35 protein-coding genes and 2 pseudogenes (1 of these 37 running past the window's edge) are annotated in these 41,928 nt (G+C 64.8%); 14 read left to right on the top strand and 23 right to left on the bottom strand.

Annotation, left to right across the window (positions count from 1 at the left end):
- Positions 1 to 137: 137 nt before the first annotated feature.
- Positions 138 to 998 (bottom strand): LysR family transcriptional regulator, encoded by an 861-nt coding sequence (locus tag AC3WVS_RS24635; protein ID WP_492320705.1) that lies wholly within the window; start codon positions 996 to 998, stop codon positions 138 to 140.
- 136 nt (positions 999 to 1,134) lie between these two features.
- On the opposite strand from AC3WVS_RS24635, the gene vapB reads away from it, so the two are divergent.
- Complete coding sequence (vapB, locus tag AC3WVS_RS24630; protein WP_492320704.1) at positions 1,135 to 1,371, top strand: type II toxin-antitoxin system VapB family antitoxin; 237 nt, start codon at positions 1,135 to 1,137, stop codon at positions 1,369 to 1,371.
- Positions 1,371 to 1,781 (top strand): type II toxin-antitoxin system VapC family toxin, encoded by a 411-nt coding sequence (locus tag AC3WVS_RS24625; protein WP_492320703.1) that lies wholly within the window; start codon positions 1,371 to 1,373, stop codon positions 1,779 to 1,781. The genes vapB and AC3WVS_RS24625 overlap by 1 nt, the downstream gene beginning before the upstream one ends.
- Before the next feature lie 127 nt (positions 1,782 to 1,908).
- On the opposite strand, the gene AC3WVS_RS24620 is transcribed toward AC3WVS_RS24625, so the two are convergent.
- The 7 genes from AC3WVS_RS24620 to AC3WVS_RS24590 form a co-directional block, all read right to left on the bottom strand.
- Positions 1,909 to 2,271 (bottom strand): hypothetical protein, encoded by a 363-nt coding sequence (locus AC3WVS_RS24620; RefSeq protein WP_492320702.1) that lies wholly within the window; start codon positions 2,269 to 2,271, stop codon positions 1,909 to 1,911.
- A gap of 359 nt (positions 2,272 to 2,630) precedes the next feature.
- Positions 2,631 to 3,710, bottom strand: coding sequence for a type I restriction endonuclease (locus AC3WVS_RS24615; RefSeq protein ID WP_492320701.1), 1,080 nt, complete (start codon positions 3,708 to 3,710; stop codon positions 2,631 to 2,633).
- Positions 3,711 to 4,133: 423 nt separating this feature from the next.
- Positions 4,134 to 4,958, bottom strand: a complete 825-nt coding sequence (locus tag AC3WVS_RS24610; RefSeq protein ID WP_492320700.1) for a class I SAM-dependent methyltransferase — start codon at positions 4,956 to 4,958, stop codon at positions 4,134 to 4,136.
- Between the two features lie 141 nt (positions 4,959 to 5,099).
- A complete protein-coding gene (locus tag AC3WVS_RS24605; protein WP_439669720.1) occupies positions 5,100 to 5,939 on the bottom strand; it encodes an EamA family transporter in 840 nt (279 codons plus the stop codon).
- A gap of 77 nt (positions 5,940 to 6,016) precedes the next feature.
- Positions 6,017 to 7,348, bottom strand: a complete 1,332-nt coding sequence (locus AC3WVS_RS24600) for a PQQ-dependent sugar dehydrogenase (protein WP_492320699.1) — start codon at positions 7,346 to 7,348, stop codon at positions 6,017 to 6,019.
- Positions 7,349 to 7,489: 141 nt separating this feature from the next.
- The gene (locus AC3WVS_RS24595) at positions 7,490 to 8,194 is read right to left on the bottom strand and encodes a glutathione S-transferase N-terminal domain-containing protein (RefSeq protein ID WP_492320698.1); all 705 of its coding nucleotides are present in this window, start codon (positions 8,192 to 8,194) and stop codon (positions 7,490 to 7,492) included.
- A 101-nt stretch (positions 8,195 to 8,295) separates the two neighbouring features.
- Positions 8,296 to 10,101: a hybrid sensor histidine kinase/response regulator gene (locus tag AC3WVS_RS24590; RefSeq protein ID WP_492320697.1), complete on the bottom strand. Its 1,806-nt coding sequence runs from the start codon at positions 10,099 to 10,101 to the stop codon at positions 8,296 to 8,298.
- Positions 10,102 to 10,325: 224 nt separating this feature from the next.
- On the opposite strand from AC3WVS_RS24590, the gene AC3WVS_RS24585 reads away from it, so the two are divergent.
- Positions 10,326 to 10,985 (top strand): response regulator, encoded by a 660-nt coding sequence (locus AC3WVS_RS24585; RefSeq protein WP_492320696.1) that lies wholly within the window; start codon positions 10,326 to 10,328, stop codon positions 10,983 to 10,985.
- A gap of 158 nt (positions 10,986 to 11,143) precedes the next feature.
- Here the strand turns inward: AC3WVS_RS24585 and acnB are convergent, their stop codons facing one another.
- Entirely contained in the window at positions 11,144 to 13,735 is a 2,592-nt protein-coding gene (gene acnB, locus AC3WVS_RS24580) for a bifunctional aconitate hydratase 2/2-methylisocitrate dehydratase (RefSeq protein ID WP_492320695.1), read from the bottom strand.
- Between the two features lie 466 nt (positions 13,736 to 14,201).
- Here acnB and fliL point away from each other — a divergent pair, with 466 nt between their 5' ends.
- From fliL to nadC, 8 genes are all read left to right on the top strand, one after another.
- Positions 14,202 to 14,693, top strand: coding sequence for a flagellar basal body-associated protein FliL (fliL, locus tag AC3WVS_RS24575; RefSeq protein WP_011616679.1), 492 nt, complete (start codon positions 14,202 to 14,204; stop codon positions 14,691 to 14,693).
- A gap of 59 nt (positions 14,694 to 14,752) precedes the next feature.
- Entirely contained in the window at positions 14,753 to 15,772 is a 1,020-nt protein-coding gene (fliM, locus tag AC3WVS_RS24570) for a flagellar motor switch protein FliM (RefSeq protein ID WP_010810394.1), read from the top strand.
- Positions 15,765 to 16,214 carry a flagellar motor switch protein FliN gene (gene fliN / locus AC3WVS_RS24565; protein ID WP_010810395.1) on the top strand — a complete coding sequence of 150 codons (450 nt, stop codon included), beginning with the start codon at positions 15,765 to 15,767 and terminating at the stop codon, positions 16,212 to 16,214. The genes fliM and fliN overlap by 8 nt, the downstream gene beginning before the upstream one ends.
- Positions 16,211 to 16,666 (top strand): flagellar biosynthetic protein FliO, encoded by a 456-nt coding sequence (gene fliO, locus AC3WVS_RS24560; protein WP_492320694.1) that lies wholly within the window; start codon positions 16,211 to 16,213, stop codon positions 16,664 to 16,666. The genes fliN and fliO overlap by 4 nt, the downstream gene beginning before the upstream one ends.
- The gene (gene fliP / locus AC3WVS_RS24555) at positions 16,663 to 17,448 is read left to right on the top strand and encodes a flagellar type III secretion system pore protein FliP (RefSeq protein WP_010810397.1); all 786 of its coding nucleotides are present in this window, start codon (positions 16,663 to 16,665) and stop codon (positions 17,446 to 17,448) included. The genes fliO and fliP overlap by 4 nt, the downstream gene beginning before the upstream one ends.
- A gap of 40 nt (positions 17,449 to 17,488) precedes the next feature.
- Positions 17,489 to 17,758, top strand: a complete 270-nt coding sequence (gene fliQ, locus AC3WVS_RS24550; RefSeq protein WP_492320693.1) for a flagellar biosynthesis protein FliQ — start codon at positions 17,489 to 17,491, stop codon at positions 17,756 to 17,758.
- A gap of 42 nt (positions 17,759 to 17,800) precedes the next feature.
- Entirely contained in the window at positions 17,801 to 18,586 is a 786-nt protein-coding gene (fliR, locus tag AC3WVS_RS24545) for a flagellar biosynthetic protein FliR (RefSeq protein ID WP_492320692.1), read from the top strand.
- Between the two features lie 123 nt (positions 18,587 to 18,709).
- Positions 18,710 to 19,543 carry a carboxylating nicotinate-nucleotide diphosphorylase gene (gene nadC / locus AC3WVS_RS24540; RefSeq protein WP_492320691.1) on the top strand — a complete coding sequence of 278 codons (834 nt, stop codon included), beginning with the start codon at positions 18,710 to 18,712 and terminating at the stop codon, positions 19,541 to 19,543.
- A gap of 108 nt (positions 19,544 to 19,651) precedes the next feature.
- Here nadC and AC3WVS_RS24535 read toward each other — a convergent pair whose 3' ends face one another.
- Complete coding sequence (locus AC3WVS_RS24535; protein WP_035816290.1) at positions 19,652 to 20,197, bottom strand: MarR family winged helix-turn-helix transcriptional regulator; 546 nt, start codon at positions 20,195 to 20,197, stop codon at positions 19,652 to 19,654.
- 354 nt (positions 20,198 to 20,551) lie between these two features.
- On the opposite strand from AC3WVS_RS24535, the gene phnN reads away from it, so the two are divergent.
- Together phnN and AC3WVS_RS24525 are read left to right on the top strand one after the other, a co-directional pair.
- The gene (gene phnN / locus AC3WVS_RS24530) at positions 20,552 to 22,357 is read left to right on the top strand and encodes a phosphonate metabolism protein/1,5-bisphosphokinase (PRPP-forming) PhnN (RefSeq protein ID WP_492320690.1); all 1,806 of its coding nucleotides are present in this window, start codon (positions 20,552 to 20,554) and stop codon (positions 22,355 to 22,357) included.
- A gap of 43 nt (positions 22,358 to 22,400) precedes the next feature.
- A complete protein-coding gene (locus AC3WVS_RS24525) occupies positions 22,401 to 23,393 on the top strand; it encodes a tripartite tricarboxylate transporter substrate binding protein (protein WP_492320689.1) in 993 nt (330 codons plus the stop codon).
- Positions 23,394 to 23,551: 158 nt separating this feature from the next.
- Here AC3WVS_RS24525 and AC3WVS_RS24520 read toward each other — a convergent pair whose 3' ends face one another.
- From AC3WVS_RS24520 to AC3WVS_RS24460, 13 genes and pseudogenes are all read right to left on the bottom strand, one after another.
- Entirely contained in the window at positions 23,552 to 25,993 is a 2,442-nt protein-coding gene (locus AC3WVS_RS24520) for a TonB-dependent siderophore receptor (protein WP_492320688.1), read from the bottom strand.
- Positions 25,994 to 26,003: 10 nt separating this feature from the next.
- Positions 26,004 to 28,172, bottom strand: a complete 2,169-nt coding sequence (locus tag AC3WVS_RS24515; RefSeq protein WP_492320687.1) for a TonB-dependent receptor — start codon at positions 28,170 to 28,172, stop codon at positions 26,004 to 26,006.
- Between the two features lie 157 nt (positions 28,173 to 28,329).
- The gene (locus AC3WVS_RS24510; RefSeq protein WP_492320686.1) at positions 28,330 to 29,346 is read right to left on the bottom strand and encodes a FecR domain-containing protein; all 1,017 of its coding nucleotides are present in this window, start codon (positions 29,344 to 29,346) and stop codon (positions 28,330 to 28,332) included.
- 6 nt (positions 29,347 to 29,352) lie between these two features.
- Positions 29,353 to 29,862, bottom strand: coding sequence for a sigma-70 family RNA polymerase sigma factor (locus AC3WVS_RS24505; RefSeq protein ID WP_058698492.1), 510 nt, complete (start codon positions 29,860 to 29,862; stop codon positions 29,353 to 29,355).
- A gap of 216 nt (positions 29,863 to 30,078) precedes the next feature.
- Entirely contained in the window at positions 30,079 to 31,224 is a 1,146-nt protein-coding gene (locus tag AC3WVS_RS24500) for a hypothetical protein (RefSeq protein ID WP_492320685.1), read from the bottom strand.
- A gap of 514 nt (positions 31,225 to 31,738) precedes the next feature.
- The gene (locus AC3WVS_RS24495; protein WP_492320684.1) at positions 31,739 to 32,683 is read right to left on the bottom strand and encodes a glycosyltransferase family 2 protein; all 945 of its coding nucleotides are present in this window, start codon (positions 32,681 to 32,683) and stop codon (positions 31,739 to 31,741) included.
- Positions 32,676 to 33,908 carry an O-antigen polymerase gene (locus AC3WVS_RS24490; RefSeq protein WP_492320683.1) on the bottom strand — a complete coding sequence of 411 codons (1,233 nt, stop codon included), beginning with the start codon at positions 33,906 to 33,908 and terminating at the stop codon, positions 32,676 to 32,678. Before AC3WVS_RS24490 ends, AC3WVS_RS24495 begins: the two co-directional genes overlap by 8 nt.
- On the bottom strand, positions 33,901 to 35,169 hold the full coding sequence (locus AC3WVS_RS24485) for a flippase (RefSeq protein WP_492320682.1): 1,269 nt from the start codon (positions 35,167 to 35,169) through the stop codon (positions 33,901 to 33,903). The genes AC3WVS_RS24490 and AC3WVS_RS24485 overlap by 8 nt, the downstream gene beginning before the upstream one ends.
- A 205-nt stretch (positions 35,170 to 35,374) precedes the next feature.
- Positions 35,375 to 35,572: pseudogene (locus tag AC3WVS_RS24480) on the bottom strand (nucleotide sugar dehydrogenase); the annotation flags it as partial.
- A gap of 450 nt (positions 35,573 to 36,022) precedes the next feature.
- A pseudogene (locus AC3WVS_RS24475) lies at positions 36,023 to 36,199 on the bottom strand (IS3 family transposase); the annotation flags it as partial.
- A gap of 45 nt (positions 36,200 to 36,244) precedes the next feature.
- Entirely contained in the window at positions 36,245 to 37,474 is a 1,230-nt protein-coding gene (locus tag AC3WVS_RS24470) for an RtcB family protein (RefSeq protein WP_492320681.1), read from the bottom strand.
- Between the two features lie 75 nt (positions 37,475 to 37,549).
- On the bottom strand, positions 37,550 to 38,515 hold the full coding sequence (locus AC3WVS_RS24465; RefSeq protein ID WP_492320680.1) for a threo-3-hydroxy-L-aspartate ammonia-lyase: 966 nt from the start codon (positions 38,513 to 38,515) through the stop codon (positions 37,550 to 37,552).
- A gap of 78 nt (positions 38,516 to 38,593) precedes the next feature.
- Positions 38,594 to 40,228: a methyl-accepting chemotaxis protein gene (locus tag AC3WVS_RS24460; protein ID WP_492320679.1), complete on the bottom strand. Its 1,635-nt coding sequence runs from the start codon at positions 40,226 to 40,228 to the stop codon at positions 38,594 to 38,596.
- Positions 40,229 to 40,627: 399 nt separating this feature from the next.
- Here AC3WVS_RS24460 and AC3WVS_RS24455 point away from each other — a divergent pair, with 399 nt between their 5' ends.
- Positions 40,628 to 41,928, top strand: partial view of a serine hydrolase gene (locus AC3WVS_RS24455; protein WP_492320678.1) — the 5' portion only. 424 nt of this gene lie beyond the right edge of the window; the window shows 1,301 of its 1,725 coding nt (coding positions 1-1,301); its start codon is at positions 40,628 to 40,630; its stop codon lies beyond the right edge, outside the window.

The raw sequence follows: 41,928 nt of genomic DNA, 5'->3' as shown, positions 1-41,928 counted from the left end.
TCCCCCCCCCCCACCCCCCCCCCCCCCCCCCCCCCCCCCCCCCCCCCGCCGGGTGAGGCGCGTGCGGCAATGGCGCCTGGTGGCCGTGCCCGGCCCGATGGGACAACTGGTGCCGGTCCGGATCTGACCGCTTTGCGCTATTGCGGGAAGTCCCAGCGCTGCGACCAGTCGGATTCTTCGCTCACGATGTCACGCAGGATGCGCACGGCATCCTGCGACGGCCCTGCGGGGGCCCTGGCGCAGACGAGGAATACCGGATAAGAGAACTCTGACGCGCCTTCCACGCGCGCCAGCACCCCGCTGTCCAGGTAGCTTTGCACCACGCGTGTCCGGAAATACCCGCTGCCACCGAACTGCAGGATGTACTGCAGCGCCAGCGGCCCCAGGTTGAAGTACAGCGAGGCGCGCGCATGCTCCGGCAGCGCGCTGTCATGCTGGCGGCGGAATTCCGGTCCCCAGTCGACATAGACATAGCCGCCGTCGCGCTGCGTTGAGCGGATCAGGATCAGCTTCTCTTCCATCAGCGCCTCGACATGCATGCCGGGCGCGTACTCCGGCTGGTAGACCAGCGCCGCATCCAGCGTGCCTGACTGCAGCTTGCGCTGCAACTCCGCCCCTTCCCCCACCTCCGCCCGCACCGCCTGCGCCGGCATCAGCTGGCGCAGGCGCGTGGTCCACAGCAGCACCAGCGGACTGCCCAGGCTGATTTCCGTGCCGAAACGAAACAGGCTGGCCAGCCCGGCCGGCAACGGCAGCTCGCGGCAGGCCGCCTCCCAGGTCTGCACCAGCTGGCTGGCGTAGCCGAGAAAGCGCTGACCATCGGGCGTCAGCCGTGCGCCCGCCTTGTTGCGCTCGAACAGGCGGCAGTTGAGCTGCGATTCCAGGCTCTTGATGCGCGCGGTCACGGCGGTCTGGGTGACATGCAGCTTGTCGGCCGCGGCCAGCAGGCTGCCGGTGCGGACGACTTGCAGGAAGGTGCGGGCGAGATCGATGTCCATGGGGCGGGGAATTACCAGTGTGACGAATTGTAGGTAATGACAGACGAGATTGAGAATTATGGACGTACACACGCAGATGTACTTCTGATTAGATGGTGCTATGCTCGTACATACAAGGATGTACATGGAAACCACAATGCATTTCACCCGGATCTTCCGTAACGGAAACTCCCAAGCGGTGCGCATTCCCGCGGAACTGGCCTACCCCGACACCGATATGCAGCTGGAAATCGAGCGGATCGGCGATGAGTTGCGGATCCGCCCCGTGCGACAGCGCCTGACAGGCCTGCTCGACGCCTTCGCCGCGTTCCCGGCCGACTTCATGGCACAAGGCCGCGGCGACCAGGAGCAGGCTGAGCGGGAGGGATTCTGATGGCCAGGTATATGTTCGACACCAACATGTGCATCTACCTGATGAAGCACCAGCCGCCCCAGGTAGCCGAACGCTTTGCTCAATGCTTCGAGGGCGATGTGGTGCTGTCTGCGATTACCCTGGCCGAACTCGAATACGGTGTAACCGTCTCTGGCAATCCGGAGGGTGCGCGGCGCGCGTTGCAAGGGCTGGTCGCGCGGGTCCCAGTGCTGCCGCTGAACGCCGAAGCCGCGCGCGCCTACGGCCCGATTCGTGCCGCCACGCGCGAACGCAAGGCAGATGTCATGGACAAGCTGATTGCCGCCCATGCCATTGCGGAGGATCTGACAGTGGTCACGCGCAACGTGCGCGACTTTGCGACGTATCCGGGCCTGCGCATCGAAGACTGGACCGCGTCACCCCAAGGCTGAACTCAAGTACCCAGCCTTCCCGAACGACTTCATGTCGGCAGGGCGGGACGAACAGGAACAGGTCAGGCGCTAAAGGCCCGCACTGCGCCACTTGTTTCGCCACCCTGCTCCCGGGAGCCCCGCCAGGTCAGCGCGCCGGCTGCGGCCGCACCGCCGCTGGCATGGCAACCGGCACGGCGCCTGCCGCCGGCGCGCTGCGCGCCTCGCGCGGCGGCCTCAGCGGCGCGAGGCCTTCCGGCTCCCGCAAGGCCAACCCATTGTCATAACCGGTGGCAACGGCCTCCAGGTATCCGGGCGCAAACTTCTGTTCCGGCGTCACGGCCTGCACGGCAGGCGCTGCAGCCTGCGGCGCTTCGGACTGGGCGCAGGCGACACTGTTGACGCATAAGCCCAGCACACGCAGCAGCGCCATGGCCTGGCGCGAGCGGTGCAGGATTGCGGATGGGCGCGGCGCGGCCTGCCCTGTCTGGCATTGGGGTCGGGTGTACATCGGGATTCTCCGGCAAGCCATTGCTGGCTGGTGGCACAACGAGCCGCGGCGCCGCGCTCGCTGTCCGTTGCGCAATGACCGTGCCACCGCCACAAGGCTGGTTGCGGCGTGGATTACGGCACTTTCCGGGAATGGGATGGTGGGGCCAGGCCGACGCTGGCGGCAGGGATGTCTGTCGCTACCCAACACCCCCTGTCGCACAGGGTTTCCCGTCAGGGCGGATGACCGACCAGAAGCATCCACGTAGGCCGCGCTTGCCCGACCGCGGTGCCCTAGCGTGGCCGATTCCACCGCCTCGCCGGTTTGGGAAAGCGGGCCCCGCGTACAACAGCGGCAGCCGGCACCGAGTGTTCAGATCTTCATCCTTCGGATGGTTGAAGATATGAGCTGACGCATGCCTGTAGCCGGTCGGAGTGGTCGAAGATGTCATCAAGACTCTTCAGCGGAATGCGCTCTTCTTCCTTGTTTTCATCAAAGAGGCCAATGACCAGCCGAGATTCGTTGTTGAACCGTAGCCGGCAGATCGGCCTGCGATTATTGTCGTCGAACAGAATCGCGCAGTAGCTGGCAGCGTCCCGTATTGCGACACGCGCAGGAGCCACGATGGGCCGCAAGATTGCTCTGATGATCTGGAATGCCTCCATCTCGACGACCGATGGTTCACTGACTGCGGAGAGCTCCGTAGCGGCCAGTTCAGCGTCACGCACCGGTGTCAATGACGGCTCCGGCGTCATGGCACCCTTCAGGCGTTCGTTGATCTTATCGGCAATTAATTGTTGAAAAGCATGCTTAGTGATCTGCGTGAACTGATCTTTAACCGCCGCCCTAAACTGCTTCCCCGCCAGAAAATCGGCAGACACCATTCGGACAAACTCTTCCGGCGGATTGGACATCCACTCGCCGAGGGTATTCTTGATCGCACGGGTGTACTTAAGATGGTTCGCAGTTGTAAGAATGTTTTCAAGGTCAAAATTTGACTTGGCAAACTTCTTAAGCTCTTCTACATCCTGATCCCTAAAATCCAGGATACTGAATTCGAAGAACGGCTTCTCATCCATCTTGTTTGGTTTTTCAAGGTCCGTGAAGAAGCGGTAAGTAAGACCGTTTGTCAGGACGCCGAACCGAGCCTCCGTAACATGGAAGTACCGAAAGAGCTGGCTTGCATGATTAATATGGAGATCTCCACCGCTCTTCTTGCATTCAAAGAGCATGATTGGCTTCCCATCCCTGAGGATTGCATAGTCAACCTTCTCGCCCTTCTTGGTTCCGACATCGGCGATGAGTTCCGGTGTGACCTCCAGCGGGTCAAAAACGTTGTAGCCAAGAAGATGAATGAATGGCATTACCATGGCATTCTTGGTTGCTTCTTCGGTCTGCAACATATCCTTCGCCGCAGCAACGCGAGATGCGAGTGCTCTTACTTCATCGATAAAGTCCACGTCTCTTTCTCCTTGTTCTTATTACAACCCCATGCGGATGTAATTTACCCCGCATACATTCTGGCATCGTTTCCTAGCGGCGAAAACCCGCTTAAAAGGGGGCTTGCCGTAGCGCCGGTCGACAGGCAGAACGCAGAGGTACGGAGAAACTCGGCCACGACCAAATCAGGTGCCCGAGAAAATAGGGCTCGGCAAGCTTCGTGCAATTTACCTGCCAGATCACCTGTCTGCGCTTCATCAATGGACACTCCGCGCGGTAGCCGGGCGTAGGGACACGGCAAACCCTGGTCACTGCCTGGTGCGATAGGCAATCACCGTTTTATCACTTAAGGCGGCTCGGAATTCCCCTGCCCCTTCAAATGTTGCGCAAGGGAGACACTGCAGTGGCAAAAACAAGACGGGGCCCGTCCAACAGCCCCGCCCTCAGGGCTTGACCGCTGCCGCCAGCACTGCCGGCATCGGCACCTCGAAGCCGCTGCCGCGCATGTAAGCGGCGACGGTGCCGCGCAGCACGGCGCGGATCTCGTCGCGGGCCTTGGGGGTCTGCGCGCGCAGCGTGGCGGCGGCGCGCACGGTGCCCTGGGCCAGCGCATCGAACAGCTGGTCGGGCGTGGAGAAGCGCCATACCTGCGGCACGTTGCGGCAGGTGGGCGAGACAAAGCCGGCCTGCTGCAACGCGGTGCGGCAATGGCCCGGATCGCTGAACAGGAAGAAGTTCGGCCCCACGGGGATATCGACCTCCATCGAGCCGTAGGCGCGGATCGCGGCATAGACCGCGCCGAAACCGACCGCGCGCTCGGGCGTGTCCCACACGGTGAAGGCAATGCGCCCGCCCGGGCGCAGCACGCGGAAGGCCTCGGCCAGCGCGGTATCGGGGTCGGACAGGTGGCACATGCCGAAGCCATTGACCACGGCATCGAAGCTGGCATCGCCGAACGGCAGCGCCTGCGCATCGGCCTGCTCGTAATGAACATCCGGATGGAGCTTGCGCGCCAGCTGCACCTGCGCCAGCGAGAAATCGATGCCGACGGATTCGGCACCGCGCCGCACCGCCCCCGCCGCGACATGGCCAGAGCCGGTGGCCACATCCAGCACGCGCAGCCCGCTGGCCACATGGGCCTCGTCAAGCAGGGACTCGACCGATTGCCGGGTCACATGCGACAGATGCTCCTGGTACTGGCTGACGACCTCGGGATCTTCCCAGCCAGCCAGCTCAAAGGCCCGAAACGAATCTGCGGTGTGGTCCATGCCCTCTCCTCGGCGTCGATGCCAGGCTGCCGGTTTGCGCGGACACAGTGCCCCTCCGCCTCTGACCCCGGTAAAACCAAGTATAGACAGCGCCGGCGGCGCGCAGCGGCCAGGCATTCAGACCGGCACCCAGACGTGCCCTCAGGCAAAGCGCAGTGTGGCCACGCCGGCGGCGATCAGGCAGGCCGCGCCCAGGCGGGCGGCGCCCACGCGCTCCTTGAGCAGCAGCCCGGAGATCAGCGCGCCGAACAGGATCGAGGACTCACGCAGGGCGGCTACCGGGGCCACCGGCGCGCGTGTCATCGCCCACAGCGACAGCCCGTAGGACGCCAGCGTGCCGCCGCCGCCCACCAGCGCGAACACCAGGTTGCGCCGCACATAGCCGCCCAGCGCCGGCCGGCGCGCCACCAGCGCCCACGCCGCCAGCGGCACCGCGGTCAGCACGAAGATCCAGAACGCATACGCTACCGGCGCGCCGGAGCGGCGCACGCCGGTGCCGTCGATCAGCGTATAGGCGGCGATCACCACTGCGTTCAGCAGCGCCAGCCACATGCCCTCACGGCTGCCAGGGGCACCGCGGGCGCCACCCGCCATGGCCAGGATGCCCAGGCTGATCACGGCGATGCCGCTCCACGCCAGCGCCGACAGGTGCTCGCCCAGCCAGCCCACGCTGGCCACCGCCACCAGCAGCGGCGCGGTGCCGCGCATCAGGGGGTAGGTCTGGCTCATGTCCGCGGTGTGGTAGATACGTGCCACCAGCGCGAAATACACCACGTGCACGCCCACTGACGCGGCGATGAACGGCCAGCTCGCCGGCGCCGGCTGCGGCAACGCCGGCAGCGCCACGGCGCCCATCAGTCCGGCGCTCACCGCCACCATCACCGTCGACAGCATCTTGTCGCCGCCGCCCTTGACCACCGCGTTCCAGGCGGCATGCAGGAACGCGGCGAGCAGGACGACAGCGAAGACCGTGAGAGACATGGACGGCAGCGGGCCCGGCGTGTGGGGACGCCGTCATTCTAGCGGTGCGGTGCCGCCGCTGCCGCGCCCTGGTCCGCCTACTTCGCGCCGCTGACCCGCCACACGGTATTGCCGACATCGTCGGCCACCAGCAAACCGCCTTGCTTGTCGATCGCCACGCCCACCGGCCGCCCGCGCGCGTTGCCGTCCTCATCGAGAAAACCGGTCAGCACGTCGAACGGCGCGCCGTTGGGCCGGCCCTTGCTGAACGGCACGAAGATCACCTTGTAGCCCGCCAGCGGCCTGCGGTTCCACGAACCGTGCAGGCCCACGAACATGCCTTCGCTGAAGCGCGCCGGCAGGCTGTTGCCGCCGGCGGCGGCCAGCCCGAGCGACGCGGTGTGCGCCCCCACGGCATAGTCCGGCACAATGGCCCTGGCCACCAGGTCCGGCGCCGGCGGCTTCACGCGTGCGTCGACATGCTGGCCGTAGTAGCTGTAGGGCCAGCCATAGAAGCCGCCGTCGCGCACCGAGGTGATGTAGTCCGGCACCAGGTCGCTGCCGATTTCATCGCGCTCGTTGACGGCGGTCCAGAGCATGCCGGTGACCGGTTCCCACGCCATGCCGTTGGGATTGCGCAGGCCGCTGGCAAAGATCCGGTGCGTGCCGGCCTTCGGGTCGACCTCCCAGATGGCGGCGCGGCCGACCTCCTTGTCCATGCCGTGCTCGCCCACGTTGCTGTTGGAGCCCACCGTCACGTACAGCTTGCTGCCATCGCGGCTGGCGATCAGGCTCTTGGTCCAGTGATGGTTGAGCGGCCCGCCGGGCAGGTCCACCACCTTCTGGGGCGCGGCCGTGATCTGGGTCTGTCCGGGCTGGTACGGGAAGCGCAGCACCGCGTCGGTGGCGGCCACGTAGAAGTCGTTGCCGACCAGGGCCATGCCGAACGGCGAGTTCAGGTCCTTCAGGAACACCGAGCGCTGGTCGGCCACGCCGTCGCCGTTGGTGTCGCGCAGCAGCGTGATGCGGTTGGCGCTGGGGGTGCCGGCACCCGCGCGCTTCATCACCTTCTTCATGATCCAGCCGCGGAAGCCCTTGCCGTCGTCGGGCTTGGGCGGGGCATTGCTCTCGGCCACCAGCACGTCGCCGTTGGGCAGCACATAGACCCAGCGCGGATGGTCCAGCTTGTCGGCGAAGGCCGTCACCGCCATGCCTGCGGCCGGCACCGGGCGCTGGCCCGCGGCCCAGCCGATGGCCGGCGCGATCTTGACGGTGGGGATCGCGGTCTGGTTGGGTGGCGGCAGCTGCGGCGTGGGGCCAAAGCCCGCTTCGGAAGGCAGCTTGGCCGTTTCACCGCAGGCGGCGAGCGCAGCGGTGGCGCCCGCCAGAAGAACGACATGCAACAGGGAAAAGGTGGTGGGCATCGGCATGGTCCGGGCTCCTCAGGCAACGCGGGGCGGTGCGCCTGTTCCTGGACTATAGGATGCGCGCCGCCCGCCCCTCTGTAGGCGTCGGGGAGGCCCCCGTGTAGGACGATGCCCACGCCCGCGGCGTGCACGCCGCAGGCTGCCTCAGCCGCGGTGCGGCGTATCGAGCCCCTTCACCACCGCCGGGCGCTTCACGAACGCCTCCAGCACGCGCCTGACATGCGGGAAGTCCTGGATGCCGACCAGTTCGCCCGCCTCATAGAAGCCAAGCAGGTTGCGCACCCACGGGAAGGTAGCGATATCGGCAACGGTGTAGGCGTCGCCCATGATCCAGTCGCGCCCTTCCAGCCGCTGGTTCAGCACATTCAGCAGGCGCCGGCTTTCGGCCACGTAGCGGTCGCGCGGGCGCTTGTCCTCGTACTCCTTGCCGGCGAACTTGTGGAAAAAGCCCACCTGCCCGAACATCGGCCCGATGCCGCCCATCTGGAACATCACCCACTGGATGGTTTCATAGCGGCGCGCGGGGTCGGCCGGGATCAGCTGGCCCGACTTGTCGGCCAGGTAAAGCAGGATCGCGCCCGATTCGAACAGCGCCAGCGGCTTGCCGCCCGGGCCGTTGGGATCGAGGATGGCGGGAATCTTGTTGTTCGGGCTCAGCGACAGGAACTCCGGCGACATCTGGTCGTTGGCGTCGAAGCGCACCAGGTGCGGTTCATACGGCAGGCCGGTCTCCTCCAGCATGATCGACACCTTGACCCCGTTGGGCGTGGGCAGGGAATACAGCTGGATGCGGTCGGGATGCTGCGCCGGCCATTTGCGGGTGATGGGGAAAGCGGACAGATCGGGCACACTGGCTCCTGGTTCAGGCGCTTGCGCACTGCGCAAGAAGGCGCCGGACAACGGAAAAACCCGATCATAAACCGCTCCTGCCATGCATGCAGCGCAGGGCCTCAGGCGGCCTCGGCCGGCTGCACCGCGCGCTGCAGGGCCGCGCGCAAGGCCTCGCCCAGGATCGGCTTGTGCAACACCGGGAAGCCGCTGTCATGCAGCGCCTGCAGCCGGTCTGGCGCGGTGTCGCCGGTGACGATCAGCGCCGGCACCGCGCGGCCCAGGCTGGCGCGCAGCATGCCGACCGCGGCGATGCCGGTCAGGCCTTCGGCCAGCCGGTAGTCGGCCAGGATCAGGTGGACCGGGGCGGGCCCGTCCGGGCTGGCGGCGCGGTACGCAGCGCGCACTGCGGCAACGGTGCGCCCGCCGTAGACCACATGGCCCCAGAGCATCAGCAGTTCGGTGAGCGCGCCCAGCACCTGCGCGTCGTCGTCGACCAGCATCACGCAGAGCGGCTCGCCAGCGGCCGCGGGAATGGCGGGGGTGGCTGGATGCACCTGTGCCGCGGCGGCAGCCAGCGGCACGCGCACCGAGAACACGCAGCCGCGCCCCGGTGCGGAACGCAGGCCCACCTGGTGGCCAAGCAGCGCCGCCAGGCGCCGCACGATCGCCAGGCCCAGGCCCAGTCCCTTTGCGCCCGCCTGGTCGTCGCCTGCCGTGGCAAGGCCCGGCACCTGGGCGTATTCGTCGAACACGCGCGACTGCTGGGCCGCGGCGATGCCCGGGCCGGTGTCGATCACCTGGATCTCCATGGCATCGCCGCGGCGCCGCGCGCCCACCAGGATGCTGGCACGCGGCGCATGGCGCAGCGCATTGGCCACCAGGTTGTCGAGGATGCGCTTGAGCAGGTCCGGATCGCTGTCGATCCACGCGCGCGCCGGCACCACCCGCAGCACGCTGCCGCGCTGGCACGCCTGCTCGGCGTACTCGTCGCGCAGCTCGGCCAGCAGCCGCGCCAGCTGCAGCGGCTGGCGGCGCACCGGCATCACGCCGGCATCCAGGCGCGAGGCGTCGAGCAGGCCGTCGAGCAGGTTGTCCATGCGCGCCAGCGTGGCTTGCAGCCGGTGGCCGATCGCATGCGCCTGGCCGCCAGCCACGTCGCCGCGCTCGCCCAGTGTCAGCAGCGATGCCGCCTGCAGGCCGATGGCATACACCGGCTGGCGCAGGTCGTGCCCGGCGGCCGCCAGGAAGCGCGTCTTGGCCCGGTCCGCGGCGGTGGCGCGGTCGCGCTCGCGCTCAAGCTCGCCGATCAGCGCGACGTTCTCGAAGCGCAGTGTCACGCCATCGCGCAGCGCGCGATAGGTGACCTGGCTGTAGTAGATGTTGACGCACAGCAGGCACGCGGCAAAGCCCGCGTAGACGCCATACACCGGCCCCTGCTGCACCAGGCAATAGATGGTGAACGGCAGCAGCATGGCCGCGACTGAACCGCAGTAGGTGGCCGGATGCGCCGACAGCGACGGGATCGCGCCACTGGACATGCCGGCCAGCACGATGCAGCAGAACGCCACCAGCTGCGGTTCGGGCGGCAGCAGGATGGCAGAGCCCACGGCGCCCCACAGCAGGCTGGACAGCCAGGACAGCACCATGAAGCGGCGCGCCCACGCCTGCGGCGGCGTGCTGCCGTCGCGCCGGAAGTAGCGCCACGACAGGCCGATGCGCAGCGTGGTCAGCAGGTACACCGCGGCCATCCAGCCGGCCAGCATGGGCAGCGGCACGCTGGGACGCAGCACGTAGACCACCGGCAGCGCAATGACGAAGTTGGCAAACAGGACCGCGTTGGACTGGCGGTAGAGCAGGTCCACCATCGCCGCCGGCACATCGCCGGGCTGCCAGGCCGGCGGCAATCCGGTGCCTGTGGCCGTCATGATGCGAGCGCCCGCTGCGGGCGGCAGGAAACGGTACGGCAACAGGACAACGGGAGCTTGCGCATGCTAGATAGGCCGTGGGGCAGGTTGGGCGTGCAACGCTATAATCCAGCCGGCCGCCGGTTCATTGGGGCATTCAGCAGGCCACCTGCAGCTGCCGGACTGACGGGCTGCCGTTTTATACCACCTTCCCTTTCCCATTCGCCACCGATGCACCTGCCGCGATGAGCCGCTTTCCCGTCCCGACCCGCGTGGCCCTCGCCGATGACCATGCCATCGTGCTGGAGGGCCTCAAGCAGGTGCTGTCCGGCGTCGGCAACCTGGTGCTGGCGGGCGAGGCAGCAGATGGCGCGCAACTGCTGGGGCTCCTGGAACGGGTACCGACCGACCTGCTGGTGATGGACCTGGGCATGCCCGGCGTCGATGGCCTGGCCTTCGTGGAACGCCTGCGCACCAGGCATCCCGCGCTGCGCATCCTGGTGCTGACCGGCAGCGCGGGCGCGGGCATGGCCCACGCGGCGATCGATGCGGGCGCCAATGGCTACCTGGTCAAGAGCGGCGATATCAGCGAACTGGTGCCCGCGCTCATGGCCCTGCGCGAGGGCCGCAACTTCGTGGCCGCGCGCGCCACTGCACCGGCCACCGCGGCACCGGACGGCATTGCCACGCTCACCCGGCGCGAACTGCAGATCCTGATGCTGATCGCGCGCGGCGCCACCGCCGGCGACATTGCCGCGCAACTCGACATCAGCCCGCTGACTGCGCGCAAGCACCGCGAGAACCTGATGCGCAAGCTCGACCTGCACAATACCGCGGAGGTGGTGGCGTACGCCGCGCGTCAGGGGATTCCGCTGGGTGCTCCAAAGCCGCCCGAACTAGCCTGAGCAAGGTGTTCTCCCTCTCCCCTCATGGGGAGAGGGAGCACCCCAGCGGTGATTCAGTGGTGGTGGTGGCGTATGCCACCCGTCAAGCCGACAAAAGCCAAATACAAAAGGGGCCCCGCAAGCGGGGCCCCTTCTTCATGTCAGCCTGACTGGGCAGCTTACACCGTCACGCCGTCGGCCACTTCCTTGAAGTCCTCGATCTGGTCGAAGTTCATGTACTTGTAGATCTTGTCGCCATTGGCGTTGAGCACGCCCATGTCGGCCATGTACTCTTCCTTGGTCGGAATGCGGCCCAGGCGCGAGCAGATCGCCGCCAGTTCGGCGGAACCCAGGTACACGTTGGTGTTCTTGCCCAGGCGGTTCGGGAAGTTACGCGTGCTGGTCGACATCACCGTGGCGCCTTCGCGCACCTGTGCCTGGTTGCCCATGCACAGCGAGCAGCCCGGCATTTCGGTGCGGGCACCGGCGGTGCCGAACACGCCGTAGTGGCCTTCCTCGGTCAGCTGCTTCTGGTCCATCTTGGTCGGCGGAGCCACCCACAGCTTGACCGGGATGTCGCGCTTGCCTTCCAGCAGCTTGGAAGCTGCGCGGAAGTGGCCGATGTTGGTCATGCACGAACCGATGAACACTTCGTCGATCTTGGCGCCGGCCACCTCGGACAGCGTCTTGACGTCGTCCGGGTCGTTCGGGCAGGCCACGATCGGCTCATGCACGTCGGCCAGGTCGATCTCGATCACGGCGGCGTACTCGGCGTCGGCGTCCGGCTCCAGCAGCCTGGGATCGGCCAGCCACGCTTCCATGGCCTTGATGCGGCGCTGCAGGCTGCGCGGGTCCTGGTAGCCCTGGGCGATCATCCACTTCAGCAGCGTGATGTTGCTGTTGATGTATTCGATGATCGGGTCCTTGTTCAGGCGCACCGTGCAACCGGCGGCCGAGCGCTCAGCCGATGCATCCGACAGCTCGAATGCTTGCTCGACCTTCAGGTCGGGCAGGCCTTCGATTTCCAGGACGCGGCCCGAGAAGATGTTCTTCTTGCCTTGCTTGGCCACGGTCAGCAGGCCTTGCTTGATCGCGTACAGCGGAATCGCGTTGACCAGGTCGCGCAGCGTCACGCCGGGCTGCATCTTGCCCTTGAAGCGGACCAGCACCGATTCCGGCATGTCCAGCGGCATCACGCCGGTGGCGGCGGCAAAGGCCACCAGGCCCGAACCTGCGGGGAAGCTGATGCCGATCGGGAAGCGGGTGTGCGAATCGCCGCCGGTGCCGACGGTGTCGGGCAGCAGCATGCGGTTCAGCCACGAGTGGATCACGCCGTCGCCCGGGCGCAGCGAGATGCCGCCGCGCGTGCTGATGAACTCGGGCAGCGTGTGGTGGGTCTTGACGTCGACCGGCTTCGGGTAGGCGGCGGTGTGGCAGAACGACTGCATCACCAGGTCGGCCGAGAAGCCCAGGCAGGCCAGGTCCTTCAACTCGTCGCGGGTCATCGGGCCGGTGGTGTCCTGCGAGCCAACCGAAGTCATCTTCGGTTCGCAGTAGGTGCCCGGGCGGATGCCCTTGCCTTCAGGCAGGCCGCAGGCGCGGCCGACCATCTTCTGCGCCAGCGTGAAGCCCTTGCCGGTATCGGCCGGGTTCTGCGGCAGGCGGAACAGCGTCGACGGGGCCAGGCCCAGCGCTTCGCGCGCCTTGGCGGTCAGGCCACGGCCGACGATCAGGGGAATACGGCCGCCAGCGCGGACTTCATCGAACAGCACGTCGGACTTGACCTTGAACTCGGCGATCACTGCGCCGTCCTTCAGGGCCTTGCCTTCATACGGGCGCAGTTCGACCACGTCGCCCATTTCCATCTTCGACACGTCCAGCTCGATCGGCAGCGCGCCGGCGTCTTCCATGGTGTTGTAGAAGATCGGGGCGATCTTGTTGCCCAGGCACACGCCGCCGAAGCGCTTGTTCGGGATGAACGGGATGTCTTCGCCGGTGAACCACAGCACCGAGTTGGTGGCGGACTTGCGGCTGGAGCCGGTACCGACCACGTCGCCCACGTAGGCGACCAGGTGGCCCTTTTCCTTCAGCGATTCAATGAACTTGACCGGGCCGCGCTTGCCGTCTTCTTCCGGCTGGAACGCAGCGCCTTCGCGCTTGTTCTTCAGCATCGCCAGCGCGTGCATCGGGATGTCCGGGCGGGTGGTGGCGTCCGGAGCCGGCGACAGGTCGTCGGTGTTGGTTTCGCCCGGCACCTTGAACACGGTGATGGTCAGGCTTTGCGGCACTTCCGGACGGCTGGTGAACCACTCGGCGTCGGCCCAGCTTTGCAGCACGGCCTTGGCGTTGGCATTGCCCTGGTCGGCCTTTTCCTTCACGTCGTGGAAGGCGTCGAACATCAGCAGGGTCTTCTTCAGCGCTTCGGCGGCGACGGTGCCGACTTCGGCATCGTCCAGCAGCTCGATCAGCGGCGAGATGTTGTAGCCGCCCAGCATGGTGCCCAGCAGCTCGGTCGCCTTGGCGCGCGAGATCAGCGCGCACTTTTCCTTGCCCAGCGCCACGGCGGCCAGGTACGAGGCCTTGACCTTGGCGGCGTCATCCACACCGGCCGGCACGCGGTAGGTGATCAGCTCCACCAGGGTCTGCTCTTCACCGGCGGGCGGGTTCTTCAGCAGTTCGACCAGCTCGGCCGTCTGCTTGGCGGTCAGGGGCAGAGGGGGGATGCCAAGCGCGGCGCGCTCGGCCACATGTGCGCGATAGTTTTCAAGCATGGGAACCTGCTGAGTAATTAGGTTTAGAAAATCTCGTTACGTCGCGATTGTAGTCTGAAGCCGCCCCTCGGTCAAATGTCTTATATCTTATATAAGAGTGAAAACCAAAAACATCATGCAAATCAAGGCACTGGAAACTGGAGGACGTGCGAACCCACATGAATCACTACCCGACTAGCGTAGTAGGGAATGCATGGCGGCGCTCCCGCGACCTGCCCGGCGGCCCGGCCAGGAATCGCGGCAGCTTGCACCGGCACTCAAGTTCACACGACATCAAGCGTTAACCAGCCTGCAGGCGCGCATCACGAAGCGCCCGCTCGCTTTAGCGCCCTGCTTCGCAGATAGCTTGCCGTGCCTGCTCCCTTTCCGCTCAAATGGCCAAGCTGAAAGGGTTTCCCCCTTTTTTTCGGCCCTTTGCTGGCCTGCGATTCCGGAAGAATGGCAGGCATTCCGATACAGGCTTCTCATGGCGAACACGGCTTCCCCTCCCCGGACTGGCAACACAGGCAAGCGCGGCCGGCTGCTGCTGATCGGCGCCGGCGTGCTGGTGGTGGCACTGGGCGCCGGAGGCTTCGTGCTGGGCAGCGTGCTGAGCAACCGCCAGCCGGCGGCGCCCGCCGCGCCCGCCGCCCCGGTCGTGCCGCCGCCGATCTTCGTGCCGCTGGACGCGTTCACCGTCAACCTGCGCAGCGACGACGGCGACCGCTTCCTGCACACCGGCCTGTCGCTGAAGGTGGCCGATGCCGAGACCCAGGCTCGCCTGGCCCAGTACCTGCCCGAGGCACGCAGCCGCATCCTGCTGCTGCTGTCGGCCAGGCAGCCGGCCGACCTGGCCACCGTCGAAGGCAAGCGCAAGCTGGCCGACGACATCCGCGACACCATCAGCAAGCCGTTTGCCAGCGGCCTGCCGGCGCAGCGGGTGCTGGACGTGCTCTTCACCTCTTTCGTGGTGCAGTAAGCGCAAGCCAGGGCCGCACCGGATTCATCCATAACGCCGCACAAGGGGCAGGACACTAGATGGCCTACGACAAGTTCCTCTCGCAAGACGAGGTCGACGAGCTGCTCAAGGGCGTATCCGGCGAAGCCGATACGCCCAAGGCCAGCGAGCCTGCGCTCGACGAGGGCGGTGTGCGCCCCTACAACCTGGCCACGCAGGAACGCATCATCCGCGGCCGCCTGCACACGCTGGAAATCATCAACGAGCGCTTTGCGCGCTCGATGCGCACGGCGCTGTTCAATTTCATCCGCCGCGGCGCGGACATCACCGTGGGCAGCATCAGGATCGAAAAGTTCGGCGACTTCGCGCGCAACCTGCCGATGCCGACCAACCTGAACCTGGTCCACCTGAAGCCGCTGCGCGGCACGGCGCTGTTCGTCTACGACCCGAACCTGGTGTTTCTGGTGGTGGACAACCTGTTCGGCGGCGACGGCCGCTTCCACACCCGCGTGGAAGGCCGCGACTTCACCCAGACCGAGCAGCGCATCATCCAGCGCATGCTGGAGCTGACGCTGGCCAGCTACGGCAACGCCTGGCGCACCGTGCACCCGATCGAGACCGAGTACATCCGCTCGGAGATGCACCCCAAGTTTGCCAACGTCGCCACCCATAACGAGGCCGTGGTGACCACCGCCTTCCATATCGAACTGGGCGCCGTCGGCGGGCAGCTCCACGTGTGCCTGCCGTACGCGATGATCGAGCCGCTCAAGGACCTGCTGATGAATCCGCTGCAGGACGAGAAGGAAGTCGACAAGGGCTGGGTCACGCAACTGTCCACGCAGCTGCGCGCGGCCGAGGTGGAGCTGGTGGCCGAGTTCGCGCACCTGCAGAGCACCGTGGCCGAAGTGCTGGCGATGCGCGCCGGCGACGTGCTGCCGATCGAGCTGCCGGAGAAGGTGTTCGGCAAGGTGGACGGCGTGCCCGTCATGCAATGCGGCTTCGGCACGATGAACGGCCAGTACGCGCTGCGGGTAGAACGAATGATCAATCACCAGGACGGCGATTCCCACCTGGACACCGAGGACAGCGATTATGAGTGACGGCATCGAGGACAAGCCCGTCGATCCGATGGACGACTGGGCCAGCGCGCTGGCCGAGCAGACCAGCGCCACATCCGCCGGGATCCCCGCAGCTGCCGCACCGGCGGCCCAACCCGCGGCCACTCCGGCCGCCGCCACCGTGTTCCAGCCGCTGGCGAAGGAAGCGCCGAGCGGCTTCCGCAACGATATCGAGATGATTCTCGATATCCCGGTGCAACTGACCGTGGAACTGGGCCGCACCAAGGTGCCCATCAAGAACCTGCTGCAGCTGGCGCAGGGCTCGGTGGTGGAGCTGGACGGCCTGGCCGGCGAGCCGATGGACGTGCTGGTCAACGGCTACCTGATCGCGCAGGGCGAGGTGGTGGTGGTAAACGACAAGTTCGGCATCCGCCTGACGGACATCATCACGCCGTCCGAGCGCATCCGCAAGCTGAACAAATGAGCATGCAGACGCGCGCCAGCCTGGCCGTGCTTGCGGCGCTGCCGGGGGCCGCCATGGCCGCCGACGGCACGCACGCGCCGGCCATCAGCGGCGCGGCCAGCCTGGCGCAGGCCGGGCTGGGGCTGTTCGCCATCGTCGCGCTGATCCTGGGCATGGCCTGGGTGGCCCGGCGTGCCGGCCTGGTCCGTCACGCCACCGGCGGCGCGATGAAGGTGGTCGGCAGCACCATGCTCGGCGCACGCCAGCGCCTGGTGCTGGTGGAAGTGGGCGATACCTGGCTGGTGCTGGGCGTGAGCCCCGGCGAAATCCGGCCGCTGCATACCCTGCCTGCGGGCACCACCGCAGCCAATCCCCTCGCCGCCACCGGCGGTGCAGGCCCTTCGCAACAGCCGGGTGGCGGCACCTTTGCCGAAAAGCTGCTGCGTTCGATGCAAAATCACTTCAAGTCATGAATTCCCCGCGTGCCGCGCTGCGGCGCCCGCTGCCGGGCCCGCTGCTGTCCCTGCTCGCGCTGATGCTGGCCATTGCCGCGCTGGCGCCCGCGCCGGCCTGGGCCCAGGCACTGCCCGGCGTCATCAGCAAGCCCGCCCCGGGCGGCGGCCAGATCTGGTCGCTGCCGGTGCAGACGCTGGTGCTGCTGACCTCGCTGTCGTTCCTGCCGGCAGCGATGCTGCTGATGACCGGCTTCACCCGCATCATTATCGTGCTGGGCCTGCTGCGCAGCGCACTGGGCACCGCCACCTCGCCGCCCAACCAGGTGCTGGTGGGCCTGTCGCTGTTCCTGACCTTCTTCGTGATGGCACCGGTGTTCGACCGCGTCTACAACGACGCCTACAAGCCGCTGTCGGAAAACAAGATCAGCCTGGAGGCCGCCGCGGCCAAGGCCGCGGAGCCGCTCAAGGCCTTCATGCTGCGCCAGACCCGCGAGAAGGACCTGGCCATGTTCGCGCAGATGGCCAAGGCGCCTGAAATGCAGGGCCCCGAGGAAGTGCCGCTCAGCATCCTGGTGCCGGCCTTCGTCACCAGCGAGCTGAAGACCGCGTTCCAGATCGGCTTCACCATCTTCATCCCGTTCCTGATCATCGACCTGGTCGTCGCCAGCGTGCTGATGGCGATGGGGATGATGATGGTGCCGCCGGCCACCATCTCGCTGCCGTTCAAGCTGATGCTGTTCGTGCTGGTCGACGGCTGGCAGCTGCTGCTGGGTTCGCTGGCGCAGAGCTTCATGAACTGAGGCGGCCCCAGCGCCCGCCACCCACCGCAGAGTCCGAGCCATGACACCCGAGACCGTAATGACCATCGCCACCCAGGCAATGAAGATGACCCTGCTGCTGGCCGCCCCGCTGCTGCTGGTGGCGCTGGCCGCCGGCCTGGTGGTGAGCCTGTTCCAGGCCGCAACGCAGATCAACGAGATGACGCTGAGCTTCATCCCCAAGCTGATCGCGCTGTTCGCCACCATGGTGCTGGCCGGGCCGTGGATGATCAATTCCATGGTCGACTACATGCGCGGGGTGTTCCAGAGCATTCCCGCGCTGGCGCACTGACGCTGGCCAGTCCCCCCGCCCTTCCGCCCCTGACTCCCCGCCGTGGTCGAATTCACCTCAGCCCAGCTCTACAGCTGGCTCGCGGCGTTCCTGTGGCCCTTCTTCCGCATCCTGGCCCTGATCGGCACCGCGCCGCTGTTCGGTGAGTCCACCATCCCGCGCCGCGCCAAGATCGCGCTGTCCGCGATGATCGCGATGGTGGTGTCGCCCACCATCGCGCAGCTGCCAGTGGTGCCGGTGTACTCCTTCGGGGGGCTGATGATCATCCTCAACGAAGTCGGCATCGGCCTGGCCACCGGCTTCGCCATGCGGCTGGTCTTTGCCACCGTGCAGCAAGCCGGCGAAATCATCGGCCTGCAGATGGGCCTGTCCTTTGCCTCGTTCTTCGACCGCGCCGCCGGCGGCCAGACCATGGTGCTGTCGCGCTTCCTGAACCTGATCGCGATGCTGCTGTTCCTGGCGCTGGACGGCCACCTGCTGATGCTGGGCGCGCTGGTCGACAGCTTCAACGGCCTGCCCATCGGCGGCACGCCGCTGTCCGCCGGCGGCGCCATGGCCGTGGCCCGCGCCGGCGGCATGGTGTTCTCGTCCGGACTGCTGCTGGCGCTGCCGATGATCGCGGCGCTGCTGACGCTGAACCTGGCGATGGGCATCCTGAACCGCGCCTCGCCGCAACTGTCGATCTTTGCGGTCGGCTTCCCGGTCACGCTGTCCGGCGGCCTGCTGGTGCTGATGCTGGTGATGCCGCAGATGGGCACCTACATGCAGCACATGATCGAGGCGGGGCTGGAGGCAGTCGGGACGGTGCTGGGGCAGTTTGCGCGGTAGGTTTGCGTCTTATCTTAGATCTCGAATATTACTTGACATGGCGCATGGAAGGGCTAGTATTGCGCCATGTACTTCGATCTCTAAGATTTTTGAGGTACCGCAACCACCGTTCAGGAGCCCTTCATGTACGACATTTTCGCTACCGACAAGCTGATCGACCTCTGGCTGACCGAAGACATCGGCATCTGCGACTTGACCGTCCAGACCATGATTGAACCGGGAGAGACCGGCACCTTCTGCATGAACGCCCGCGAGCCGATGCTTATCGCCGGCATCGACGTGGGGGCACGCATCTTCGCGCGCTACGATCCGACGCTGTCGGTCGATGTGCGCGTCGCCGATGGCGACAAGGTTGAAAAAGGCGCGGTGCTGCTTAACGTGAGCGGCAATGCACGCAGCGTCCTGACGGCCGAGCGCACCGCTCTTAACATCATGCAGCGGCTGTGCGGCATCGCCAACCATACGGCAACCTATGCCCAGGCTATTGCCCATACCAAGGCGCGCCTGATCGACAGCCGCAAGACCACGCCGGGCCTGCGCGCGCTGGAAAAGCATGCGGTGACCTGCGGCGGCGGCCTGAACCACCGGCTGAGCCTGGACAACGGCGTGATGATCAAGGACAACCACATCGCCGTATGCGGCAGCATCGCTGCCGCCGTGGCACGCGTGCGCCGCAAGCTGCCCGTGCTGACCAAGCTGGAAGTGGAATGCGACCGGCTGGAACAGGTGCACGAAGCACTGGCAGCCGGTGTCGACGTGATCATGCTGGACAACATGTCGGTGCCCGACATGAAGGAAGCCGTGCAGATCGTCAATGGCCGGACCAAGGTCGAGGCATCAGGCGGCATCCGCCTGGAAACGATCCGGGCCGTGGCGGAAACGGGCGTGGACTATATCTCCACGAGCAAGATCACCCAGTCCGCCCCTGCCGTCGACATCGGGCTCGACGAAGCCTGACACCGGGGGGACCAGCCCCCTGATCGCTCTAACCGATTCACGCCTTCTACCCAAGGCATTCACCCTTGCCGGTCTCGCCCGGCGAGGGTCTTTTCCGTTGCGGGTCGTCTACAGGTCCGAGAGCAGGCGCCCCACCTCCTGTGTGGACGGGACCCGCCGGCCATGTTCCGCCGACGCGGCTTCGTCGGCGACCAGCCGCTTCGCAATCGTGATCAGCACGCGGCGCGTGGTCAGCACATCCTCTTCGCTCAGCCCTTCCACGCTGAGTTCATTCACCTCGGTCGCCAGCGGTTCAAGCTTGCGGCGCAGCGCGCGTCCGGTCTTGCTCAGGAACACATGCACCTTCTTCTTGTTGCCGGGAAGGTGCGTGCGTTCCACGTAGCCCAGCGCCTCCAGCGCCTTGACTGCCGCAAACGTCGTCGGCTCGGTCACCCCGGCGCGTTCGCTCAGCTCTCGCTGCGACACGCCGTCATGGCGCCACAGGATACGCAGGATGGTCCAGTGGCCGTACGAAACCGAATGCTCCGCCAAGCGCAGCTGCAGCGCGCGGATATAGGCCCGGGCGGCATCCTTCACCAGGTGGGCAAGCCGTTCTTCATCGGCTTCATCCGCAGGCGTGATCGGGACCGGAGCATCCGGCTTCTTTGTGGCCATAGTCGTGAGGGAAAGTAGAGCGTATGCATGCGACACCGGACGACCCGGTGCCAGCGACAGCGCACATGATAGCGCCTCCGGCGCTCGCACGCCGACACCACCGCTTCGTCGGCAAGGCCTCTCCATGTAGCGTTCACTCCATCAGTGCACGATGCCCTCAACCCATGCACGGGGCACCGTCACCGCGCACCCTGCTCCCCGTGTTTTCCCCTATAAGCTCGCGAATCCCGCGTACACACTGGATTTGCGGGCGCTGGCGCGTTGCTTGCATTACCTTAGACATCGAACTTATCTTGACACCCCCCTGGCCGGTGCTAGCATAGCCACATAACTTCGACATCTAAGGTAATGCTCATGAAGGCGACCGGCACATTCTTCTTTGTTGTGGGGCCCAGTGGCGCTGGCAAGGACTCCCTGATCGACGGTGCACGTGCCGCGCTCGACGGCGACTACGTTTTTGCGCGGCGCGTCATCACGCGTCCCGACGGGTCTGCTGGCGAAGAGCACGAAGGTGTCACGGAGACCGAGTTCGCGCGGCGCCAGCGAAGCGGAGAGTTCCTGGTGACCTGGGACGCGCACGACCTGCGCTACGGATTGCCCAGGTCCCTGATGTGCGAGCTCGAACACGGCCGCAACGTCGTGGCCAATGGCTCGCGCGGCGTTATCGCGGAACTTGCGGCGCGCTTGCCTCGTTTCGTGGTGGTCCTGGTAACGGCACCACATGACGTGCTTGCCCGGCGCATTGCCGCACGCGGGCGGGAATCGGGCGACCAGGTTGCCAGCCGCGTGGCACGCGCGGGAGCTCCGGTGCCGCCACACGTCCCGTGTATCACGGTGTCGAACGACAGCACGCTGGAAGCAGGCACGGCACGCTTTGTCGAAGCCTTGCGCAACGGCACCAGGGCATCCGCCGCCGAACGGCCGGCCAGCCGCACCAACCTGATGGCCAAGCTGCGCGGCGAGCCGCTCGACGAAGCTGCCTACGTCGCCGTGCTGCAGGACGCCATCGCCGGGCGCTACACCGAGGCCGAGCTGACCGAGTTCCTCGTTGCCGCAACCCGCACGCTCACGGACGAGGAAGTGGTGGCACTGGCGCGCGCGCGTACCACCTTCACACCCCGCATCGACTGGGACGAACCGGTAGTCGTCGACAAGCATTCGATGGGCGGCGTTCCCGGCAGCCGCATCACGCTGATCGTGGTGCCGATTGTCGCGGCCTACGGGCTGGCGATGCCCAAGACATCGTCGCGCGCGATCACCTCTGCCGCCGGCACCGCCGATGCCATGGAGACCATCGCACGGGTCGACCTGGCGCACGAGGACGTGCGCCGCTGCGTGGCCCAGGCGCGCGCCTGCATCGCCTGGAACGGACGGCTGAACCATTCCGTGGTCGACGATGTGATGAACGCCATCACGCGGCCGCTGCGGCTGGATTCGCGGCGCTGGTCGGTGGCGTCGATCCTGTCGAAGAAGTACACCGCCGGCGCCACCCATGTCATCGTCGACCTGCCCTACGGGCCGCAAACCAAGCTGGCAACGCGCGCCGACGCCGATGCGCTGGGCGCGCTGTTCGAACACGTCGGCAAGGGACTGGGCCTGCACGTACGCGCACTGGTCACGGACGGCAGCCGCCCGATCGGGCGCGGCATCGGCCCCGCACTGGAAGTGCGCGACGTCCGACTCGTGCTCGACAACGCTCCCGATGCGCCCGCCGACCTGCGTGACAAGGCCCTGCGCTTTGCCGGCGAAATCATCGCATTCGATCCCCGCGTGGGCTCCCCCGAACACGGCATGCAAATTGCGGCGGCGCTGCTGCATGAAGGCAAGGCCAGGGCCGCGTTCGAGCGCATCGCCGCCGCGCAGGGCGTTCGCTGCGATCCAGTGGCGCCGGGTACGCATACGCTGGTCGTTCCCGCCGCCACGCAGGGCCGGGTCACGGGCGTCGATGGCCTGCAGATTTCCGGCGTGGCGCGCGCCGCCGGCGCGCCGCGCGATGGCGGTGCCGGGGTCGACATGCTGTGCGCGATCGGTGCAAGGGTGGCGCCAGGGCAACCGCTCTACCGTATTCACGCCGGCTTCGCTGAAGCGCTAGAGGCGGCTGCGGCACTGGTGCGCGCCGGCGGCGAGTGCTGCCAGGCGGTGCGTATAGACCCCGATTGACCGGCTTTCCCGCTTCCTTCACCCTAACCGACGAGGCATATCAATGAGACCCCTATCCGTCGTCAGCAGTCTGGCATCGCTCCTGTTTGTCGCAGGCAGCCTGGGCACCCTGCCCGGGCGCGCCGAAGCCAATATCGCCAGTACCTTCCCGCAAAAGCCGATCCGCATGGTGGTGACGTTCCCGGCCGGAGGGGGGACCGATTCTCTCGCGCGCCTGATCGGGGCCGACATCAGCAAGTCGCTGGGGCAGCCGGTGGTGATCGACAACCGGCCCGGCGCCAGCGGCAATATTGGCGCCGAGTTCGTCGCCAAGAGTCCCGCCGACGGCTATACGCTGCTTATCGTCAACAGCAGCTTTGCCATCAACCCGAGCGTCTTCAAGAAGCTGCAGTTCAATCCGAAGGCCGATTTCAGCGCCGTCATCACCTTCGCTTCGGTGCCATCGGTGATCGCCGTGCCATCGCACTCGAAACTCCGCACTTTCAGCGACCTGCTGGCGGCGGGCAAGAGCGCCTCCCCTCCCAGCTATGCGTCGTGCGGCAACGGCACCCCGCAGCATCTGGCAGGCGAACTGCTCAAGGTTTCGGCAAGGATGGACATGCTGCACGTGCCATACAAGGGTTGCGCCCCCGCCATCGCCGACGTACTCGGCAACCAGGCCGATGTCAGCGTCAACACGCTGACCAACACCATCCCCTACCTGAAAAGCAACAAGCTGCGCGCGCTGGCCGTCACGTCGAAGGCACGCTCGCCGTTCCTGCCCGACGTACCCACCGTGAGCGAGCTTGGCGTGGCCGGCTATGACGTCGACCAATGGTTCGGCATCCTCGCCCCGGCAAATACGCCGCCCGAGATCGTGCAAAGGCTCAACACGGAAATCGCCAGGGCCATCGCCAAGCCCGAGGTCAAGGCATCGCTGACGCAACTCGGCTTTGCCACGACGACAAGCACGCCCGCTGAATTCCAGAAGCTGGTGAGTTCCGACATCGATCGCTGGCAGAAATTCACGACGAAGATCAATCTGCTCGTCGACTGACCCGGCTGGGGCACCGGCCAGGCCACAGCAGGCGGATCCCCCCGACTTCCCGTAGTACATCGTTGCCACGCGGGCGCAAGCCAGCCCCCGTGAGAGCGTGTTCGTGCCTGCGGGATGGCCGCGACGATCCGGTGGCGCCGGGCCGCCTCCAGGCCGGATCAGAAGCCGACCGTCGCCGACATCATCAACGTGCGCGGCTCGCCAATGGCCAGGCCGCCATAGCTGTCCACCGCCGCCCAATAACGGCGGTCGAACACATTGCGCAGATAGAGGCGAAGAATCGCGTCTTTCCCGGCCATCCTGGTCCGGTAGCGCGCACCCAGGTCCACGCGCGTCCAGGCTGGCAAGCTCTGGGTATTGGCCTGGTCAACATACTGGCGCCCGGTGTAGGCAAGCGCGCCGCTCAGTGTCAGGCCGGGAAGCCAGGCGGCATCCCATTCGGCGCCAAGGTTCACCTGCAGCGACGGGGCGCCGATGACGGACCTGCCCACCGTGCCGGCGTCCGCGTCGCGGGTGATGGTTGCGTCAAGCAGTGCAGCGCTCGCCAGCAAGCGCACGTTGCTGGCGAGCTCGCCGTACAGCCCGAACTCGAGACCCCGGCTACGCTGCTCGCCGTTGACGGCGAACCACGAGCCAGCAAGCTCCCCGCCGGGCTTGCTGATCTGGAATGCGCTGATGGTGGCGCGCATGCCGCCTTGTTCCAGCTTTACCCCTACCTCGTACTGGCGCGACTTGTACGGGGCGAACACTTCACCGGCATTGCTGGCACTACCCGGCGCGATTTCGCCCTTGCTGAGCCCCTCGATACGATTGGCGTAGAACGATACCTGCTGCCAGGGCCTGACCACCAACCCCGCCAGCGTCGTCCACGCGCCCTGGTCGTAGCGCGAGGCCAGTCCTCCGTCCGCGTTGAAGTTGTCCGACTGCACACGCTGGCGGCGCAGGCCAAGCGTCAGTTGCAGGCGGCGGTCAAGGACCGAGAGCGTATCGGCCAATGCCACGCCGGTGAGCCGTGTCTTCGATACCGTCGGCACGCCAGACGGCGCCGGCACATCCTGGAACGGCAGCGTCGCGGGCGCGTAGAGGTTGGTCAGCGCGGTCGTGCTGGCAGTGTTGTACGCGCGCCCGAGCTTGTCGTGGTAGCCACTGGCCACGACGCTGAGCTGGTGACTCACGGGGCCGGTCTGGAAACGCGCGCGCACGCCGGTGTCGGCGCTGACACGCGCCACCTGGAAGCGATAGTTGGAGTCGGCTACCGCCACATCGCCCGCGGCATCGATGATGGTTGGCGTGATGACAAACAGCCGCGCCACGTGCGTCTGCCCGCCACCGGCATCGGCAAACCAGGTCACGCCGTCGGCAAGGTCGTATTCCGCGCGCAGCAGCTGCGAGCCGTCGCGGATATGGGATTGCTCCCACGGCTGCGAGATATTGCGGCGGCCATCCGGCGCGTCGGGCACGGCGATGCCTGGCACGATATGCAGCAACCGCGACGGCGCGGAAATCCGTTCGCGCTGGCCGATCAGATCCAGCGTGGTGCGCAAGCGCTCGCCCTGGTAGTCCAGCGCCAGCGCGCCCGAGGTGGCGCGGCGCGACTGGTTGTCGAGCGCGGTACCGCCACCCAGGTAGCTGCCATTGAAGCGAATGCCGAACTGGCTGGCACTGCCCAGGCGGCGGCTGATATCCACGCTGCCCCCGAACTGCGACGCCGCCGCGTAGTCGGCCGTGAAGCGCGTCACGTCGACGGCACCCGCGCGCTTGGGCACGATGTTGATGCCGCCGCCCACGCTGCCGCTGGGCGCCATGCCGTTGAGCACCGCCGTGGGGCCCTTGATCAGTTCCACGCGCTCGACATAGCTGGTGGAAACGCGATAGTTGGACGCCACGCCATAGATGCCATCGAACGCGATCTCGCCGAAGTTGCCGTTGCCCACCGGAAACCCGCGGATGCTGAACGCATCCAGGATGCCGCCGGGCTGGCTGACATAGCGCACCGATGCATCGTTGGCCAGCACGTCGCCAACGGTGCGTGCCTGCTGGTTTTCGATGAAGCCGGCGCTGTAGCCCACGGCATTGAACGGTGCATCCATGTTGTCGGTGTTGCCGAGCAAACCCAGGCGCACGCCTTGTGTGACCTGTCCACCGGCCAGCAACGGCGGTTCGCTGTCATGCGTGCCGACGACGCGCACCTCGGGCAGCGTTGCGGGCGCGCGTTCACCTTGCACCGCGGCGCGGCGCACGGCGTAGCCGCCGCCGTCCATCGGCACAGCCTCCAGCCCGGTGCCGGCCAGCAGCACGTGAAAGCCCTCGGGAACGGCATAGCTGCCATGCAACCCCTCGCTGCGCAGCCCGGCCAGCTGCGCGGCATCGTAGGACAGATTGATGCCGGCGGCGCTGGCAAAGCGGTTCAGCGTGACCGTGAGCGGGCCGGGCGCGATGGCGAAGGCGCGCATGGCGACGGCACTGCCCTTGTCTTGCCCCAGCGCCGGCAGCGCGGCGGTCCCCAGCGTCAGGACAGCGAGCCACGCCCCCGCGGCGGCCGAAGCGCTCCGCGTGCGCCACACCGCGCCCGGGGATCGTTGCGACTGCCGCTTCCTCACGCCGCTCCGCTCAGAAGTCCACGGCCACGGACGCCATGAAGGTGCGCGGGACACCCTGCGAAATGGTCCCGTACGATGCCACGCCCGACCAGTACTTGCGATCGAAGGCGTTGATCAGCGCCGCGCGGAAGGTGGTGGCATGACCGCTGACCTTGGTGCGGTAGCGCGCGCCCAGGTCCACCGTGGTCCACGACGGCACGTGCTGGGTATTGGCCTGGTTGACGTAAGCATTGCCGGTGTAGTTCACCGCGCCGGTCAGCGTCAGGCCCTGTACCCACGGCAGGTCCCACTCGGCGCCCGCGTTGGCCATCACCTTGGGCACGCCCACCGGGCGGTTGCCGAGGGTCGCGGCGCTGTTGGTCTTGGTCAGCTCGCCGTCCAGCAGGGTCACGCCGCCGAGCAGGCGCACACCCTTCCAGGCTTCCCCGGACAGCGTGAGCTCGATGCCCTGGTTGCGCTGCTCGCTGTCGATCGCATAGACCGTGCCGAACAGCTGGCCGCTGGGCTTGCTCATGCGGAACACCGCCAGCGTGGCCATGACCTTGCCGGCATCGAGCTTCACGCCCACCTCCTGCTGCTTGGTCTTGTACGGTGCGAACACCTGGCCCGCGTTCGACGCGGTGGCGGGCGCGATATCGCCCTTGCTCAGGCCTTCCACGTAGTTGGCGTACAGGGACACATGCTGCCAGGGCTTGTACACGATGCCGGCCAGCGGCGTGACCGCGCTCTCGTCATACGAAGCGGTCTTGGCGCCGCTGCTGCTGTAGTTGCCGGACTTTACCTGCTGGTAGCGCAGGCCCAGCGTCAGCTGCAGGCGCTCGTCGAATGCGCTCAGCGTGTCGGCCAGCGCCACGCCGGACAGCGTGGAGTCCGACACCTTGGGCACGGAGGCGGGTGCTGCCACGCTCTGCTCGGGGCTGGCGACCGGGTCATAGATATTGGACCGCACCGCCGTGCCCGCTCTGCTGGCACTCGCGATCCTGTCCGTGTAGAGGTTGGCCTGCAGCGCCAGTGCATGCCTGACTGAGCCGGTCCCGAATCTGGCCCGCACACCGGTATCGAACGAGGAGCGATTGATCCGGAACTTCCAGTTCTGCGGCACGGCCGAGGTGTCGCCGCCGGCGTTCAGGATGGTGGGGGTCTGGTCGGAGAAGCGCGCCACGTCCGAGCGGGTGCCGCCGGCATCGGCAAAGATGGTGACGTTGTCAGTCAGGTCGTACTCGGCGCGCAGCAGCGTCGAGAGGTCGTTGGACTTCCACCAGCCCCATGGCTGCGAGACATTGCGCCGGCCGTCAGGTGCCGCTGGCACCTCCACGCCCGGGGCGACAAGGAACGGACGCGTGGGAGCATCGACCCACTGGTACTGCTCGATCACGTCGAGCGAGGCGCGCAGGCGCTCGCCCTGATAGTCCAGCGACAATGCGGCCACCTCGGCGCGCGACTTCTGGTGGTCCAGCGGGGTCGGGCCCTGGCGGTGCAGCCCGTTGAAGCGCACCCCCCATTCGCGCTTCTCGCCGAAGCGGCGGCTCAGGTCGACGGCGCCGCCCACCTGCGCGTCGGAAGCATAGTCCAGCGTAAAGCGCGTCAGGTCCGTGGCCAGCGCGCGCTTGGGCACCACGTTGACCACGCCGCCCACGCCGCTGTTGGGCGACATGCCATACAGTAAGGCGGCCGGGCCCTTGAGCACCTCGACCCGCTCCAGGTATTCGGTGAACAGGTGATAGTTGGGCGAGACCCCGTAGACGCCGTCGAAGGCCACCTCGGACAGGTTGCCCTCGTTGATCGGGAAGCCGCGGATGTAGAACGAATCGGTCACGCCGCCGATCTGGCCGGTGAAGCGCGTGGACGGGTCGCTCCCCAGCACTTCCGCCAGCGTCACGGCTTGCTGGTCCTCCAAGCGTTGTGCGGTGTAGTTGGTCGTCGCGAACGGGGTGTCCATCACCCCCTTGTTGCCAAGCAGCCCGAGCCGGCCGCCGCGCGCGACCTGTCCGCCCGCGTACGCCGCGGGCAGGTCGCCGGCGCCATCGGCGCTGGCGCTGACGGTCACGGCCGGCAGCGTTTGTGGATCGGCGGCCTGCGCCAGGGCTTCAAACGGTGCCACGGCGGCCCCCAAGGTCAGGCAGACGCAGGCACGGTGCAGCGCGATGGCCAGCGGCCGGGGTTGCGGCGTGCAGGCCATGCGAGGCGACTTTGCAGGGCGGGCGTGGGTAAAACAAGATACAGACATCATTCTCTCCGGCAGCGACAGGTTTTGGTTTCCTATGCTGTTGGCCGGTCGAGAACCGGAATCCCCTCACTTTTCCTGAAAATATTTCTCGCCCGCCCGGCATCGTGGTTCAGCGCGGCCCCACGCTGACCCAGAAGCGCGTGCGGTAGCGAATGCTGATGGGCTGCGCCTGCGCAAGGAATGCCAGTGCCCGATCGGTGTCTCGCACCTGGTATGCGCCGGACACGCGCAGGTCCGCCACGGACGGGTCGCAGACGATGCGCCCGCTCCGGTAGCGCGACAGCTCGGCCAGCAGGTCCGCAAGCCGCATGTCGTTGCCGGCGATCACGCCTTCGGCCCAGCCGTCGTCCGTGAACGGCCGGGCCGGTGCTGGTGCGCTGCCGTCGGCTGCGAGCCACCAGTTCGTGCCGGCTCGCGCCACCTTTGCGTTGTCATCGGCGGCCCGGCCGTTGGCGGGATGCAGGGCGACCGCCCCTTCGAGCACGCTGACGCGCGCGTGCCCGTCCTCCAGCCGCACCACAAAGCGCGTGCCCAGGGCGCGTAGTCCGCCAAATGGCGTCTCTACCCAGAACGGCCGCATTGCAACGGGCGTATCGTGGCCGGTGGCAACCAGGATCTCTCCACGCCGCAACGTCACGACGCGTCGCGTGGCGTCGAAGCGGGTGCTGATCGCGGTGTCGGTATTCAGCACGATCGTGCTGCCGTCGTCGAACCGCACCGTGCGCTGCTCGCCGGTGGCGGTGCTGGCATCGGCCAGCAGGCGCTGCCACGGGGCCAGCTCGCGCGCTGCGCCGGCAGCCAGTACCGAAACACCAGCCAGCGCAAGGATCTTGATAGCCTGGCGCCGCCGGATGCCGCGCGTGCCACGACGCTTGCCCACGGTCTTCAGCGTATCGAGCGCCAGGGCCGGCGGCATCCGGCTGAAATCGTCCTTCAGACCCTGCACGCGTTGCCAGGCCACGCCATGCAGCGGACTGGCGGCCAGCCATTGTGCAAAACCCTTGTGCGCAACGGCATCGCCCTCGCCAAAGTCGAGCTTGACCATCCAGCGGATGGCCTGGTCGACGACATCGGACGGAACAGAGAGCTCAGGCCGCGGCTGCGCGGGCCTGCCTGGATCGGTCACCGGCGCCTACTCGCCAAAGCGCAGCGTGTAGCAATGCCGCAGCGCCGTGGCCACGTAACGTTCCGCCGTGGCCAGCGATACCCCCAGACGCTCGCCAATCTGGCGGCAGCTCAGCCCTTCGAGCTGCGCCCACAGGAATGCGGTGCGCACCCGCGGCTTCAAGGCATCGAGGATGCGGTCGATCGCGATCAGCGTCTCGAGAAACTGGAGCCGGCTCTCAGGCGACGGCGCTTGTGGTTCGGGCAGCTGGGCCAGCGTCTCCAGCCACGCCAGTTCCAGTTCGCGGCGGCGCCAGTGTTCGATGACCAGCCCGCGCGCGATGGTGCTCAGGTAGGTGCGCGGCTCGCGGATATCGCAGGGTTCACGCCGCAACAGGCGCAGGAATACGTCCTGGGCGAGATCAGCAGCGTCGCAGGCATTGCCAAGCTGACGGCGCAGCCACCCCTGCAACCACCGGTGGTGATCGCAATAGAGAACATGAACCTGCTGATTGCCCGGAATGTCGGCGGCGCCCACCTGCGAAACCCTCGTTCATTTCCGCACCCAACGATGCGCGCACTATGCAAATGAGAATTATTTCTATTTTAAGGCGGAATCCACGGATGCCGCAAGCGCTTCCTGGCAACGCTCGCCCCCTCACCCCTTCGCAGCGGCCCGCGGGCCGCTGCTGGGCGGAACCGCTCCCTCACGATCCCAAGTGAATCACGGCCGCGCTGGGTACCCAGCGCCCCGTCAGAACGTTTTTCTCTTTACATGCCAAGCGACGCTCGCACTTGACGTCGTAGCAGATGCAAAACCGATCGTGAATGTAGTAGGTGATACGGCCGCGATATACGGCCTGGCATTCGCTGCCTCTCGGTTGGTCGCTGTCAATACAATTTCGCTCTTAGACGGGGTATAGCTCAAACCATGCTTCACCGTCATGGCAGATGCATCTGCAGCTGCCATTGCCTCGCCACATCCCTCGGTAGCGAACCCTAGGTTGCCTTCAACCCTAGCGAATAGCGTAGATATCCGCAGCCCCCCAGTATCATTTCGACTCACGCCGTTGCTACTGTCACCATCCGCCGACTCAATGATTGCCATCGTGGCAGGCGAGCCCGCCCCTCGAGCCAGCGTGTTCTCGTTAACCTGGAAGCGTGTGCAGCCAGCGAAATCGATCCCAAACCGTCTAAAGAATGAAATCGTACAGTGCACCAAGAATCCCGAGGCCACGCCCCGCAGCCTGATGCAATCAGCTCCGGCACCGTTCGAATGGTTCAGTGCTGAAATAAAGCCAATCTTGAGATTTCTCGTGGGGTCGCCGTTGTCAGCCAAATTGACATCCAACGCGGGATTAGATCCCCCCCCGCGAAGCGCGCGACTTGATAGGTAGCACCCACCGTTGATCTCGACGCAGTCAACCCCACGTAGCACAACGGGGGCATCACAATAGTCAATAACCACTCCCCCAGTGATTGTTACCAAATCAGTTCCCTGCGAATAGACGCCAGTTGCACAGCCGATGGCGACACCGCCATTGATAACCAGACCAGCAGAATAAGGGCTGTAGTCACCGTCATCATTAACCATGTACGCCGTATTCTTCCAATTACAGCCTATAAGCTGCGTATTGACTGTCCTGACACGATAGACCCCCTTGTTACCAAACGTACCGTCAAAGGAACATCCAACTAGCGCCCCCTCGCGCACCCCATCGAGATACACGCCGTAGTCGGCATTCATGAATTTGACGCCGACCAGCAAGAAATCATCGTATTGAGTAGTGCTGGTGCCGGTCACCCACCTGACGCCGATACCCCGTCCAGTGAATCTGCCACCGCAGATTGTCAGCTTCTTTCCGTGATCGCTTTTCCTGATAGCTCCCTTGCCTTCCATGGCACATATGATTTCGGCCCCGTACGCAATGAGCGTGACCGCCTTTCCAGTAAGGTCCACCTCCGTCAGCCTGTAGCGACCGCCGGCCGGAAACACTAACGTGCCGCCATCCCTAATCCCCGCCACGGCAGCCGCGACGGCAGCAGTGTCATCGGCAACACCATCTCCCCGCGCACCAAACTTTCTTACGCTTGTCGGTTCATCCCCCGGACGATGCGACGGAGAGCGCTCCTCAGTGCCTGCGAGACTTGTTTGCCACCGGAGCAGCGAAACACCGATGCTCGTTGCAAGTCCTCCGAAAAGAATCCTCCGCCTATTACTCATATCCTGGCAACTCCACTCTCGCATCGATCAAGCTAGCTACCCGGTATCCACCAGAGCGGTATTCTTCCGTCAGCTTTTCATCGCACACTAATGGAGCGATGACGGGTTCCACGTCTTTCGCTTGATGCGCAGACAGGAATTGATACAAGCGCCTCCCCCGTTGGCTCATAGCGAGAGCGCACAAGTACTTTCACGGCCGGCTCGCCCTCATCAATATATCGCCGAGATCAGCAATCAGCATACGATAGGCCATCAACGTATTGCGAGCATCATCAATTCTACCGGCGATTAGCGAAAAACCTATGCGACTTAACGGCTCCAAGCAAAGAGTTACAAAAACCAACGTCCACGCAGGTATCCGCTTAAAATGTTTGAACCCGTAAAGTAAGCGGCTACGCAAAGAGTAAAACAACCGATGCCCCTTTACCTGTTGCGAGGTGCCGCCGCCAGCGTGATACGCCTGGACGTCAGCTATATACATGCTCCGGAATCCGGCTTGACGAGCACGTAGCGATAAATCAACCTCTTCAAAGTAAACAAAGAATCGTTCGTCAAATCCGTGCAGTGCCATAAATAGGTCACGACGCATTAAAAAGAAAGCTCCTATCACCTGGTCTACTTGCCTATTCGAATCGTGAGGCCATTCCACCATGGCTTGCGTCCATCGCTGCAGGCCTGGAAGGCGATTAAGTCCGGTAGCGTTGACAAAAAAAGATGCCACCGTCGGAAAACGCGAGCAACTGCGAGCCACCTGATTCTTCTCATCCACAAGTGAAACACCGACAATCCCCACGTCCGCCGCCCCAGGTTCCTTAAGGTAAGTCAAGGGTCTGAGCAACGACTCGGAAAATATTCTCGCATCCGGATTCAAGAAGAGCACAAACTCTCCCTCAGCAAGCGCCGCGCCTTGGTTGCAGGCCGCGCCAAAGCCGCGATTCCAGGTATTAACTATTACCTTTACATCAAATGGTGAATTAGACGCCACCACCTTTGCCAACGACAGAGAATCGTCACTTGAGGCATTATCGACAATAATTACCGATTTAACCAATCCGCCGTGATGCTGCACAATGCTTGTGATTGCATCCGAGAGTTGCCCTCGGCTATTCCAATTAACCAAAACAATATCAAGCATGACCGAGCCCTCCCTTTTGCCATCTGAATCGGTACGGTGTCATAAACAGCCAATACCAAAACCAGACCTGAATCCAGGTTGATAGCAACGAAAAATACTGATCCTGGAAGAACTGCATCACCAACGGGTACACCGAAGCCGAATAATAAAAGATCCAGACTCCACCGCTCGAACGCGCTCTCCTATACAACCAATAGTGCACCATCAAAAACACCGGCGGAATTAGCACGCCGATGTACGAAAAGTCTCGAAAATAAACCTCGTATACCGTATACACATTGGTTGGATCCGGTACGAACGCATATCCTTTGACCAAAGATACCGGGGCCTTATCTGAAATACCCAGGGCATATTGAAGGGACACAAACAAGCGAAACGTATTCTCCCCCCAACTTAAATCCGGATTCCATTCCACAAGTCGGGAAAATGCAAGAAACGGACCAACTACATAGCCTCTCAGGCTTTCGAGAAAAGACTCAATATTCTCCGCAATACCCTCATCCGCGGAAATCCCCTTCGCAGTCATCGCCGCTACAAATATCGATAAAGCCGCAAAGATAACCAGCGCGATGAGTAACCCACGCATACGAATTGCACCAACATTCATCAACGGAACAAGAGCCAGACACAAAAAGAACAAGATGTATGTCCGACCAGTGCTGAGATAGCAGTAACATAGACTCACCGCGACGGAAAGCCACAGGCGACCACCTCCCAAATTTGATTGGCGGTAAAGAAATATCGACACGGAGGTAGTCACAAAAGAAAGTACCCACAAGTATGCCAATATCCCATAACCCTCCCCATCCTCCGTTATCGCCGCACGGAGTTTTATATAACCCAACACAGTAAAAATGCTCTCACCATCCGCAATTTCCGTAGCTCGCCCGTAGACGAACGGGAGCGCAATGATCGCCACTAACTGCGCCAGGTCAATAAATCTACTCTTTCTCGCAATGACCCCGTGCCGCCAAACTTCTGCGCCCCCCACCCGAAGTCGGAGACAGCATGAGATCATAATAAACAACGCAAGAAGCTTTGCCGTCAAAATAATAAGGATAAATTCTACCGAAACCGAGATAAAAGTATCCCGAGACAAATAATATCCAAAGAGCAAAAAGAACCAAACGAAGAAGTAAATCTGAAATGGATTCCCGAATCCCAATTGCCGCCGACTCGCTGTCAGCAGCCCCGCCAACGTAATGAGCAACAATATCTCAAACATTCCGCCTCCTGGAATAGTATGCTAACGCGCTGGCGTCGAAAACCATGCGACCCACCCAGGCCCAAGCCGCACCATGAATACCATAGTTATTCAGGAGAAAATATAGCGCAACAACAAAAAACGGCAATTCAATCACGTGCAATGTTGCGGTCAAATTGGCTCGCCCGTCCGCCTGAATCAACGCGTAAAACATGGAGCCGATCGCATTGGCAAAGACTCCGAGACACAGCACTTGACCGATTACAATTGACTCGGAATTTAGATGATCCTTTATCCACCATAAGAGTACCTCCGGCAGAAGCAAAGCCATTAATATGCTCACCACCGCCATTAATCCAATCATGATGTATAACCAGCGACGAAAATAGGCGCGCCACTCGCCAGGACGTTCACGCATCAACTGGCTCAAGGTTGGGAACATTACGGACGATACTGAGCTCACCAATATCAAGCTCTGCGTCACCATCTCGTACGGCAAAACATAGACAGTCACCGCTGCAGCAGAGATGACCGAGGCGATAACAAAACGATCCGCTTGGACTAAGATCGGGCTTACTATGCTACTGACCGTCACCCATCCGCCGAAAGCGAACAGTGATCGCGCGATCTTCGAAGAATAGACGCCCTTATATCCAACCCCACCAATCCGCATGCATCGGGCAGCTAAGTGATCAAATGCGAACAAGGCAAGAACCCTACTGACTACTAACGTTGCAATCAGCCACGGAAGTTGATTGGTGTAGAGGGTCACCAGATACGGCCCACCAAAATTGATTACGCCGAGTCCCGCGCGCAATAAACTAATGCCTTTGAAGTTCAGAAAGGCTTCGTTCATGCCGCGATAGGTGGCACTCATCGCCTGTGCCGGTAACGCAATCGCTAGCAATATCATGGCCGAGCGGATCTCAAGAGGGGGGGTACCATGCGCATCGATCCAAGCGTATCCACCCAGCAACGCGGTCGCCGCGACGAAACTACCACCGACCAGCCCTGTCACAAGAGTAATCCGCCGCGCTGTCGCCAGCACGTCCGGGATATCCGCTAGATCGTCTGCGCCCCGTAGACTGGATACCAACTGCGTCAGTGCACGACCGATCCCGAGATCTAGCGCACCCGCATAGCCGATCAATCCCCATGCCAGCGCCAGCAACCCAAACCGTTCGTTCCCGAGTTTCTGTATGAGTTGCGGGACCGTGACAGCGGCGACGAGTAATGGGAGCGCCAATCCAGCTAGATTCCACGAAATATGGGATAGCCGCATGATCTACCGATTTCAACCTGAGATCGAGCCTCGCAATCTCATCAGATACCATGGCATCGCCTGCTCAATGCCTGTTCTGACACGATATTTCGGATCGTAACCAATTAGATTTCTGGCTTTCACAATATCGGCCTGACTATCGCGTATATCACCAGGACGGAAGTTCCGATATCTCGGTGACTTACCATATGCAACGTCGCCAAGAGCTATTGTGCAAATACGCACAATTCTCCTTAAAGGTCAGTCCTAGGACGATCACCTTCGCACGCTTCACCGCGTTTCCAGACTGAATGATCTTCTTTACCGTCTGCTGTGCCACACACACCGCCATGCCATCATTGATGCAACCACCGGCCAGAATGACTTGCGGGTGATAGCCCAGCATCTCAGCCTTGTGGGTCAGGTCCGGACAAATGGATGTTCTGGCGTCTTCTCTTGTTTCAAGAATTATCGGCGGTGCTGGCAGCGTCAGAGAGTATTTATGTGCGGCACCACATATAAGCATTTCTTCGGTGCCGCATCGACGCCGCCATCGACCCACGGTCAGCAAGGTATGTCCGCGCGAAAGTCCAGTAGCAAGTTAATGCCAGGCGGTCCGCACGTTGGTGCTTCGCCCAGATGCCGGGGCCATAGCTATCTACGCGCAATTCTTCACTAACGCGACATATTTTGCTCATATATGTCTGGATTCGATCAGGAAACGCTCCAGCAAGCCCGGGGCAGCGGATCAGCCATTCGGCTGAACCACAAGCACAACTCGCTATAAGTTCCCCGTCCGGGCGAGCCCCTTACAACGATGAAAATCCGTACACTCTGTCGTAAAGAGAACTAAGAATCACCCACATGTGCCATGGCGGTAGCGCTGGCCGTGCACGCGCTCGTTCTTCAAGCTATTGAAGAAGCTTTCGCTGGGGGCATTGTCCCAACAATTCGCTTTGCGACTCACCGAGCAGACCATGCCATAGCCAGCAAGCTTGGCCTGGAAGGCTTGGCGGCCGCGGTCGGAGTGGTGGATCAGCCCCGGCGCCGCAGCGCCGGCTTGCCAGAGGCCGCTCACGGCGGGGGCAACAGCCGTTCAGCCTTTCACGCACACCACCTGCCGCAATGTGTGCACGATCTCCACCAGGTCAGCCTGCGCCGCCATCACCGCGTCGATGTCCTTGTACGCCATCGGGATCTCGTCGATCACCGCGGCGTCCTTGCGGCATTCGACCCCCTCGGTCGCATGCACCTGGTCGGCCACGGTGAAGCGGCGCTTGGCCTCGCTGCGGCTCATGGTGCGCCCCGCGCCGTGGCTGCATGAGCAGAACGATTCCGGGTTGCCCTTGCCGCGCACGATGAAGGAGCGCGCGCCCATCGATCCCGGGATGATGCCCAGCTCGCCCACGCGCGCACTGACCGCGCCCTTGCGCGTGACCAGCACGTCGGCGCCGAAGTGGTGTTCCTTCTGCACGTAGTTGTGGTGGCAGTTGACCGCCTCCAGCCGCGCCTGGAACGGCCTGCGCAGCACGCGCTGCGCCGCGGCCAGCACCGCCTCCATCATCAGCTCGCGGTTGCGGCGCGCGTAGGCCTGGGCCCATGACACGGCGAAGATGTAGTCCTCGTAGTGCGTGGAGCCTTCGACCAGGTAGGCCAGGTCGCGGTCCGGCAGGTTGGCGAGGTGCTTGCGCATGTCCTGCTGCGCCAGCGAAATGAAGGTCGTGCCGATAGCATTGCCGACGCCGCGCGAGCCGCTGTGCAGCATGAACCAGACTGACTGGGCCTCGTCCAGGCACACCTCGATAAAGTGGTTGCCGGTGCCGAGCGTGCCCAGGTGATTGCGATGGTTGGTGCGCGCCAGGTGCGGATACTTGTCGGTGATGCGCTGAAAGCCCGGCGCCATTTCGGCCCATGCCGCGTCAACGGGCGCCGGCGCCGAGCCCCAGGCCCCCTGGTCGCGCCGCCCGCCTTGCGCGGTGCGCCCGTGCGGAACGGCGTGCTCGATCGCGCTGCGCAGCGGTCCGAGGTTGTCGGGCAGGTCAGCGGCGGTGAGCGAGGTCTTCACGGCCATCATGCCGCAGCCGATGTCCACGCCCACCGCGGCGGGAATCACCGCGCCCACGGTCGGGATCACCGAGCCGATGGTCGAGCCCTTGCCCAGATGTACATCCGGCATCACCGCAAGATGGCGGAAGATGAACGGCATCCGCGCCGTGTTCAGCAGTTGCTCGCGGGCAGCGCCTTCCACCGGGACGCCGCGCGTCCACAGCTTGACCGGCTTGCCGGCGCCGGTGTCCAGCACGTCATAGTGGCGCTTGTCCGTCATGGCCGCCCCTGGCTTTGTCGTCGCGGATTGCAGGTTAGACGGCCAGGGCCAGTCCAGGATTCCCTGCCGCCCGACTCAAGCCAACAGGAAGCTGCCGAAGGCGCCCAGGTCGACATTGCCGCCCGAGATGATGACCCCCACGCGCTTGCCCTTCACATCCAGCTTGCCGTGCAGCACCGCGGCGGCGGCCAGGCAGCCGGTGGGCTCAGCCACGATCTTCATGCGCCCGGCGAAGAACTTCATGGTGTCGACCAGTTCCGCATCCGACACCGTGACGATGTCCGTCACCAGTTCGCGGATCACGGCAAAGGTGTGGTTGCCCAGGAACGGCGTCTGCGCGCCATCGGCGATGGTGCGCGGAGTGTCGATGCGGACGATCTCGCCGCTGCGCAGGCTGCGCTGGCCGTCGTTGCCGGCCTCGGGTTCGACGCCATACACGGCGCAGCCGGGCGACATCGCCTGCGCCGCCACCGCGCAGCCAGACAGCAGCCCGCCGCCGCCCAGGCACACCACCAGCATGTCCAGCGGGCCGGTTTCCTCGAACAGCTCCTTGGCGGCCGTGCCCTGCCCCGCCATCACGTGCGGATGGTCATACGGCGGGATCAGCGTCATGCCGCGCTCGGCGGCGATGCGCCGGCCCAGCGCCTCGCGATCGTCCTGGTAGCGGTCGTACAGCACCACTTCGGCGCCGTAGCCGCGCGTGGCCTCGATCTTGATCGCGGGGGCGTCCTGCGGCATCACGATCACCGCCTGCACGCCCAGCAGCCGGGCCGACAGCGCGATCGCCTGCGCATGGTTGCCCGAAGAGAACGCCAGCACGCCACCCGCCTTCTGCTGCGGCGTGAACTGGGCGATGGCGTTGTAGGCGCCGCGGAACTTGAAGGCGCCGATGCGCTGGAAGTTCTCGGCCTTGAAGAACAGCTGCGCGCCGGTGGCCGCGTCAGCGGTGGCGGAAGTCAGCACCGGGGTGCGGTGGGCCGCCGCGCGAATGCGTTCGTGGGCGGCAGCGACGTCGTCGAAGGAGATAGGCAGGGCGGTCATGGCGGTGGCAAGGAGGCTGGGACCGGCCAGTTTACCCGCCCCGGGGCCACCTTGCAGCCACGCCGCCCCGGCGTGGCGCTATGCCGCGGCCAGCCTGTGCGCCGCGCGCCGCTGCGTGGCCAGCGTATCGGCACCCCGGTGCGAGGCGCCGCCTTCGCCCGGCAGGCGGAAGAACGCCACCACCTCAGTGAGTTCGCGGCCCTGCTCTTCCAGCGCGCGCGACGCATTGGCAGCTTCACTCACCAGCGACGCGTTCTGCTGCGTCACCTGGTCGATCTGCACGATGGCCTGGTTGACCTGCTCGATGCCGCGGGTCTGTTCGGCCGACGCCGTGGCAATCTCTTCCACGATGCCGGTCACGCGCGCCACCGCCTGGGTCACCTCGGCCATGGTCTGGCCGGCCTCTGCCGCCAGCGACGCACCGTCGTGCACCTGGCGTCCCGACGCCTCGATCAGGTCCTTGATCTCCTTGGCCGCGCTCGATGAGCGCTGCGCCAGGCCGCGCACCTCGCTGGCCACCACGGCAAAGCCGCGGCCCTGCTCGCCTGCACGCGCAGCCTCAACCGCCGCGTTCAGCGCCAGGATGTTGGTCTGGAAGGCAATGCCTTCGATGATGCCGGTGATCTCGGCGATCTTGGACGAGCTGGCACTAATGTCCTGCATCGTGCCGACCACGCGCTGCACCGTGGCACTGCCGCGCTGCGCCACGTCGGCCGCGCTGCGCGCCAGCTCGCTGGCCTGGCGGGCGTTGTCGGTATTCTGGCGCACGGTCTCGGTCAGCTCTTCCATGCTGGCCGCGGTTTCTTCCAGCGACGCCGCCTGTTCCTCGGTGCGGCTGCTCAGGTCAGCGTTGCCGCGCGCGATCTCGCTGGTGCTCACGGCAATATTGCCGCTGCCTGCGCGCACCTGGGTAACGGTGGCGGTAAGGCGCTCGTTCATGTCGCGCAGCGCGGCAAGCAGGCGACCGGTCTCGTCATCGCGATCGACCTCGATGCGCGCGCCCAGGTCGCCGCTGGCCACGGCGCCGGCCACGTCCACGGCGCGCTGGATCGGCCGCGTGATGGCACGCGTAATCAGCAAGCCGCCAACGACGGCGATGGCCGCCGATACCATGGAAATCAGGATCAGCAGGTTGCGCTGGCGCTCATAATCCGCCTCCAGCCTGCGCTCCATCTCCTTCTGGCGCGCCAGGGTGAACTCGGCGTAGGCGTCGGTCGCCTTGATCAGCGCCGCCAGCAACGGGCGGCATTGCTTGTCGATACGGGACACGGCTTCCTCGATCTTGCGCTCCACCGCCAGGCCGACGATGCCCGTGGCGACCGGGCCGTACTGGGCCTCGACCTTCACCACATCCTCCACCAGCTTGCGCGCGTCGTCGCTGATGCCGGACTGGCGCACCATCTCGGTCAGCCGCGCCAGCCGGGTCTGCACGTCCTGGTGCGCGCGCAGGGCCTCGGCCTTCTCGCGCTCCAGCTCGCCCGCGTCGGTCACCAGCACCAGGTTGCGCGCCGCGATGGCACGCCGGTCCACCGCGCTGCGCACCTGCGCGGCCATGTCAGCGCGGGCATTCAGCCCGTTCAAATAGTCATTGAAACCTGCGGTCGCATCGCCGAGCGCATGCAGCGAATACGCCGACACCACCAGCACCATGCCCGCCAGCGTGCCGAACCCGGCCAGCAGCCGCGTGCGGATAGACAGACTCCTGAAATTCATGATCCCTTCCCCTTACCGTCCAATCAGACATATGCGCTTCGTTTGTTTTGAATCCAACCCTGCATGCCCCCGACTGCCGCATGCAACACTGCGCGCCCGTTCCTGCTGGTCGGCCCGGCGTCCGCGATCTGGCCGGGGTACTTTGCCCTGGCCACTTTCCGGCGTATCGGTGCTCTTTGTTGCGCTGGCTAACGGACGCGACGGGCCAAACTGATCCCTACCAGAGAGGGGCATGGAGTCGCCAGCAGGAGGAACGGTCGCATAGAGTGCATCAACAATCACAAGTGAGCCAATGACAACGCTGGGATGTCGCGAACAAGGCACAGTTACTTCGGCCAGGCGGCGACTGCGTCGCCAGGACATGGCAGCATACGGAGCCCGTGTCCCCAGGAACGCCCCATGCTGAACGGATTCGATGCACTGGTTGAAAAGTCGATGGCCGATTGGAAGATCCCCGGGCTTGCGCTGGCCGTGATCCGCGACGGCGAGCCTGTCCTGATGCGGGGCTACGGCGTCCGCGACAGCGCCGGACCAGCACCGGTGACAACGGCCACGCAGTTCATGCTGTGCTCGATCACCAAGTCCTTCACCGCCGCCGGCCTGGGCCTGCTGGTGGACGAGCGCAGGCTCGACTGGGCCACGCCCGTGCGCGACCTGATCCCGGGATTCCGGCTGCACGATGCCGTCGCCACCGAGCGCATCACGCTTCGCGACCTGCTCTGCCACCACAGCGGCATGCCGCGCCACGACTGGCTCCATACACCGGGTGACCTTGATACCAGCGAGCTGCTGGCACGGCTGCGCCACCTGGCGCCCAGCCGTGACCTGCGCGAACGCTGGCAGTACCAGAATCTTGGCTACGTGATCGCCGGCCATGTGGCCGAGCGCCTCAGCGGCCAGCGCTGGGAGGACTTCACCGAGGAACGCCTGCTGCGCCCGCTCGGCTTCTCACGCTTCGGTTTCTCCGCCGAGGCCCTGGCCGCCGCTCCCGACCACGCGCACCCGCATACGATGGTTGCAAGCGAGTGCTTGCGTGCAAACTGGTCCTCCATTGTGAAACCGGCCGGTGGCCTCGCCACCTCGGTGGAGGACCTGACGAAATGGATGCGCTGCCTGCTGGATGAAGGCAGGGTTGGCGGGCGAGCGCTGCTATCGCCGGCGATCGTGCGCGACATGATGACGCCAGGCGTGCATATCGGCATGTCGGAGTTCGCGGAAGTCGGCGATCAGCATTACGGCCTTGGCCTCACGGTCGAGCAATACCGCGGCGAGCGCACGGTCTCGCACTCCGGCAGCTGGCTGGGCTGGGCGACGCTGATGACGCTGATGCCATCCAGGCGCATCGGCATTGCGGTGCTGACCAACCGGGCACCCAGCGCGGTGACCGCGCTGCTGACGTATGCGGCCCTGGACCAGTTGTGCGGGCACCCGCCCATCGACTGGTTCACCCGCATGCAGGCCCGGCGCCACGAAATGCTCGCGCAGCTGCAGATCAACCAGGCGGCACGGCAAGCGCGGCAGCATACCGGCACCAGCCCCAGCCATCCGCTGCAAGATTACGCGGGCGACTACTCGCACCCCGCGTACGGGCAGGTCACCATCGGTGTGGCTGGCGATACGCTCTCCTGGCGCTGGCGCGGCATGGCCGGCCAGCTCGCCCATCGCCACTACGATGTGTTCAGCACCGCCGAAAAGCCCGC

The organism is Cupriavidus sp. CPT47-8839-RL05A (assembly GCF_058792255.1).
The sequence above is the reverse complement of the archived record's forward strand: the minus strand, read 5'-3'. Positions and strand labels throughout refer to the sequence as shown.

What these genes read in the sequence shown, in the direction of transcription:
- AC3WVS_RS24635 (WP_492320705.1), bottom strand. Translation starts at nt 998, where the DNA reads ATGGACATCGATCTCGCCCGCACCTTCCTGCAAGTCGTCCGCACCGGC.
- vapB (WP_492320704.1), top strand. Translation starts at nt 1,135, where the DNA reads ATGCATTTCACCCGGATCTTCCGTAACGGAAACTCCCAAGCGGTGCGC.
- AC3WVS_RS24625 (WP_492320703.1), top strand. Translation starts at nt 1,371, where the DNA reads ATGGCCAGGTATATGTTCGACACCAACATGTGCATCTACCTGATGAAG.
- AC3WVS_RS24620 (WP_492320702.1), bottom strand. Translation starts at nt 2,271, where the DNA reads ATGTACACCCGACCCCAATGCCAGACAGGGCAGGCCGCGCCGCGCCCA.
- AC3WVS_RS24610 (WP_492320700.1), bottom strand. Translation starts at nt 4,958, where the DNA reads ATGGACCACACCGCAGATTCGTTTCGGGCCTTTGAGCTGGCTGGCTGG.
- AC3WVS_RS24605 (WP_439669720.1), bottom strand. Translation starts at nt 5,939, where the DNA reads ATGTCTCTCACGGTCTTCGCTGTCGTCCTGCTCGCCGCGTTCCTGCAT.
- AC3WVS_RS24600 (WP_492320699.1), bottom strand. Translation starts at nt 7,348, where the DNA reads ATGCCGATGCCCACCACCTTTTCCCTGTTGCATGTCGTTCTTCTGGCG.
- AC3WVS_RS24590 (WP_492320697.1), bottom strand. Translation starts at nt 10,101, where the DNA reads ATGACGGCCACAGGCACCGGATTGCCGCCGGCCTGGCAGCCCGGCGAT.
- AC3WVS_RS24585 (WP_492320696.1), top strand. Translation starts at nt 10,326, where the DNA reads ATGAGCCGCTTTCCCGTCCCGACCCGCGTGGCCCTCGCCGATGACCAT.
- acnB (WP_492320695.1), bottom strand. Translation starts at nt 13,735, where the DNA reads ATGCTTGAAAACTATCGCGCACATGTGGCCGAGCGCGCCGCGCTTGGC.
- fliL (WP_011616679.1), top strand. Translation starts at nt 14,202, where the DNA reads ATGGCGAACACGGCTTCCCCTCCCCGGACTGGCAACACAGGCAAGCGC.
- fliM (WP_010810394.1), top strand. Translation starts at nt 14,753, where the DNA reads ATGGCCTACGACAAGTTCCTCTCGCAAGACGAGGTCGACGAGCTGCTC.
- fliN (WP_010810395.1), top strand. Translation starts at nt 15,765, where the DNA reads ATGAGTGACGGCATCGAGGACAAGCCCGTCGATCCGATGGACGACTGG.
- fliO (WP_492320694.1), top strand. Translation starts at nt 16,211, where the DNA reads ATGAGCATGCAGACGCGCGCCAGCCTGGCCGTGCTTGCGGCGCTGCCG.
- fliP (WP_010810397.1), top strand. Translation starts at nt 16,663, where the DNA reads ATGAATTCCCCGCGTGCCGCGCTGCGGCGCCCGCTGCCGGGCCCGCTG.
- fliQ (WP_492320693.1), top strand. Translation starts at nt 17,489, where the DNA reads ATGACACCCGAGACCGTAATGACCATCGCCACCCAGGCAATGAAGATG.
- nadC (WP_492320691.1), top strand. Translation starts at nt 18,710, where the DNA reads ATGTACGACATTTTCGCTACCGACAAGCTGATCGACCTCTGGCTGACC.
- AC3WVS_RS24535 (WP_035816290.1), bottom strand. Translation starts at nt 20,197, where the DNA reads ATGGCCACAAAGAAGCCGGATGCTCCGGTCCCGATCACGCCTGCGGAT.
- phnN (WP_492320690.1), top strand. Translation starts at nt 20,552, where the DNA reads ATGAAGGCGACCGGCACATTCTTCTTTGTTGTGGGGCCCAGTGGCGCT.
- AC3WVS_RS24525 (WP_492320689.1), top strand. Translation starts at nt 22,401, where the DNA reads ATGAGACCCCTATCCGTCGTCAGCAGTCTGGCATCGCTCCTGTTTGTC.
- AC3WVS_RS24515 (WP_492320687.1), bottom strand. Translation starts at nt 28,172, where the DNA reads ATGGCCTGCACGCCGCAACCCCGGCCGCTGGCCATCGCGCTGCACCGT.
- AC3WVS_RS24500 (WP_492320685.1), bottom strand. Translation starts at nt 31,224, where the DNA reads ATGGAAGGCAAGGGAGCTATCAGGAAAAGCGATCACGGAAAGAAGCTG.
- AC3WVS_RS24495 (WP_492320684.1), bottom strand. Translation starts at nt 32,683, where the DNA reads ATGCTTGATATTGTTTTGGTTAATTGGAATAGCCGAGGGCAACTCTCG.
- AC3WVS_RS24490 (WP_492320683.1), bottom strand. Translation starts at nt 33,908, where the DNA reads ATGTTTGAGATATTGTTGCTCATTACGTTGGCGGGGCTGCTGACAGCG.
- AC3WVS_RS24485 (WP_492320682.1), bottom strand. Translation starts at nt 35,169, where the DNA reads ATGCGGCTATCCCATATTTCGTGGAATCTAGCTGGATTGGCGCTCCCA.
- AC3WVS_RS24470 (WP_492320681.1), bottom strand. Translation starts at nt 37,474, where the DNA reads ATGACGGACAAGCGCCACTATGACGTGCTGGACACCGGCGCCGGCAAG.
- AC3WVS_RS24465 (WP_492320680.1), bottom strand. Translation starts at nt 38,515, where the DNA reads ATGACCGCCCTGCCTATCTCCTTCGACGACGTCGCTGCCGCCCACGAA.
- AC3WVS_RS24460 (WP_492320679.1), bottom strand. Translation starts at nt 40,228, where the DNA reads ATGAATTTCAGGAGTCTGTCTATCCGCACGCGGCTGCTGGCCGGGTTC.